Raw genomic sequence first — 57,671 nt, forward strand, 5'->3', positions numbered from 1 at the left:
TGGGGGCTTCCCCCTGTGAGAGTAGGACGTCGCTAGGCTCAAAAAGTCGCTGCTAATACAATTAGTAGTGGCTTTTTTATTTTTTAGAGATTTGACAAGAATTGCGAAAATGCTGATGTCGAGCTAAAGAAAACTACATATAAATAAACGAGTAATTTCTTATAAATAAAAGAAAATAAGGGTCAGTCCAATAGTCGAAAAATCGACTTCTTGGACTGACCCTTTTGATGTTTGAGAACAGTTTTTTTAAAAATTAGTGGCTACGTAATTCAATACGACGAATTTTACCAGAAGTAGTCTTTGGTAGATCCTGTAAATATGCAATTTGACGAGGATATTTGTAAGGAGCAGTTAATGTTTTTACATGCTCTTGTAATTCTTTTGTCAGTTGCTCCGGATCACGTGTTTCAAAACCTGCTTTTAGTACGACATAGGCTTTGACGATACTACCTCTAATTTCGTCGGGTGCTGCAACTACTGCGCATTCCTGCACAGCTTCATGTTTATTTAGCGCATCTTCTACTTCGAAGGGACCAATTGTATAACCAGAAGAAATGATAATATCATCACCACGCCCTTCAAACCAGAAGTATCCATCTTCGTCGTACTTAGCTTGATCGCCTGTAATATACCAATCTCCTCTGAAGGCAGCCTGTGTACGTTCATGTTCGTTATAGTATTCTTTGAATAATGCAGGCGAGGATTTATGAACAGCGATATCACCGACTTCACCAGGTGCTACTTCTTTTCCTTCTGGATCAATGATTTTAACATTGTTTCCTGGAGTTGGTTTTCCCATAGAGCCAGGTCGTAAATCCATATTTTCCATTGTACCAATTAATAATGTATTTTCAGTTTGACCATAACCATCTCGTACCTTTAAATTAAATAGATTCAAAAAAGTATCGATAACTGGACGATTTAAAGGCTCTCCAGCAGATACCGCGCTACGTAAAGAGGATAGGTCATAATCACCAAGTTGATCTAGCTTTGCCATAATGCGGTATTCTGTTGGTGTACAGCATAGCACGTTAATTTTTTCATCCTGAATAAGTTGTAAGTATTTGTTTGCATCAAAGCCGCCGTGGTAAACGAAGGCTGTTGCGCCAAGCATAATTGTCGATAAGAATGGACTCCATATCCACTTTTGCCAACCTGGAGCAGCTGTTGCCCAAACTAAATCACCTTCACGAACAGCTAACCAATTCGATGCTGCCATACGTATGTGTGCATAGCCCCACCCATGTGAATGTACCACGCCTTTAGGCTTACCTGTGGTTCCTGATGTATAGGATAGGAAGGCCATATCGTCCCGGTGTGTTGGGACTGCCTCAAATTCAGTACTTTGCTTCGAAGCTAAAGTATCTAAAGTTATCCAGCCCTCTTCATCCTGCCCAATAACAAGTTTCGTGTTTAGTGCTTGATGATTGCTTGTAATGCAATTAATTTCTGAAGTGAAAGCATGATAAGTAATGACTGTTTTAGCATTTGCGTGGTTGATACGATATTCTAAGTCATTTGCACGTAGCATTTCCGAGCATGGAATTGGCACGATACCAGCCTTTAAACATGCTAAATAAACACAATATGCTTCTGGTAGGCGGGGGATAATAATTAATGCACGATCACCCTTTTCTATGCCTAAAGAAGTAAGTGCGTTTGCATATTGATTCATGTGATTAATTAATTGCTCGTATGATAATGTTTGACGAGTTCCTTGTGCATCTGTCCATCGAATGGCTTGGCGCTCAGAATCGCTAGCGTACTTCTCAAGCTCTTGAGTAATATTGTAGTGCTCCGGTGCGATTAAATTAACATTTTGAACTCCTGTAGTTTCAACCATGCAAGAAACTCCTCCTCAATAAATCACAATAAGACTATATATTCTAAAATCAATTTTCCTATACATAGATTGTAATATCAATACAATATAATGCTTTAAAAGACTAGAAATATGACATTTTGGAGAAATATTTAGATTATAAGCTGTAAGTTGACACTTTTACTCTAAAAGGAAATTTAGATAGGAGTTCTAAATTAAGGAAATGCTCGAAAATGTTGAATTATCATTTGAAAATTATAAAATTTAAACCATTAGAGAGAATTTGTTGCCAAAACATAAATGTCTGCTATAATAATTATTGTACCTAGCGTGCTAGGGGAAATATATAGTAGCGTTCCGAAGTAGCTCAGTTGGTAGTAGCACCTGACTGTTAATCAGGTTGTCGCAGGTTCGAGTCCTGCCTTCGGAGCCATTTTTTTTTGCCTTTTTTTCTGTTATCCCTCTAAAATACTTCTTAAGACTCATTTTCCTAACAGTGAAGTAAGCCTTCACAAAGGTATAAATCTTTCCAACAAATACAAATCACTCCTAAAATAATACTCATCAAACTTAAGCACAACTCGCATGTAGTTTTATAATACACATCTTCGTATTACAGTTATTGTAAGTAGTATACTCCTAACTTTATTTTCTATATTTATACATAAATAGATTATATTACAATATGTATTTTCTGTGTATCCTTCTATAGTTTCATAGTGAATCACTAAAGAGTAAACTTGAAAAATACAATTTGTTACTATTTTAAAATAATTAATCTTATTTAGCCACGTACTCTTTACTTGAGTGTGTGGTTTTTAGGTAGATAAACAGGGTATAAACGAGAAAAAAAGCAATTAAAATGAAAAAAATGTAATTTAAATTCCATAATTTAGATTGACAAAATTATTCTGTGTAAAGTAATATTCAGAGCATGATGTGAATGTACGCTTAGAAAGACGAGGGGGAATTCGAGTGGAACCTATTTTAGAGGTAGAGGGCATATCATTGCAATTTGGTGGCGTTAAGGCATTGGATAATGTCACATATCATATAAACAAAGGTGAAATATTCTCACTTATTGGTCCCAATGGAGCTGGTAAAACGAGTATGCTAAATTGCATTAGTGGTTTATATCAACCCACAAGTGGTTCCATACGCTACAAAGGTCAAGAAATTATTAACATGAAACCGTATGAACGTACAACACTTGGAATGGCACGCGCATTCCAAAATATTGCCCTGTTCGCACATATGTCGGTACTAGATAACTTGAAACTAGGTCGACATTCTTTGATGAGTTCAGGTGTGTTTAGTGGTGGTTTGTATGTAGGAAAAGCGTCAAATGAAGAGATTGCCCATCGTAGAAAAGTCGAAGAAGTAATTGAATTTTTAGAGCTGCAAGATATTCGACATACGCCAGTGGGTACACTTCCATACGGCTTGCAGAAACGTGTAGAGGTTGGTCGAGCATTAGCACTAGGGCCAGAATTGATCTTGTTAGACGAACCAATGGCAGGCATGAATAACGCGGAAAAGGACATGATGTCTAGTTTTATCTTGGATATGCATGAAGTGATGGATACAACGGTTGTTTTGATTGAGCATGACTTAGGGATTGTGATGGGCCTATCCGATCATATTGCGGTATTGGATTTTGGTAAACGAATTGGCTTTGGTACACCGAAGGAAATTCAGCAAAATCCAGATGTAATAAAAGCGTATATTGGGGAAGAAACCGTTATTTAGAAGGAGGAAGGAACGTAATGATCGAAAAAACATTACCTACTCTTTTAACAGAGCGCGCGAAAAATGAAGCAAATGCAGTTGCCTTGAGACAAAAATACCTAGGCATATGGAATGAAGTATCGTGGGGTGACTATAAAAATAATGTCGAGTATTTGGCCATGGCCCTATCAGAACAATATGGCTTTAAGAGTGGTGAAAGACTAGCGATTATAGGTGAAAATCGTCCGCAGTGGCTTTATGCACAACTGGCTGCACAGAGCTTAGGGGGCGTTTCTGTTGGCATATATCAAGAGTCATTACCGGATCAGATTGAATTTTATTTAAATGATTGCAAAGCGCGTATTGTCATTGTGGAAGATCAGGAGCAGGTTGATAAACTACTTCAGGTTGAGGATAATTTGCCACTAGTAGAGCACATTATTTATTACAATAATCAGGGAATGCGTCATTATAAAAACGATAAACTGGGAAATTTAGATGATTTATTAAGCACAGGTGAGACTTTGGCGAAGGATAATCCGAGTTTCTTTATTGAAAAAGTAAGCAAAATCAATGGAAATTCACCTGCTATTATTGCGTATAGCGCAGCCACTTCAGGACGGCCAAAAGGGGCTATTCTGACACATTTTAACTTGTTGGAGGCAGCAAAAAATTTAGCAAAAGTAGATGAAATGAAAAAAAATGATGACTACTTCTCATTTTTACCTCTTTCTTGGGTGCATGAGCAAGTCGTTAGTATTGTTTTGCCATTAGTGACTGGTGTAGTCGTAAATTTCCCGGAAAAATCACATACGGTAATGGGTGATTTACGAGAAATTGGGCCGCAAACTTTGCTAGCACCACCGAGAGTTTATCAATCCTTAATGTCAAATTTCAATATTCGAATAGAAGGAGCAAGTTGGTTTAAGCGTAAAGTGTATCAAGTCTTTCGGAAGTATGGTGACAAAAAAGCACTTGCTACAATTGAGGGTAAGGCATTATCTTCGATGGATAAGTTTATGTATTGGTTAGGTGATGCATTTATATTTAGTGCGATACGTGATCATTTAGGATTCACTAGAATAAAACGAGCATATGTTGCAGGGGCGGCACTTCAATCAGATGCTTTTTATTTCTACCATGGTTTAGGTGTGAATTTGAAGCAAACATATGGTGGAACTGAAGTTGCAGGGATTGCCTTTGTACAACATGACAATGATATTAAACCAGGTAGCTCAGGTGTGCCTATTCCAGATACAGAGGTTAAAGTTGAAGCGGATGGCACGATTTACTTGAAAAACAATGCGATTTTCTCCGAATATTTGAATGAAGCAGATCGAAAGTTAGTCGTCGATGGGTGGATCTCATTAGGGGATAATGGCTATTTAGATGAAGATGGTCATCTTCATATTTTAGATAGGCAAGAGGATGTAATTACAAATGAATCGGGTGAGTCAATTTATCCGAGATTAATAGAAAATAAATTAAAGTCATGTGTTTATATTCAAGAAGCTGTTTGCTTCGGTAAGAATAGACCTTATATGACGGCAATTGTTAACATCGATTTAAGCAATGTTGGGCGCTGGGCAGATAAAAACCGCATTGTTTATACTGAATATTCAGATTTATCAAGAAGCCCAAAAGTGGCTGAATTAATTGAACAAGAAGTAACGAAGCTAATGGAACAGTTACCTCCGCATATGAGAGTGAAGAAATTCTCCATCCTACACAAGCAATTCACTGCCGACCAAGGTGAATTGACACGTACGTTGAAGATTCGTAGAAAGTTTGTAGAAGAAAAATATCATAAACTAATGGATGCTATGTATTCGGATTCTGAAGAAGTATTACTTAGTAGTTCAGAAGTTGAATCGATGAGTGATGTTAGTTTGACTGTCATCGAGTTGAACATTAAACAGGAGGTGGCTTAAAATATGGTCTTTTTCTCTCAAATGCTGATTAATGGAATTGTTGTTGGGAGTATTTATGGACTGGTCGCATTAGGATTCGTTTTAATCTACAGAGCAAGTGGTGCGCTGAATATGGCAAACGGTGAATTTGTCATTATTGGGCCATACGTTTGTTTAGTGCTCATCACTGCTTATGATATACCATTTTTTATTGCATTACTGATAACGCTCGTCTTTAGTGCAATTCTTGGATTAGTTGTCGAGCGACTAGTCGTACGGCCTCTCCAAAATGCGCCAGTTATTTCTGTCATTATGGCGACAATCGGATTATCGAGTCTATTAGCGGGGGCAGTTCATATGATTTGGGGACACCAAACACGTGTGTTTCCGCCAATTTTCCCTCCCACACCGGTACAAATCGGTGGAGTTATCATTACACCAGTTTATTTATGGTCATTCATTGTTGTTATTGCACTCCTTATTTTATTTTCACTATTCTTCAAGTTCTCTAAAATGGGAATCGCAATGCGCGCTGTAGCTGATGATCGTACAGCTGCTTCATCAATGGGGATTAGTGTGAAATATGTTTATGCAGCAACTTGGACAATTGCAGCAGTAGTTGCTGCAATCGGTGGTGTTTTACTTGGAAATATTAATGGTGTAAGCCCGTCGATGGCGGCGATTGGTTTAACGGTATTACCAGTAGTAATTTTAGGTGGTTTAGATAGTGTTTTCGGTGCAATTGTTGGTGGCTTTATCATTGGGATATGTCAAAACTTAGCGGGTGGGTATCTTGATCCGTTAGTAGGTGGCGGTCTAAAGGATGTTGTGCCGTTCATCATAGTTCTACTGATTTTAATGGTAAAACCACATGGGTTATTTGGTAGTCGAGGAATTGAGAGGGTGTGATGGATTGAGAAATCTATTTGTGAGAGAGTGCGGAAATTACAAAACATCTTATAGTGATGACATGAAATTGTTTGGCACTTCAGGAGCGAAAGTAAAAGCGTTACTTATTGTTGCAGTAGTAGCACTTGTCCCGATGATAGCATCTAATTATTGGGTAGGCTTATTGACGCTATGTGCAATCGCATCCATTGGAGCAATCGGATTAAACATTCTGACGGGCTTCACAGGTCAAATTTCCATTGGGGTAGGCGCATTCTTAGGTGTTGGTGGCTACGCATCAGCAATTTTGACATCCACTTATGGCGTAAGTTTTTGGATTTCATTGCCGCTAGCAGGGCTAATTACAGCGGTTATCGGGGGATTATTCGGCATTCCATCACTACGATTAAAAGGCTTATATCTAGCCATTGCGACGTTAGCTGCACAGGTCATTATTCTATTTGTCATTAGTAGATGGACAAGTGTAACTGGGGGAACTTCAGGTATGACACTAAGTCGTCCAGAGATAGGGTCATTCGCTTTAACGAGTAACACTTCGTACTTCTATTTGAGTATTATTGTCTTAATATTCACTATTTTATACGCAACTAATTTATTAAGAACACGTGTAGGACGAGCATTCTTAGCGGTTCGAGATCGTGATATTGCAGCACAAATTATGGGGATTAATTTATTCCAATATAAGGTTATGGCTTTTGCAATTAGTTCTTTCTTTGTTGGGATTTCTGGTGCTCTATTAGCACATTATACAATGATTGTTAGCCCAGAACTTTACGATTTTCATGTATCGATCGAATACTTAGCGATGATTTTAATCGGAGGCTTGGGTAGTGTATTTGGCTCAATTTTAGGAGCAGTATTTATTACATTATTGCCTGTTGGATTGAGTTCGATGGTTGATATATTAACGGTCTATATGCCAGATTTGTATCAAATTTTATCGGCATTCAAAGAGTTTGTATTCGGTTTCGTTATAATCCTGTTTTTAATTTTTGAACCAGGTGGTCTAGCTCATATTTGGTTAAATATGAAGAAGTACTTTAAGTTATGGCCGTTCTCTTACTAAAAAGAAATGACTGGGGAAAAATTAATAATAATTTATACAAAATTAAGGGGGAGTTAGTTTGAAAAACAAAAAGTTTTTATGGGCATTAATGGGGATTATGATGTTAATGGTGTTAGCAGCATGTTCGGGAGACGATTCAAAAGATGGCGATAAAGAAGATTCTAAACCAGCATCTTCAGGTGGCGAAAGTAATCCAAATAACCGTACAGTAGTTATTGGTGGGATATACGACATTACTGGAGGAACTGGTGATGTAGGTACTCCTTATGCTGAAGGGGAAAAAGCATACTTTGAGCATTTAGAAGCAACTGGTGGAATTGAAGGTTTAAACCTTCAATTAGTAGGTAAAGACTACGCATACAAAATTCCAGAAGCACAAAAAATTTATCAAGAGTTACGTGATAAAGAAAAAGTATCAGCTGTATTAGGTTGGGGAACTGGTGATACAGAAGCGTTACGTCAACAAATTGCAACAGATCAACTTCCATATTTCTCTGCTTCTTTCTCTGAAAATTTAAAAGATATTAAAACAAGTCCATATAACTTCTTAATCGCGGCTTCATACTCAGATCAAGGTCGTACCATTTTAAAATGGATTAAGGAAAACCATAAAGGCGAAAACCCAACTGTAGCGTTATTATACAATGATAGTGCATTTGGTCGTTCGCCAGTTGAAGATATAAAAAAATACGGTAAAGAAATTGGTGTCGAAGTAGTAGATGAGCAAGTAATCGATGTTAAAGCAACTGAGGCGCAATCTCAATTATTAAATATGAAAAAGAAAAAACCTGACTATGCGATTATCAATCAAACTTGGGGAGCAACTGCAACAATTTTACGTGATGCAAAAACGTTAGGTATTGATACGCAATTTATCGGCTTAAACTGGGCATCTGGTGAAGGTGTAATTGATATTGCAACTGCCGATATTGCAGAAGGATACATCGGTATTTTATCTCACGCATTCCCATACGAAGATTTACCGGGTATGGCTGAAGTAAAAGAATACTTAGATTCAAAAGGCAAAACAATCGATGATATTAACCAAAAGTTCATCCAAGGTTGGAGTGCAGCGAAAATTATGGTCGAGGGTGTAAAAATTGCTGCTGAGAAAAATCCAGATGGCGACATTACGGGTGCTCAAATTCGTGAGGGTCTTGAAACTTTAAATAACTTTGATTTAGGTGGATTAGCTGCACCTATAACATTTACTGCTGACAATCATGCTGGTACAGAGCAAACACGTTTAGGTATTGTGAAAGACGGTAAGTGGGAGCAACTTACAGAATACAGAAGCTATAAGTAAACAAGCAATATGAATAAATAGTAGACAAGCTCCTTAAAAATAGGGGCTTTGTCTATATGGTCAGGGAAAAGGGGGACTTCTATGCTTCAGGTAAATAATGTGGAAGCGGTGTATTCGAAAATTATTTTAGCGTTAAAGGGGATGTCTCTTCATGTTCCTGAAGGGAAAATCGTAGCATTGTTGGGTAGTAATGGAGCTGGTAAATCAACAACATTAAAAGCGATTTCGGGACTGCTTTCTGGAGACGGTGGGCAAATTACTGATGGTACAATTGAATTTCAAGGGAAGAAAATTAATGGCATTACACCCGATGTACTTGTGAAGAATGGAATTTTCTTAAGTATAGAAGGTCGACGTGTGTTTAAAGATCTTACCGTGGAGGAAAACTTAATCGCAGGAGCATATACCCGAAAAGACCGTTCGAATATTAAAGGGGATATTGAGAAAATTTATGAGTATTTCCCGAAGCTTCGGGCATTAGCACCAAGAAAGGCAGGGTTCTTATCAGGTGGGGAGCAGCAAATGTTAGCGATTGGTCGTGGAATTATGGCCAAGCCGAAATTGCTTTTGCTAGATGAGCCTTCTCTAGGAATTGCGCCATTGCTTGTAAAAGAGATTTTCCAAAATATCAAAAAAATTAATCAAGAGGAAGGTACCTCTATATTAGTAGTAGAGCAAAATGCCAATGTTGCATTATCTATTGCTGATTATGGTTATATTATGGAAAGTGGACGGGTTGTAATGCAAGGCGACCCTGTAACGTTGTTATCAGATAAGGACATAAGTGAACACTACTTAGGAATCGGTAAAGAAGGAGAAAAGAATTATAAAGAAGGAAAGATTTTTAGACGCCGTCAAAGAATTGTGTGGTAATTAATTCTAATTGCTGATTTCTTCTGAATAAAATTGGTCTAATAATTTGGATATGTATTCTTATAATTAGGCTGCTTATGGCCAGATTATAGTGGTATTAAGTAGCCTGTTTTTGAGTTCTCTCTTTGGACATCAACTAAAAAAATGATGCAAATAATTTTCCCTATTTAATATGAAGAAAAGCTTAAAATATTCTACCTGAAATATTTTTTAGAAAAAACTTTTTAAAAAGGGTTGCTTTAATAAAAAAAAGCTGATAATATAAGTCTTGTCCTGTTCAAGACAACAAATAATTGAACGTATGGCCCCTTGGTCAAGCGGTTAAGACACCGCCCTTTCACGGCGGTAACACGGGTTCGAATCCCGTAGGGGTCACCATTTTTTCTAAGCATTGTAGTTTAATGCGAAGGCTTAAAAGAATAAATAAACTGTTAAGAAATAACACCTGATTTTATGGAGGATTAGCTCAGCTGGGAGAGCATCTGCCTTACAAGCAGAGGGTCGGCGGTTCGAGCCCGTCATCCTCCACCATATAGTGTTTATTTCGGAGGGGTAGCGAAGTGGCTAAACGCGGCGGACTGTAAATCCGCTCCTTAGGGTTCGGCGGTTCGAATCCGTCCCCCTCCACCAGTTTTATTTATGAATGATTGGGGTATAGCCAAGCGGTAAGGCAACGGATTTTGATTCCGTCATGCCCTGGTTCGAATCCAGGTTCCCCAGCCATTTTCTTTTATGAGCCATTAGCTCAGTTGGTAGAGCATCTGACTTTTAATCAGAGGGTCGAAGGTTCGAGTCCTTCATGGCTCACTTTTCTATAGAATATTCAAAAGTGTATCATTAACTACAAACACAAATCTCTTACTGGAAACAGTAGGAGATTTTTTTTATTTTATTTTTACAGTGTAAGTATCTTCTTAGAGCCGAGATTTAGTACTTAAACTGTTTATGGGCTTTTATTGTATAAAAATTCAGAAAAATGATAGGTTGAGCCAAGTGTCTTGTAAGCTTTACAATAGTCGTACAACACAAAGGGGGTATAGAATGATGAATAAAAAAACGATTTCTATTATCGGTGTTCCGACAGATTATGGGCAAGCGCGACGCGGGGTGGATATGGGACCAAGTGCAATTCGTTATGCGGGTGTTGTCGAACGCCTTGAGGCGATTGGCCATACAGTGCAAGATCAAGGAGATATTCGTGTTAGTCAAAAGCTTGTAAAAGCGGCGATTGATAAACAGCTGTTAAATTTAGAGGAAGTCATTGATGTGAGCACGTCTTTAGCTAACCGAGTACATGAGGTTGTAGCTGAGAAGAAATTTCCGCTCGTATTTGGTGGTGATCATAGTATTGCCATTGGTACGTTTGCGGGGCTTGGTGAGCATTATAAAAATTTAGGCGTTATTTGGTTCGATGCACATGCTGATTTAAATACACCAGACACAACACCGTCAGGAAATATTCATGGGATGCCACTTGCGGTTAGTATTGGCATTGGGGATGAACGCCTTGTGCAAATTCGTAAATATGCGCCAAAAATTAAATCTAAAAATATCGTTATTATAGGTGCGCGCTCTGTGGACCCAGGTGAACGGGAGCTTATTCATGAACAAGGTATTAAAGTTTACACAATGCATGAAATAGATCGTCTTGGGATGACGCGTGTAATGGAGAATGCACTTGCTTACTTAAAAGGGCTTGCAGTAGATGGTTTGCACCTGTCTCTTGATTTAGATGGGCTAGACCCTTTGTATACACCAGGTGTCGGAACGCCCGTGCCTGGTGGGATGACATATAGGGAAAGTCATTTGGCCATGGAGATGCTGCAAGAATCGGGTATGTTGACGTCAGCTGAATTCGTAGAAGTTAACCCAATTTTAGATGAGAAAAATAAAACGGCAGATGTAGCTGTAGCGCTTATAGGTTCACTATTCGGAGAAACCCTTGTTTAAAAAATTGTCAAAAATATGGTTTTTGCCCCCTAGTATAAAAATCTTTTGTTATAATTGAAGTTAGAATGAAACTTTTCTTATAGAAGAGCCGTATAGTATAAGACAGTTGTAAAGGTGGAGAAGTCAACACGATGGATGCGTTAGTAAATAAGAGAATAAAACAAGTGCTTAAAGGCGATCAAAACGCATTTGCCGATATTGTGAGTCTCTATCAGCACAAACTGTACCAAGTATGCTATCGAATGCTAAGTAATAAACAAGAAGCTGAGGATATTGCACAAGAAGCGTTTGTTCGTGCATATATGAATTTGCATACTTTTGATCAAAAAAGAAAATTTTCGACTTGGCTTTATCGTATAGCGACGAATCTTTGTATTGACCGTATTCGGAAGAAAAAGCCGGATTATTATTTAGATGCGGAGGTAACTGGTACGGAAGGTCTTGATATGTATTCACAAATCGCTGCAAAGGACCAATTGCCAGAGGAAACGCTTGTGCAAATGGAGCTACAAGAGCGCATTCAATATGAGATAGGTCGTTTACCTGATAAATATCGCTCAGTTATAGTTTTGAAATATATAGAAGAATTATCGTTACAGGAAATTAGTGAAATTCTAGATATGCCTCTTGGAACGGTGAAAACGAGAATTCACCGTGGACGTGAAGCATTACGAAAGCAATTAAACAATTTGTAGGAGGGGGAGCGTCATGAATATTTGTCCAGAGCATATAATAGAGCATATGCATGATTATTTAGATGGTGACATTAGTCGTGAACATGAGCAAGAGTTAAAGAAACATTTGCATACGTGCACCGAATGTAAACAACTTATGCAAGAATTGAGTGAAACTATCGCATTTGTGAAGAGTGCTTCCCATATTACAGCGCCTCCGCATTTTGAAGCCGCAGTGATGGCTCGTTTACCGAAACCCAAAAGTCGTATAGGCATGCAAAAGTGGATTCGTCGCCACCCACTATTCGTAGCAGCAGCGGTGTTTTGCTTATTTATGAGTGCCACTTTACTCGGAAGCTTTAGAGATGACCAGCATTTTTCTGTTACCAAACAGCCGAATTTAGTCGTTGAAGGTCAAACTGTTATTGTGCCAAAAGGTGAACTTGTAAAGGGTGATATCGTTGTAAAAAACGGAGATTTAGTTGTTGAAGGTGAAGTAGACGGCGATGTAACGATTATTAATGGTCAATACATGGCGTCGTCAGCAGTTGTTTCCGGCCGAGTAGAAGAAATCGACGAAGCCTTTGAATGGCTTTGGTATACTATTAAAAACTCAGTCAAGAATGCATGGACATTTGCAGATGATGGAGAAACTAAATAATACTCTTATGCGTTCTATTTGATGGTACGTATGAGAGGTTGGTGAAGTCTGCTCTTATGGGTGGACTTTTTTCTTGAAAAAAGTTACATTTGATAGGAATATGCTATACTTAAAATGTATGGATTCGCAATGAAAAGTGGGGGATGCCACGTGCAAATTTTCGAACAGTTCACAGATTTAACGCCAGTGAATATTGTTATTAACGTTTTAGATGTACTGTTAGTTTGGTACGTTATATATAAAATTTTAACCCTCATTAAAGGTACGAAAGCCGTTCAATTATTAAAAGGTATTTTCGTTATTATTATTGCACGCATCGTAACAGATTTTTTGGGGTTACAGACGTTAGGTTGGATGTTGCAGCAAGTTATCGAGTTCGGTTTCTTAGCGATTATTATTATTTTTCAACCTGAAATTCGTCGAGGGCTTGAACAGATTGGACGTGGAAAGCTATTCCAACGATCGACGAGTCAAGAAGAAGAAGAAGAAACAAGGCTTATTGAAGCGCTGAAAAAATCTGTGAGCTATATGGCAAAGCGTCGTATTGGTGCACTGATTTCTATTGAAAAAGAGACCGGCTTAAATGAATATATTGAGACAGGTATCAGTTTAAATGCAGACATTACTTCTGAATTACTCATTAACATTTTCATTCCAAATACGCCACTTCATGATGGTGCGGTCATTATGCAAAAAGATAAGGTGACGGCCGCAGCATGTTATTTACCGCTATCTGAAAGTCCTTTCATATCAAAAGAACTTGGTACTCGTCACCGAGCGGCACTTGGCTTAAGTGAAGTGACGGATGCAATTACCATTGTAGTATCAGAAGAAACTGGTGCGATTAGTATCGCCTTAAATGGAAACTTACACCGTAATCTTTCTCTAGAGGAATTCGGAACACTTTTACGTAGAATGTGGTTCGGGGTAGCGCAAGAACCGAATGCAGCCTCTAAGTTAACTTGGAGGGGGAAAAAGAATGGATAAAATGATAGATAGCCCTTGGATGTTAAGAATCGTCGCACTTTTCCTAGCTTGTCTACTGTTCTTCTCTGTTCATGCAGAATTGTCTGACGCAAATGAATCGGCAGGGACTGATGACGTTGAAGTGATTCGGGACGTACCATTAGAAGTTTTTTATGATGATGAAAACCTTATTGTGACGGGTTTACCAAAAACGGTGAACGTAACAATTGAAGGCCCGCGGACATTTGTACTATCAATGAAATATGCAAAGGATTTTTCGATTTTCGTTGACTTGAATCACCTATTATTAGGTGAGCATACAGTGGAAATACAATACGAGAATATTTCAGAAAAACTACAAGTAACATTAGACCCAGCAACTGTCGATGTGAAAATTGAAGAAAAAATCACGCAAGAATTCCGCGTCGATCCGGAGATGAACCATCGTTTAATCGAGGATGGGTATGTATTAAAAGGTATGACAGCTGAACCTGCCACTGTTTTTATAACAGGTGCGAAAAGCGTAATCGAAAGCATTAGTTATGTAAAAGCAACTGTAAAAGGCGAAGAAGGCTTAAATCAGTCATTCTCACAAGATGCAGATGTTAAGGTGCTAGACCGTGATTTAAATAAATTGGATGTGCTTATTGAGCAGGGAAGTGTGAACGTAAAGGTGGACATTGCTGAGTATAGTAAGGAATTGCCACTAAGTATTCATCAAATTGGTACTGCTCCAGAAGGTGTCACGATTAATTCCTTAACAACTAACGTGAAAACAGTGAAAGTATACGGGAAAAAATCAATTATTGATTTACTGAATGAAATAACTGTTGAAGTGGATGTATCGCAAATTACTGAAGCGAAAACGTATGAATTTGAAGTGAAATTACCTGAGGGTACAACGAAAGTATCGGAACCAAAAATTAAAGTCAAGGCAGATATTACAAAGGTAGAAGAGGTTCCTGTAATGGATTCAGAGGAAACTGATAGTAGTACGACAACAGAAGATATTGATTCTTAGACGATAACTGACTATAATTTTAAAGTTACTAATAAACGAATAAAATATACTTTTTCCAAAAGTAAGCAGCCGTGCCGTAATGCCATCTAGGTATAATATGGTCGTCCCTGCGTTGAAGGAGAGAACAATAGAAATGGGTAAATATTTTGGAACAGATGGCGTCCGTGGCGTCGCGAATACTGAATTAACACCAGAACTTGCATTTAAACTAGGCCGTGTGGGTGGATATGTTTTAACGAAAGATGCAAAGGATCGTCCAAAGGTATTAATTGGTCGTGATACACGTATTTCAGGTGAAATGCTTGAAGGTGCACTTGTAGCGGGTCTATTATCGATTGGTGTAGAAGTAATGCGACTTGGTGTTATTTCAACGCCAGGAGTGGCTTATCTCACGCGCATTATGAGTGCAGATGCAGGCGTCATGATTTCAGCCTCACATAACCCAGTTGCCGATAATGGCATTAAGTTCTTTGGTCCAGATGGCTTCAAGCTAACGGATGCACAGGAAGCGGAAATCGAAGCGGTTTTAGATGCAGCAACTGATACATTACCACGTCCAATCGGAGCAGATTTAGGTTCTGTTAGTGATTACTTTGAGGGTGGACAAAAATATATTCAATACTTAAAACAAACTGTGGATGAAGAGTTTTTAGGCATCCATGTGGCACTGGACTGTGCACATGGTGCGACATCTTCATTAGCGACTCATTTATTTGCCGATTTAGAGGCAGATATTTCAACAATGGGCGCTTCACCAACGGGATTAAACATTAATGAAGGTGTTGGCTCAACACATCCAGAAGGACTAGCTGCATTTGTAACGGAAAAAGGTGCAGATGTTGGGTTAGCATTTGATGGTGACGGCGATCGTTTAATTGCAGTAGATGAAAACGGTACGATCGTGGATGGTGATCAAATTATGTTCATTATCGGTAACTACCTAAATGCACAAGGTCGATTGAAAAAAGATACAGTCGTGTCTACTGTTATGAGTAATATGGGCTTCTATAAAGCTGTTGAGGCGAATAATATGCATAGTGTACAAACGGCTGTAGGTGATCGTTATGTCGTAGAGGAAATGCGAGCGAATGATTATAACCTTGGTGGTGAACAATCAGGACATATTGTATTCCTAGACTACAATACGACGGGTGATGGTTTATTAACAGGTATTCAACTTGTGAACATTATGAAAGCAACAGGTAGAAAATTATCTGAACTTGCTTCAGAAATGACCATCTTTCCACAACGTTTAGTAAACGTACGTGTGACAGACAAGCATGCCGTAACAGAAAATGAAAAAGTTGCCGCTGTCATTGCAGAGGTTGAAGCTGAAATGGCTGGTAATGGTCGTATTTTAGTACGCCCTTCTGGTACAGAACCATTAGTTCGTGTAATGGTTGAGGCATCAACAGAGGCGGATTGTGAAAGATATGTAGAACGTATTGCAGACGTTGTACGTGCTGAAATGGGCTTAGCAGAATAATATAAGAACACGGTTTCCTCCGATTAGGTGGGAAGCCGTGTTTTTATTTTGCGTCCTTCTCATTTGGAAATTCAACATGTTTATTTCGCATAGATAGGGGAATAACAAAAGTATACTACAATGTGAGGAGTGTTAAGTTGATATGGCTAAAATTGCAACAGTAATCACAGATATGTTCGAAGATTCTGAGTGGACGAGTCCGCAAAAAGCCTTAAAAGAAGCGGGACATGAGGTTATTACAATTGATACAGAAGCAGGTAAAGTAATCGAGGGTAAGCATGGAGAAAAAGTGACAATTGATAAAGGGATTGATGAAGTGAAAGCTTCTGATTTTGATGCTTTATTTATTCCAGGTGGTTTTTCTCCAGATATTTTACGAGCAGATGATCGTGTAGTGGCATTCGTCAAGGCCTTTATGGATGATATGAAACCGACTTTTGCGATATGTCATGGGCCACAGCTACTTATTACTGCTAAGACATTAAAAGGTCGAGATGCGACTGGGTATAAATCGATTCAAGTTGACCTTGAAAACGCAGGTGCTAAGTTTCATGACGAGGAAGTATTTGTTTGTCAAAATCAACTTGTCACAAGCCGTACACCAAAAGATTTACCAGCATTCAATCGCGAAATCGTAAAATTATTACAGAAAACTGTTTAAATGCTTATAGAGCTACTATCTTTAGTTTTTAAGATAGTAGCTTTTTTGATGTCGAAGTATTCACACGGCACGCTCGAATGCCCACCTCTCATATTACAATAAAGAAATAAATACTATATTAGAATGGGATATTGTTTGGGAAACCCGGTGTTTAGAGGATCAATTTGACTAATTAACTTCTTTTAAGTATGATGGTAATGCTATTGGAACGGAACTGTGGTTGCGTTACATACAATAGTGTAAATGCGCTAAGGAGGATAGGATATAAGCGTTATAGGAAAACAATTATAGCGCCTGAGCTGAGAAAATTGGACGAAAACGCATTCTCAGCGGACGAGGTGGAGGTTTATCGAAAATTCGGCGGATGCCTCCCGGTCGTGTTGCCCGATCGTCACTTTTTATCTTGAAAACATTCAAGTGATTGAATAGACAGAGGATAAAAAAAGGCATAATAAATGCAAAAGATAATACGCTGTTTTAGCTATCAAATGACCAATCATTCATAAGAGATGAATGTGGTTGATTTGTGCTCACATGTCTATGTCCATTTCTGTTTGAAGAGAAATGGATGCTTATTTGTGACCACACGAAAAATTTGATCAGTTAAAGCTTAGTTTGTCATTGCATCCATTATGAATGATATCGGAGGATACAAATTATGTGTGGAATTGTAGGGTATATTGGCGAATTAGACGCGAAGGAAATATTATTAAAAGGTTTAGAGAAATTAGAATACCGTGGTTATGACTCTGCGGGTATTGCTGTACGCCATGAAGATGGTGTCACTATTTTCAAAGAAAAGGGGCGTATTGCTGATTTACGTGAAGCGGTAGACGAAGACGTTGCTACAAACACGGGTATTGGCCATACACGCTGGGCAACACATGGCGTGCCAAATCGTTTAAATGCGCACCCCCACCAAAGTGCATCAGGTCGTTTTACGCTTGTACACAATGGTGTAATCGAAAACTATCACCTTTTACAAAAAACATATCTTAAAGGTATTCCGATGAAATCTGATACAGATACAGAGGTTATCGTGCAATTAGTGGAATTATTCGTGAAGGATGGTCTGGAAACTGCAGATGCGTTCCGCAAAACACTATCACTTTTACACGGCTCTTACGCACTTGCTCTTTTAGATGCAGAAGTGGCGGACACAATTTTCGTGGCTAAAAACAAATCACCACTACTTGTTGGCGTGGGGGAGGGCTTCAACGTTGTAGCATCAGATGCAATGGCGATGTTGCAAGTAACAGACCAATTCGTGGAGTTACATGATAAAGAAGTCGTGATCGTACACAAAGGAAGCGTCCAAATTTCAAAACTAGACGGTACACATGTAGAGCGTGCACCTTATACAGCTGAGCTTGATATGAGCGATATTGAAAAAGGTACGTACCCTCACTATATGCTAAAAGAAATGGATGAACAGCCAACTGTTATTCGTAAAATTATTCAGGCCTATGAAGTAGAAGACGGCCAATTAGCGATTGATGAAGATATTTTAGAAGCACTGCAAGCGGCAGATCGCCTTTATATTATCGCAGCCGGAACAAGCTATCATGCTGGTTTAATCGGTAAACAGTATTTCGAAAAAATGGCGGGTATTCCTGTAGAGGTTCACATTTCAAGTGAATTCGGCTACAATATGCCATTATTATCTGAAAAACCGTTATTTATCTTTATCACACAATCAGGTGAAACAGCAGATAGCCGCCAAGTGCTTGTGAAAATTAAAGAGCTTGGCTATCCAACATTAACTATCACAAACGTACCAGGTTCAACACTTTCACGTGAAGCCGACCATACGCTTTTATTACATGCTGGTCCAGAAATCGCAGTTGCTTCAACAAAGGCTTATGTAGCACAGTTAGCAGTACTTGCCTTAGCAGCTTACGTAACAGCACAAGCTTCAGGCAAAGACTTAACGTTTGATTTAAAACAAGAGCTGGCGATTGCGGCAAACGGAATTCAAACAATTATCGACTCTAAAGACGTCCTAGAAGACATCGCAGAGGATTACCTAAAAATCGCGCGTAATGCATTCTTCATCGGTCGTAATATTGACTTCTATGTTAGCCTTGAAGGAGCTTTAAAACTTAAAGAGATCTCTTATATTCAAGCAGAAGGTTTCGCAGGTGGCGAGCTGAAACACGGAACGATTGCACTGATTGAAGAAGGTACACCGGTATTTGCTCTTGTGACGCAAGAAGCGGTATCTCTAAACATACGTGGTAACGTCAAAGAAGTAGCTGCGCGTGGTGCATATCCATGTATTATTTCAATGGCTGGTGTAGATGAAGACGGCGACCGCCTCGTGATTCCACAAGTAAATGAGCTATTAACACCGCTTGTATCGGTTGTGCCATTACAATTGATTAGCTACTATGCAGCATTACACCGTCGTTGTGACGTTGATAAGCCGAGAAATTTGGCCAAATCAGTAACTGTAGAATAAATGAATACATGTAAATCTGGAATATTGTAGGTTTGAAATAAAGCCGTGATGTTTTGCCCCTTTGGATATGGTTATCTAAAGGGGCATTTTTATAATGAAGGGAAAGAACAGCTGAATTAAAAAGTAGATTAATGAATTGTTAATTGAAAATAAATTGTTCCGTTAAAGGGACAGTTTATTGAATAAAGAGGAAAAGCTATTAAGCAATCGAGAAGAAATTTTTAGGCGACATATTTTATAAAATTAGGAAAAGGTGGTATGATATATGAAAATCCATAGAATAGATCATGTGGGAATAGTCGTCAATGATCTTCCTGCCGTAAAAGCATTTTTTCTTGACTTTGGCCTTGAAATACTGGGAGAAGGAAAAGTGGAAGGCGAGTGGGTGGAGAGGATGGAGCGGATAATGGGGCTTCAAGACGTTAAAGAGGAAGTTGCAATGTTGCAAACACCAGAAGGTGACGCAAAAATAGAACTAGTAATGTTGCGAACGCCAGATGGTGACACAAATATAGAACTAGTAAAATTTCGCACGCCAGCAGATGAAAATGGCATACAGCGTCCTTTAGCAAATACTCTGGGTATCCGGCATATTGCCTTTGCTGTTGAAGATATTGAAGCCCTTGTTACCAAATTGACAATGAAAGGCACAGGACTTATTGGTGAGATACAAAACTACGAAAACGCTTATAAATTATGCTACGTTCGTGGGCCAGAAGGAATTATTTTGGAACTGGCTGAGGAAATCAAATAAAATATCCAATCTTTTTTATCAACACAGCAAACTCGTTGATAAGAAAAGAAACCACTTTGATCAAACTTTATTTCAAAGCAACAAACATATGTTGAGTAACACACAAAGTCGGGTACTGAAATTCAACGATATGTTTGGGAGTCGAACAAATTAAAATCACATTTAAAACTCGATCTATTTTCCATGGGTCGAGTTTTTTGCGATTGTATAGCCATAATTAAGTACTGTAATTCATAATAAAGTCTTTTAAAAAACAATAAAGATATTTGAAAATCACTATTGAGCTAAAATAGCAGATATGTTGAATTGTGATATGCAGAATTGTATCCTAAATAAGGACAAGTTTTTTAGTGTTCAGGCTTGTTTATTAATGTTGATTGGAGAGATTAAAATAGGAAATACTGATAAGTTTGAAATGATAGCTAATATATATGACACTCCTGAAAGAATCCAAATTGCAAAGTTATCATCAGATGCCATCCATAATTTTTTAGTTGACGCTAAAAGTAAGGATGCGATTGATTTTGGGTGCGGAACTGGTCTTGTCGGAATGAACTTGTTAAACGAGTTTAATTCTATGCTTTTTCTAGATACTTCACAAAACATGATTAATCAAATAAACCAAAAAATAACTGATTTTAATATTCAAAATGTAGATACATTATGCTTTGATATTGAAAAGGAAAGTTTATCGGATATACATGTACAAGCCGACTATATTTTTATGTCTCAGGTTCTACTCCACATTCATGATGTTGAATTAGTTTTATCAAGATTATTTGATGTTCTAAATGAAGGGGGACATTTACTAATCGTAGATTTTAATAAAAATGAAAAAATAGTTTCGGATATTGTTCATAACGGGTTTAATCCAGAAGATCTATCCGACATAATGACTAAAATAGGGTATAGCGATATTCAATTCGAAACTTTTTATACAGGAAGTAAAATATTCATGGGACACGATTCGTCTATGTTTATTCTTGATTCAAAAAGGGGTTAATTGTTAAACGAGCAGAGGCGTTTGTTAAACAGGATTAAACAACTTTATTATCACAAATGTTATTTAAAGGTTTTTGAGAATATTTGCCGCATCAAATTCTATAATATAGTTAAGAAAAATTATCAGTTATTCGACTAACGAAGAAGTATAGTCGAATCTTATTTATGATTTGGGAGGTAATTCAAACGTCTTTAGTGGACTAATAATGGATAGATACTCAATAGCTTTCACTCTTTTTGCAGCAATATAAATATCCTCTTACTTTTGGTGATTAAATGATGTTTTAATGGTTAGCTAGATGGGGTATATAGTAATTGGAGCTAGTTCCATTAGTACTCATCAAAATTTCAGGAGGTATTAGGAAATGAAAATGAGCTATGAAGAGTGTATTAAAGCTTGTCTTGAGTGTATGGAGTCTTGTAATAGATGTTTTGATGACTGTTTAAATGAAGATGATGTGAAAATGTTAGCAGAGTGTATTCGTACCCTTAGAGAGTGTGCAGATATATGTGCTTTCGCAGCTAAGTCAATGCAATCAAACAGTCCATTTGTAAAGCAAATTTGTAACCTATGTGCAGAAATTTGTCAGGCATGTGGAGATGTATGTAAAAAACATGAGCATCATAAACATTGTCAAGAATGTGCAAAAGCGTGCTACCAATGTGCAGAAATGTGCAAAGAAATGGCTGTATAGTAGCTTTCCGATTATAAATCAATATTACTTATTTAATGTTTAAAAAGCTTGAAGATAATCACTATATCTTCAAGCTTTTTTATGTTCTATTTGTAGTGATATGCACTTGCTCTCCGATCTTTTCGTTGGATCTGATTGAACCAGTCTTTGTCTTTTTCCTCTTGTTTTAATGTATTCACGATGGAGGATGAGCAGCTAACACAGATTTTGGCTTGCGTAATTCTTCCACATCGTTCGCATGGGGCGCCTAGATTGGGGAAAATCGAAGGCTTTAATTTTCCTGCTTTCACCCATTTGAAGAGTAAGTCAGATGAAACGCCTGTTAATTCAACGATTTCATCATTCGATAAAACGCGATTATTTTTTCTAAGTAAAAAATGAAGTAACTCCGAAAAAATATCTTCATCCCTGGCATCAATTTTTTTACCAAACAGCTGCATGATAATTCTCCCCCCTCTGTTTTAATTGAGTACTTCTCCTATGCCACCATCTACTTTGATAACATTTTCATCATATCTATAATTTTCCCAACAATTACGTGCGAGTTTTCGGTATTTGTTCGAAATGTTTCGATCTGAAATTAACCGTGAGAACCCTTTTTTGGCTTCTGCTATATCACCGAGTCGAAGGCTTAGTTCTGCATGTAAAAATTGAATACGTTCCTCGCCCTCTTGATTGGTTGCAAAGGACTTGCTATAAAAGTCTCGAGCAGCAAATAAATAGTGCGTTTCGGATTTATTATCATTTTTCAACCGGTAGAGCCAAGCTATTTTTAATGCAAAATTAGCCATGAGCAGTGATTCTTCCATCGATGCTCTTGAGACGAGGTACGCTAACTTATAACTGACAATCGCATCATCTAGCGTCCGTTCCTGGCAAATATTAATCTTTTTTTGTAGTTCCTTAATGTATATCTCATTAATTAGTTCCATGAAAGGCCCATATGTTCTAGTCATGGACTTGTGATAGGCATATCCACAATGAGGACAAACCGCAACTTCATATAACAACGGATTCAAGCCTTCGTATACTGGCATGAAGTCTGTTTGTTCCTCAACTATTTTATAACGATTTGGACGTACCTTATATGTCGAAAAATGCTTTTTGCAAAACTTACAATCCACATTACTTTCGTAGTAGTAAATATTAAAAGCCATATGAACCAACTCCGTTGCATAAATTTTCGTAGTGTTTCTTTTGTTCTATTTATACGGTGTATTTACTCGTTCAATATATTTAATGAATTTTCTCTTATTTTAACAATTTTATGTAATTTGGTATACTCATTTCGAATTATTAAGATAATATCCTCTATTTTTATATATACGGTGTTCACTGAAAAGTACTTGCAATCATGTTTATCGGAGGTTTTGAGATTAAGTTAAATTATTTTGATGTTTTATCAAACTACGTATAATGGTTACTCCAAAAAAGCTTCTTCTGCTGTTTTCAGACTAAGTCATTTGGAGGCGTGTAAGAATAAATCTAGGAGGAAGTAACTACTTGTAAATCGAAAATAAAGACAGTTGTGTCGTTGAAGGTTGTAAGTATGCGCTAGTCTATTTCTACTTCAAGTTAAGTTTGAAGAGAGGAGCTGCCAAAGTCATTTAAAATGATTTTGGCAGCTCCTCTCTTATTTTTAGAAAATAATTCGGTTCTATCTTTCATCTTTCGTTCCGAAAACGTAGTATCACGGCAAAATGGCAAATGAACGAACAGGGAATCCCGATGCTTTTTCAGGCTTCGGCACGATATTGAAAATAATGGCTCCCTTTGGTGGTAGCTTATCCAAGTTTGTCATGAGCTCAATTTGGTATGTATCTTGGTCGAGTACATAATATTCACCATCTAACTTCCCGTTTTTCCGAAAATCAGCAGCTGAATCGGTGTCGAATGTTTCGTGGCCCACAGCGCTTACCTTTCGTTCTTTAAATAAAAATTGTAACGCTTCCAATCCCCATCCAGGAATGTGATTATTACCTTCTGCATCTTTGTTATTGAATGATACTTTGTCAGGCCAACGTTTACTCCAATCTGTCCGTAGTGCAACAAAAGTACCTGCTTCAATTTCACCGTATTCCGCCTCAAAGTCAAGAATATCTTGTACGCTTAACGAAAGGTCATGATTGAGTGCGGCTTCCCTCGCCTTATTAATAACAACAAGTGGCAGGACGAGTTCTTTCAATTCTAATTCGTCCAAATAGCGAGTGTCTCGAACGAAGTGAATCGGTGGATCGATATGTGTCCCGTATTGACCAGGAAAGGTAAATTGTTGTGCAAAAAAGCCATCATCATGTGAGAATAGTGTTTCGAATTTTGCGTCATCAAACATAAAAAAGTGAGGCGAGTTGGGTCCGAATGTGTGTGTTAAATCAACCCATTCCTTAGATTTTAATAATTGAAGTGCTTGTAAAAGTTCGTTTGCCAATAGAAACAGCTCCTTTAGTCAAAATAAAAAAGAGAACCCAATTTATTTAGAAGAGGGCCCTCACGTGTAAACAACTGAAGTCGATCTTCTCATCTTCAAGGCGACTACCGCCACTTGGATTTAGCACCATGCCAGGAACTGGTTGCTGAGACTTCATAGGGCCAATCCCTCCATCTCTCACGATAAGAATATCAAGTAAATGAATTTTCTGAATTCATTTTATGATTACTTTATTATATCTCATAGTAGTTTACAAGTTCAATGAAATACAAAGTTTGCGTTTGTATTTTTCACTTCACCACTCACCAATCTAAAATCATTGTTAATCCACAACAATCACTTTCAGAGAAACGAATTTGAATAACGCCTGGGGTGAATTTTGTTTCGAACTTAATGGTGATACCTGTTGATGCAACTAATTTATCAACTTCTGCTTTATTTGAAAGTTGTGCAGCGTTCATGAGATCATGTGCGAACTGATCTGACTCTGCAATTTTAGTTGAAAGTAAAAGAGCCTGCTGCATAATTACCTGAATACTTTTGGCTGACGATTTTAATTTATGTGTATCTACAGGTGGGAATGGGGTGTTATTTGTTGGCATTGCTAGGTGTATGGGCAATTGAGTAAGCGAAGTATGATTTGCCGTCATCCACATGGGATATTGATTGGGATAGACATAATAAGGATTGTAATACAACGAAATTCCTCCTATCCGAGGGTTAATAACTTATAGTATGAATTGTCATGACGTTATGTGTAACTGGATTGATCAGAGTAAGAGGAATAAAAATTCATACAGCCTTTACACAGCTTTTTTCCGTGAGATATGAATGCGCCCAATAAATTTTAAGCGTTAAATAAATGGTCAGTCTAAAGAATAATCAAGCATTTGTAATTGGTTTTATTTTGAAATTCTCATTTTTTTATGTATGCAATTTCTCGAACATTATGCTCGAGAAATTGCTGTAACCAGATTCTAATTTAACAACAAATACTATTATAAATTTATGTTAAAAAAAGCTTGAAGGCCTATCTTCATTATTTTTTTGTTTTTTCGAAAATTAACCATAATAATGTAACGATTGCGGCAACCATAACCATTAAGAAGCCAAATAAGGGAGTATGTTTTAATGATTGATAATGTACAATTAATCCACCTAGGTAAGATCCTAGAAAAATTCCGACGTTGAATGCAGAAATATTTAATGCTGAAGCCATCGCAGTAGCAGAAGGTACATGTTTTTCAGATAGCTGAACGGCATATAGTTGTAAGCCAGGTACATTCATAAACATGAATAGCCCCATAAGAAAGACCATAATTAATCCGATCATCTGTGATTCCATTGAGAAATTAATGCCTAGTAGTGCTAGCGCAAGACCAATAAAGATGAAAAAAATAGCACGTAATGGATTGTTATTTGCAAAGTGTCCACCTAATGTGTTCCCTATTGCCACACAAATACCGTATACGACTAAAATAACCACGATAGCGTGAGGAGAATATCCCATGTGTTTTTCTAAAATAGGAGATACGTATGTGTAGACTACAAATACCCCACCGTAACCGATTGCTGTAATGAAAAGAATCAATAACATACGTAAGTTACTTAATACTTTACCTATATCACGCAACGAAATTGGAGTACTCTTTGAAAGATTATTTGGCACAAGTAATGCATTGCTAATTAAACCAATTAAACCGATAATGACGATGAAAACAAATGACATACGCCAGTCTGTTACTTGACCAATGAAAGTCCCTAATGGCACACCGGTCACAGTTGCCAATGTCAAACCTGTAAACATGAAGGCAATCGCACTTGCACGCTTGTTTGGTGCTACGACTTCAGCAGCAATGACAGCGGCTATCGACATAAATACACCATGTGCTAAAGATGAAATAATACGACCGATTAGTAGTAAAGAGAACGTAGGTGCCATAGCAGCCCATAAGTTACCGACTATAAAAAGTACCATTACGAGCAATAGAACCTTTTTTCGGTCTAGCGGAGATGTTAGAACCGTTAAAAGTGGTGCGCCAATTGTTACACCTAATGCATAGATGGATACGGTTAAACCTGCAGTACTTAATGAGATACCGAAGTCATTGGTGATAAGTGGGAGTAACCCCACGCTTATAAATTCTGTAGAACCAATACCAAAAGAACTGATTGCGAGTGCAAGGAGTGTTAGTTTGGCGTTTGGTACTGTTGATTTTGTCATATTCTTGGTAGCTCCTTTGATTTTTAAAATAGGGTGTAGTATTATTCATACATGCTAAAGAAACGTGTAGAGTACTTTTAGTTACTTTTGAGTAATACAGGGGGTTCACGATGGAAAAAGTTTATAATATTGGTGTTGAAGCCACGCTTGAAGTAATTGGAGGTAAATGGAAACCAGTTATTTTATGTCACCTGAATCACCATGGCAAAATACGTACGAATGAGTTTCGTCGATTAATTCCTGGTATTTCACAAAAAATGTTGACGAATCAATTACGGGAACTGGAGCAATGTGGATTAATTAATCGTAAAGTGTTCAATCAAGTACCACCAAAGGTTGAATATTCATTAACACCATATGGACGAGAAATGGAGCCCGTGCTTAACCTACTTTGCACTTGGGGTGAAAACCACATTGAAAGATTAATAGATCAAGGTGAAGATGTGCTTCTAATGCAGCGTGATGAAGATATTGCTGTAAAGCGAACATCTTAATAAAAATAGAGAAAGCCTTAAGGTTAAGTGATACCTTGAGGCTTTTCGTCTCTATGTTGGTATAAAGTTCTATTACATTACGAAGTCAAACTCTGATGGGTCTGGACCAACGCGTTTGTCTAGGTTCATGGCATTAATTACTTGTAATTCTTCATCAGTAAGGCTGAAATCAAAGATGTCTGCATTTTGAATCATACGTTCTTTACGAACGGACTTTGGAATTGTTACAACCCCATTTTGAATATCCCAGCGTAAAATAACTTGTGCATTGGATTTCCCGTATTTTTCAGCGATTTTGGCAATGGTATGATCTTCAAGAAGCCCACCTTGCATTAATGGAGCCCAAGCTTCTAATTGAATATTGTGCTCTTTGCAGAATGAACGTAACGCTAATTGTTGTAAACGTGGGTGGAATTCTACTTGGTTAATAACTGGTGTTACGCGAGCTGTTTTTAATAAGTCTTGTAAGTGCGATATGTTGAAGTTGCATACGCCGATTGCTTTGATTTTGTCTTCTTTGTATAGATCTTCAAGCGCTCTCCAAGATTCTGCATATTTATTTTTACCTGGCCAGTGGATTAGGTATAGATCCAAGTAATCTAGTTCTAATTTTTGTAGGCTTTCATCATAAGCAGCTACTGTTTCGGCATAGCTTAAGCCAGTATTCCATACTTTAGATGTGATGAATAATTCTTCGCGTTTTAAACCAGTAGATGCTAGTGCCTGTTTAATGCCTTTACCAACACCCGCTTCGTTACCGTAAATAGCGGCTGTATCAATGCTACGGTAGCCCACCTCAATCGCATTTTTTACAATTTCTGCTGTTGTATCGTTTTCCACTTGGAATACACCAAGGCCAATGCCTGGCATTTCTACCCCATTATTTAATTTGATTGTATCTTGTAAACTATTAATCATTATTTAGTCCTCCATTTGAGTTTGTATTTCGTTGCTTTCTTAATTATGTAGCCATGCACACAGTAAAAAAAGTACGCACTTTTTGGTTTCATAGAAACGCGGAGGTTCCTATTTAGTCTTATCAATTGTTTTGCGCTTAATTTTTTTTGAAAAAGGTTAGGTAAGATGATATGTAATTAAAAAATACTTCTTTTAATAGTTGTTCGCCTGCGGAAAGCGAATGCCAGCGAGCTAAATCCAAGTAATGAATTTTTGGTGTGAATATTATGGAAAATTAACTTTTTTAGTGCCCTCATACATAACGAAGAATAAGCAAAATTAGATATACTTGTATGGACGTAGATCAAGAAGGATTTAGCTACTATCTACAGTTTTTGACTTTTATGAGGCGGAAACTGCAAATTGGTCAAATAAAGTTTATAAAAGGGTATTAAAGTTATTGGAAAATGAGCATCATTATAGGATGAGTAGTGTTTTTGAAGAGGATGTCCAAATTTATAACTTGGCATCAACTTATTGTGATTTTTAGTGAAAATCACCAAAGTAAGGAGGAATGAAATGGAGTTTTACAAACATAGCAAAGAAGACGTTTTAGTGGCAGTAGATTCCAAAGAGAAGGGCTTATCCAACGAGGAAGTGCAACTGCGTCTAGAGCGGGATGGCTACAATGAAATAGAAGATCAAGCCAAAGTGCCAACCTGGAAGCTATTTATAGAAACTTTTAAAGATGCAATGGTAATTGTTCTACTTGTAGCAGCAGGTGTCCAAATTTTACTTGGTGAAATAGTTGAGTCAGTAATCATTTTTGTAGTGATACTCATTAATTCGTTGATTAGTGTTATACAGACTAGAAAAGCGGAAAGCTCCTTAGAGGCATTGCGAGATATGTCTGCTCCAGCGGCGAAGGTGATGCGTAACGGAACAAAGCAAACAATCGCAGCAAAGGAGCTCGTTCAAGGTGATATTGTTTTCCTTGAAGCTGGGGATTATGTTCCTGCTGATGGACGTGTGCTAGAAAGTGGTTCATTGAAAGTGAATGAAGGCATGCTAACAGGTGAGTCAGAGGCTGTAGAAAAATCGATAGAAGCCATTTCAGGGGAAGTAGCCCTTGGTGACCGGCGAAATATGGTATTTAGTAGCTCGTTAGTTGTTTATGGACGAGGTACCTTTGTGGTTACGGGTACAGCAGAAAAAACAGAGGTTGGGAAAATTGCTAATTTGCTGGCTACTGCTGAACAAAAAGAAACACCGCTACAACGAAAATTAAATGATTTCAGTAAAAAGCTTGGTATCGGTATTTTATTACTGTGTATCGTTATTTTTGCTGTACAGGCTGCACGTATTTGGTTTGGTGGTAGTAATGCCGATATGACAACGGCACTGTTGGAGGCGCTTATGTTTTCTGTTGCCATTGCTGTGGCAGCAATACCGGAAGCGCTACAATCGATCGTAACCATTGTATTATCTGTTGGTACGAATAAAATGGCCAAACAGCATGCAATTATTAGAAAGCTCCCTGCTGTCGAAACGTTAGGCTCAACTAGTATAATTTGCACAGATAAAACAGGCACACTGACACAAAACAAGATGACTGTGACAGATCATTTTTTACTGTCTGATAAAAACGAACGATTACCTGAAAATTCAGAGGACTGGGATGAATCTGAGCGATTACTTATTTTGATAGCGGCACTCTGTAATGACTCCTACATCAATAAAGATGGTCAGGAAGTAGGGGATCCAACAGAAGTTGCCTTGATTAACTTTGTGAATAAGCATGCGCGTGAATATGAGCATCTACGTGCTATGTATCAGCGTGTATCGGAAATTCCTTTTGACTCGGATCGGAAGCTTATGTCAACGCTCCATAACATTGACGGGGTCAATATGATACTGACGAAGGGTGGCCCTGATGTCATGTTCAACCGTGTGAGCAAAGTGTTGGTCAATGGTGAAGAAAAACTGATTAGTGATGATTTACTAGGACGCTTTGCACATGCAAATGAAAATTTTTCTAATCAAGCACTAAGGGTTTTAGCTTTTGGATATAAACGTCTACCAGATGGAAAAACACATATTAACCATGATGACGAGCATGATCTCGTATTAGTTGGTTTAACAGCAATGATAGACCCACCAAGAGAAGCTGTGTATGGCTCTATAGAGAAAGCGAAAAAGGCTGGTATTCGTACAATTATGATTACTGGTGATCATAAAACAACAGCGCAAGCAATTGGTCGGGATATTGGTTTAATGGAGAAAAATGATATTGCGGTTACGGGTCAAGAGCTCGATGCAATGTCTGAAGAAGAACTAAATAAAAAATTGGATAAAATCTCTGTTTATGCGCGCGTATCACCTGAAAATAAAATTCGTATCGTACGGGCATGGCAGAACAAAGATGCTGTTACAGCTATGACGGGTGATGGTGTAAATGACGCACCAGCGTTGAAACAAGCAGATATTGGTATTGCAATGGGAACTGGTACTGATGTTGCTAAGGATTCGGCTGCTATGATTTTAACAGATGACAACTTTGTATCCATTGTAGATGCTGTTCAAGTAGGAAGAACCGTGTTTGATAATATTAAGAAGGCGATAAGCTATTTGTTTGCAGGGAATTTGGGTGCTATTATTGCCATCCTATATGCAGTTACTTTTAATTTACCTAACCCGTTTACTGCATTGCAGTTGCTATTTATAAACCTTGTGAATGATTCGTTACCTGCAATTGCCTTAGGAGTAGAAAAGCCAGAGCCGAATGTAATGGAAAAGAAACCACGTGCCATTGATGAGGGGATATTTGCTGGTGGCACGATGCAAGCTGTACTGACACGTGGTTTGCTCATCGGGATTGCCGTTATTATTTCCTTTTATATTGGCTTATCGCACTCGGATGAAATGGGTGTGGCAATGGCATTTACTACACTGATTTTATCAAGAACATTACAAACCTTTGTGGCGCGTTCGAATACGCAAACATCGATTCGTTTTGGATTTTTCAGCAACAAATATGTCATTGGTGCGGTCGTTCTAGGCTTCATACTGTATGGCGTGACTGTCCTACCGTTTACACGTGATATTTTTGGTATCCCTAGTGAATTTGGTATGACAGACTGGTTGATTGCAACAGGACTTGCATTAGGAGCTGTCATCCTAATGGAAATCGCTAAAGTAATTCAACACCGAAAAGGTTAATAAATGATAAACTCCCTTGAAAATTGATTTTCAAGGGAGTTTATATTTTTTGTGAAATACTAGTTATTACCAACCATATAAGTTAATTGTATAAGTGTATCTTCGTTTAACTTATAAGCAATGACTAACATATACCAACCTTTATCTTCTGCTGAAAGATCAATTGTAAACTGATCTGCATTTGGTGCAAGCTGCTCAACATCTACAGCTATTTCTTTATTGGTTTTCGTATGTCTAAGACCAATTTGGGAAGGATTTAGATATTGACCATCTAAGCCTTTTACTAGGTTTTCCACTGTCATTACTGGTCCTGTTAAGCTTGTCACTTCAACGATTTGTGGATGTGCAATCACATTCTCTAATTTAGTTAGATCTTTTAGTGGTGAGAAATCTGTTACTTCATTTCCTGCGATATTTAGTGTAACTAAATTCTTCGCGTATTGTAAGCCTTCAAGACTCGTTACTCTTTCAGTTCGAGTAGCAGGACAATCAAGAATAGTGAGCTTATACATATCACCTAGTGTTATTTCTCCTGTAAGCCCTAGTGTTTGCTGGATATACATTTTAAGGTTTCTATCTGTTATTGTGATGATTTGATTGAAGTCTATTGCCACTAACGCAGCTTTTGCTTGAATTAGCATTTCTAAAGCTTGATCGATTTCTACTTGAGTGGTTTGCTTATTCGCAAGAAGTTCTTCTGCTTTTGCGATGCTAGCTTGGAATGCATTCATACTTTCAGATGTATAGCCCTCAGAATCGATGGCTTTCGCATCTTCAATAGCAGCTGCTAAATCTTGTGTGAAAATTCTATCCGCGTTAGCGAAATGTAATTTAGCATCTCCCCATGTTGCATGGTCAGAACCGTCCCCGTTACCTCCGTCTGTAACGACTAACTTAAGCTCTTTGGCACCGCTAATATTCACTTCAATGAATTTTTGAGGATCTTTAGATTGCATTAAGCCACTGTCGAATTGTTTTTCTCCATCAACAAATACTTGGAATGTAACAGAGCCGATCGAACCATACATTTGACGATCTACACCCACAAATGAAGTGAAATAATCAGCATCTTTATCTGTTAAATCATAGACGATTGTTGAATTGGAATGTGCGCCAATTCCTTTTGTATAAGAAGTTTCACTGCCGTCAGCTGCCGTTAATCTTAAAGCATTTCCACTTGTAGCTACATCTTTTTTAGGAGCGGTATAGCTGTTTTGAGTAGATTTCCATTCGAAATCTGAAAGGTAATGAGTATCGTCCATATTCACTACAGAGATTGTTCTTTTCTTTGTGATTTCATTGCCATCACTATCAGTAACAGTATACGTAAGCTCATAAGTACCAGCTCGATCGAAGTTTACTTGATCTATTCCTGTCACTTGTACAGCAGCTGTTAAATCGCCATCTTCTGCATCTATTGCTGAGTATTGTTCGTTGATGTCAATAGGAGTTCCGACTTTAGTTGCAATCGATTTAGGGATTGTAAGCTCCGGAAGTCCATTTGAAATATAAAACTTGGCATCAGCAAAGTTAGCGTGGTCAGATGAATTGTTGTTACTAGAATCATTTGCGATCAGCGTTAATTCTTTTACATCATTCAGTGGAATCCTAACTAGTTTTGCTTCGGTGTTATATTTCATAACCCCGCTATTATAGACTTCTTGTCCATCTGCTAGTACTTTAAAAGTAACACTTGAGTTATTATTTTCAGGGATATTTCGATCTACTCCAACTAATGTTTCAAAGTAATCGTAGTTCTTATCTGCAAGATCGTACACAATTGTAGAGTTTGCATGCGTACCAATCCCTTTGGAAAATTCTTTCGTCTCTCCATTAACGAGTACCTTAATAGAGCCTCCTGAAGAAGACGTATCTTTCTTAACCGTGCTGTAAGCAGTTTGTGCAGACGTCCAATTTGTATCACTTGTGAATGTAGTATCACTGTACACATAAATATTTCTAGATGCTGTCGCAACATTGTTATCACTATCTATTGCAGAATACTGAATCGTATAAGTACCTGTTTTCTTTGTAGTAAAGTCAGGAGCTGTTACTTGGATTTGTTGCTTTAAATCTCCATCTTCAATATCAGATGCTACAACATCTTTTAACAGATCAAAATCACTGTTTAACTTCACCATCGTTAAATCTTCAGAAACAGTTAATGTTGGAATACTAGAGTCTTTTGTTAACTTCGCATCCGCCCATACTGTATGGTCAAATGAATTCCCATTATCATTTGCATCTGTTGTTACTAGTTTAATTTCTTTTGCTCCTTTAACCGGAACTTTTACAAATTCATGTTCAGTATTGGATTTAAATACTTTACTAGTTAATTTCTTATCACCATCTACCCACACTTCAAAAGTGGCAGATGCGTCTTTTCCTTTTACATTTTGGTCTATGCCAATATAGCTTTCAAAGAAATCGAAGTCTTTTCCTTCAATGTCATACACAACCTCTGAATTAGCATGTGTACCAAGACCTTTTGCGTAAGTAACATCTAGCCCTTGTCTCACTAGTGTAATAGGCGTGCCAGGAGTTGCTGTGTCTTTCTTCAAGCCGCCATATTGAATGTTCGCCGATTTTGCATTCATATCTGAAACATATGCATAATCACTTGTTACGGACACTTTTGCTATTTTCGTTTCAGTAAGATTCGCATTTTTTACTTCGAAAACAATTTCGTAGTTTCCTTTTTTTGTTGTATCGACAGTGTTCGATTTTATTACTACATTTTCAGTAATATCCAGACCCGAATATGAAGATGCTTTTACATAATCCATTGGGTCATACTGTTGGTGTAATTTTAGCGTTACTTGCTCCTCTACAGATAGGGTTGGCTGCTGTGATTTCACTTCTGCAGGTTTTAAACTGTTTAATTTTTTATCATAAGCAACTACTTCATACGTATGAGGAATAGTTGTATCGACATTTTTGTCGACAAATGACAGACTCGTCGTATAGCCAATTACTTTTCCATCTCGAAGTATTTCATAACCCATAGAAGCATCTTTATTAGCTGCATCTATATCATAGGATAGGGAAATCTCCTTTTTTTCTATATTTGTTATTATAGATTGTACTGTAATTTTCGCATCGTTTGAGAACCCAGACCCTTCATAACTACGTCCTAAACTATGCATGTATTCTAATTTCACAGTTGGTTTAGGTAAATGGGCTACTTTTTCCTTCATTTTATCGGTAGCTGTTACATAGCCCCAATCTTCGAAGAATTGTGTTAAATCTGTTTCAGATGCTAAAGATAAACCGACAACTAATCTTTGTAAGTTGCTGCCTAAGCCATTCATAACACCATCAGGGTTTGTTCGGGCAATTCGAGAAGCCTTACCATAAGTATCTTCACCGTAATAATATTGTACTTGCTCAAGTATGCCTAGGTAAGTCCAGAAGCCATGGCTTACTTTTTCTCCTGAAAATCGTTTGTATAATGTGTTCCAATCAACTCGATCGTTATTATCGTTTTCGAATTTTTTTCTCAAAATTACAGAGTATAGATTATTCGTTATTTCAGTGTGCTCCATAGTGGAGTTATTAATGTTATGGCCCCATTCATGAAAATAAGCCCAACCATCGTTACCAGGAACACCAAATGGTTTTACGATTTGTTTGAAGAAACCATCATCTCTTCTCGGTGTATTACCTCCGTTATAACCAGTGTATCCCCAGTCAGACCAGCCATAAGGTCCTTTTGTAAACACCCTAGAAGTGAACTTCGCATTAAAGCGGGCATCATTTTCTGTATAACCGCTAATTTTTTGGAACTCTTTCCATAAGCTTTCCCAGTCATTCATCGTGTCTGCTACAGTTTTCCCTGTAGATTTTAATTCTTGTATGCCCTTTAAAGCACCAGCCGCACTTGTAGAGATTGTATTATTTTCAGAAACAAGCTCTGCGATATTATAAACAACATCTTTAGGAATACCATTTGAAAAGTCATTATCATTTGTACTAATTTTCGCTACATATGCTTCTAATTCTTTTTCAAACGCTGCAGGCTCCGTTTTTCCATGATAGTAAACAGGGAAGGCTGTACCTCCAACTAATCTTACTTTAGGCGCATAGGCTTGCTGGCTTGGTAACGCTGGGTTTTCTACATATATTGCTGCAGGTTTCATATTGTCATATGAAGGAGCCTTTATCGTATTTAAACCTGGTTGTAATGAATATCTTCTAATCCAGCCGTTTTTATCATCAGCAATTTGTCCTAAAACTAAGTTAGGCATTACGCCGTTTTCATCTGCATCAACAAAAACCTGAACCGTCTCGCCTGGTACTACATATCGACCAAAAGTTTCTAAAGAGAAAGATGTTCGTGCTATCTGATGTTTACTTGCTTCTGTATTCGAATTTCCTCGCTGAGATGCTGTTACGATTGCTTCATTAGCAACATTGACGTTATTTAATATATCCTTTGCAAGCTTGATGTTTACTTGCAATTGTTCTTTTAATGGATGTTTAGCAACTTCTGTTTCTAATTTATTGATCGTGCTTATTGAAGCAAATTCAGGCTTTAATTCATTCATTAAACCATTCGTAAATAGATTATTTACTTTGTCTTCTAAAGGATCTTCCGTATAAAATGCTAATTCTGATAAAGTGGCCCAATTTCGGTCAGATTTCTTAAATTTAAATTTAATTCGCTTAAAGGTAGTAGGCTCGAATTCAGCTTCCACCAATCCGGCTACCATTGCATGTTGTCCAGTAGATACAATTTGATAAGTATCGCCTTTTGATGTTTGAGAAGCATAGATTTCGAACTCTTGAGCAAACCCTTTAAGGTCAGATTTTCTTGCCCCATACATAATTCGATTTAACGTTACAGCTTCATTAAATTCTACTTCTACTTCATTTGTAAAATCGTTGGTATTACTTCTATTCGTTTCCCAATAAGTGTCTAAGTTACCGTCGATAGCATTTCCAATTACTGCACTAGCGTAGTGACCTCCGTTGTTACGAATACTCTTAATGTTTGTACTGTTTATTCTAAATAATTTAGAGTAGTCTTCGTTAGCGTAATGAGTAAATGGCTTTGTTGTAGCTGTTATTGCTTCTATTTTGTCTTGTGTTAACAGTAATTTCGCATTTTCAATATCTTCTTTAAAGAGAGGATAGAGTGGATGATCTTTTGCTTCCTCTGTTAATGCATTTAAGGCAGTGATTGTATTAAACGCATCGCTTACAGTGCTACATGTATCATCAGTAAATAATTTTTTCATTTTTTCAGATACAGGATCTTCTTTATAAAATAGAAACTCTGAAGCACTTGCCCAATCTTGGTTTGCTTTTTTATAGACAAATTTTAAACGCTTAAATTCTGTTGGGTTAAATTGAATTTCAACAATATCCCCTGTAGAACCTTTATATTCACCAGACGAAACGAGTGTAAAGTCATTCCCTTCATCAGAAGTTGAACTATAGATGTCAAACGCTTGGGCAAATCCTTTTCCTTTTACAGTGGATTGACGAGCTGCGTAAACAATTCTATCTATTGTGATGTTCTCATTGAAATGAAAGATGAGCTCATTTGTGAACGTAGCGGTATTTTGCTTACCTGTTTCCCAGTGGGTATTCATATCTCCATCGATTGCCTTTTCAATAGGAGATCCAGGGTAGTTTCCGCCATTGTTCGTAATTGAGCGGATATTGGATTTCTCCATTTTAAATACTTCATTATATGTATTCAATAAGTCATTTTCATACAAAGTAAACTTATTGACATTCGCAATATTTGCTAGTTTAATATTACTTCCAGCTGTAGTCGTTGTAACCCTTGTATCGTGATTTGTATCCGCTAAGACATTCATTGGACCACCGACTAGATTTAATGCCATGGCCGCTACTGTTGCGATCGTCACTACTTTCATATATGTTTCCTCCTGATGAATATGTTCCTAAAAAGCACACAAAAAAACCACTCAATAAGAGTAGCCCTCTATTCCTATAAAGCTTTCATAAAAAAGTTCTGGACTTTCATGAAACTTTATATCAACAAAAAGTAATATGTACTCTTCGGCAACTGGCTGACTTAGTGATACACCTTAGTCCCTATAGCTTTGCGTCCCTAAATTTCTCTAGGTTTGCCTATTCGATTTTATACTTCAAACAATAACATAATAAAATTTTGTCATAAAGAACAATTTGCCCTATATTTTACTAATTACGATAAAGGTATTATGGCTAAAATATCAATAAAACGGTAAATTAATCTACCTAATATAATAGGAAATATGGAGTGGGTATACAATAAATAGGTTTGTATAAACAATTTGAATTATGGGATAGATGTTAGAATTGAAGTTAAGGAAGCGTAAAAGAGTAGGTAAACATTATTTTCCCCAACGTATTGAAAACACAAATACAGAAGAGGGAATTGAAGTGAATTTACTAAGAAAAGAATGTACACACTAAAGTAATCAATAAGCTATCTGTAAAAGTAAGCAGTGAATTTGCAATAAAGAGGAGTAATGTCTAATGAAACAAAACAAATATGATGATGAAAATTTCTTTTCTGCCTATGAAAAAATGCCACGGTCCATTAAAGGACTAGAAGGTGCTGGGGAATGGCATGTATTAAAGGCATTACTACCAGAGCTGCGAGATAAGAGTATACTTGATTTGGGTTGTGGCTTTGGTTGGCATTGTCGATATGCTAGTGACCAACAGGCAGCTTCTATAATAGGCATTGATATATCGGAAAAGATGCTTCAAAAAGCTCGTGAAATGACAGAGGATCCTTCAATTACGTATATAAAAAAGGCAATTGAAGACATCAATTTTTCAGAGGCACAATTTGATGTGGCGATAAGTTCATTGGCTTTTCACTATATTAAGTCGTTTGAAGTAATCTGCAAGAAAGTCTATGAATGTCTAAAGCCTGGGGGTTCTTTTGTTTTTTCAGTTGAACATCCCATCTTTACATCGCGTGGAGAACAAGATTGGTACTACGATAGCCAGGGGAATCGTCTGCACTGGCCGGTAGACAATTATCAATCGGAAGGTATACGAGAAACTACATTTTTAACTGAAAACGTCATCAAATATCATCGCACGTTTTCAACATATTTAAATGACTTATTGGCTGCTGGTTTTACGATAAAAGCAGTCAAGGAACCTGAGCCGTCTGAAGCAATGTTGCAGAGTATACCGGAGATGAAGGATGAACTTAGGAGACCTATGTTTTTAATAATCTCAGCGGAAAAGTAAGAGGGTATTTTCATAATATTTATATCTTGGGTTGTCCGGGAAATCAGTGAAAACTGACTTTTTGTGACGGCCCTTTGCTCATTTCACCAAAAAATGATGATCTGGGTAGTAAATCTTTAGATTCTTTCCACGAACTATACTCAACTAATCTACTAAGTGCTCTTGTTGATCAAAATATTTGTAACACCCATTAAGTTGTGACACAGTTGTAACATCCATCGATTATTATAATAAAGAAATACAGTATTTGAGGGGAAAAGAATGCGAAAGTTTTTTAAGTTTATACTTCTATTGGTGGCAGTAGGAGTTATCGTTTTTGTCTATGGAACATTTATTGAATCAAAGTTATTAACTGTTAAGTCACATGAGTTTTCATACGTATCACAGAACCAGGAAAAAGAGACATCCGTTAAAATTGCTCATTTTACAGATACGCAAATAGGGGAATTTTTTAGTATGGATCAGTTCGAGAAGGTTGTTAAGAAAATAAACAAACAAAAGCCCGATATGATTGTCTTTACAGGCGATTTATTTGATATGGGTGCAACGGAAGCGGAGATCCAAGAGATTATCTCTCTTTTAAAAGAGATGGAAGCGCCATACGGGAAATTTTCGGTTTATGGTAATCGGGATGTCGGAGGCGGCATGGTCCGAAATTACGAACGTTTACTTACGGATGCTGATTTTACGCTTTTACAAAATGAAGAAACGACGATTACTTTTCCAAATGGGGAAGAACTACTCATATATGGATTAGATGACGCACTGTTAGGTTCACCTGATATAGCTGGTGTAAATGAAATGCTAGCTCGTAATCAAAATACACTTGTATTATTACATGAACCAGATGTAGCAAAACAGCTTGAGTTTACGAATCATGCCTTAGTTTTGGCTGGTCATAGTCATGGTGGACAAGTGTACCTACCATTTATCGGACCACTCGCTACTACTGCATTAGCTGAGGAATACGTTAAGGGCTGGTATACCCTTTCTGGGAACGTTAACCCAAATTTATATGTGAATACTGGATTGGGAAATACGAAACTGCCATTTCGTTTTGGAAACATTCCACAAGTCGCACTTATAAACATACACTTATAATAAAGTGGCGTCTGATTGAATAACTTAGACAAAAAATCAGCAGAATCCAAGTGGAATTCTGCTGATTTTTTATTTACTAGTAATTTAGATAAAACGAGCAATATCTTCTAATGGTAATCGTGACGAGCCAAATGCTGGTGCAGCTGCTTTACCAATTGCGATCAGTACGATAGGGAATTGATTTTCTGGTAATTCAAATCGCTCAGCAAATTTCACTTTATCAAATCCACCCATTGTTACTGTATCGAATCCTTTTTCTTTTGCGATTAGCATAAGTTGCATTGAAATTAGACCCGCGTCAAAAGAGGCGATGTTCTGTCTAACTTCTAATGGAGCGTGAGGGTACATACGGTGCGTATTGCTAATCGTAATATTTTTCTGTTCTTCCCCCATATGACCTTCAACTACATTTTGTGTGTAGATTTTTTCGACGTTTTTATACATTTCAGCATCACCTAAAACGGCAATAACTGCTGAAGATGTTTCAATTTGTTCTTGATTGTTAGCAATCGCACGAAGTTCTTTTTTTGTAGCGTCATCTTGAATAACTATGAATCTCCATGGTTGTAGATTACTTGAAGAGGGAGCACTTGTTGCCTCTGTAATGATTTCTGCAAGTTCTGCTTGTGTCATTTTAAAACTAGGATCGTATTTACGAACGGATTTTCTTTCGTGCATAATTGTATATAAATCTTTAGTTGCTGTTGTCATTATGTTTCCTCCTAAAACTTACTTAAGGTAAGTTAATAAATAAAATCTTACCATTAGTAAGTTTGTGAGTCAAATAAAAAAGTTTTCTATGCTACAATAAGAGAAATTGAATTCACAGACGGGAGGTTATTATATGACTCAACCGAATTGTACACATATATGCAGTAACTATCATCAAGCGATTGAATTTATAGGAAAACGCTGGATGGGGATGATTATTTATACCTTATTACCGGGTCCAAAAAGGTATCACGAAATTCATGCAACGATCCCGGGAATTTCTGATCGTTTATTAACAGAGCGTTTAAATGAGCTTGTAAATGCAGGCTTAATCAATAAAAAGTTAATTGACTCTTCCATAAAAAAAGTAGAATATGAGTTAACACCCAACGGCTTAGCATTCCAGGACGTTATCCTGTCTATTCTAAAATGGATAGAGTTATGTGACTTTGAACAGACAACAGAAGATTTATAACGAAAAAAACTGGTTAGTATCTCTAACCAGTTTTTATTTTGGAGTTATTTAATTGTACTTATGGAATCTATTATCCTATATGCTAATCTTAAAAACTATTTCACACTCGGTAATAATTTATTCAACAATATTGCTACAATGGCAGCTGTTGCTACAGGCGAGCCAAATAAGTATTGCAATGTAGTCGGTAAAGAATATAAGAAATCATCAGGAAGTAGTGTTAAAGCTAATGTTAAAATCATTGGAACAGCGATTACGTACATTTCTTTTTCGCCAATTCTTTCATTTTTCATCACTTGTAAACCGCTGATTGCAATAATGCCACAGACGATGACGAACACACCACCGATTACGGCAGATGGAATGGCAGAAATTAAGGCAGCTAATTTACCTGAAAACCCGAATAATACAAACCAAGCCCCTGCAGCGACAAAGACGCGACGACTTGCAATACCTGTGATCGAAATGACCCCTGCATTTGTTGAGTAACCCGTTACTGGAGTTGAGCCGAGTAATGAAGCGATGAAGCAACCAATACCTTCCCCGATAACCCCACGATTAATTTGTTTGTCTGTTAATGGTTTGTCGATTACATTACTGACAGCAAACCATGTACCTGTTGTTTCAGCCATTAATACAATATAAATAATAACCATTGTTACAATTGCAGAAATGTTAAAAGTGAAACCAAAGTCTGCAAAAGGTATTTGTGGCATGCTAAACCATTTTGCTTGAGAAACAGCTGATAAATCTAATACACCCATAAATTTAGCAGCGATACAACCTGCGATTAACGCAATGATGACCGAAGTGATACGGAAAACGCGACCTTTCTTATGGAAGAAAGAGCCTAGCATAACGCAAATGATTAATACGGTAGCTGCAATAAGCGCTAAATAGATGTTTTGGTTAATCGTAGCACCCGCACCGTTATAGATATTATCACTCAAACCAACAGGCATTAACGAAAGACCAACAACAAAGATAATGGTACCCCCAACAATTGGAGGAATAAATATCTTCACAATCTTATTAAATAATCCAGTAAAGCCTAAAATAATGACTAAAATAGCACTGATTAAACTTGCACCTAACACGGAGCTCCAACCAAGTTCACCACCGCCACTAGCGGCATAAATACCGACAATGGCACCAAGTGGAACATAAGACGGGCCTTGTGCAATAGGTAGTTTCATACAGAAATAAGTTTGGATAATCGTTGCGATCCCCGCTGCAATAAAAGTCGATTGAATTAAAGCTGTTGATTGACCAGACTGTAAACCGATTAACATCGCAATAAGAAAAGGTACTACATAGACATCCATAGCCATTACATGTTGCAGTCCTAGAAGAGCTGATTGAACGACTGAAACTTTTTCATCGGGTAAAACGGTTAAATGCGTGGGACTGATTTTATCGTTAGCTAGCTTGTTATTTTGCGTTTCCACTAAGATACACACCTCAAAAGTTTAAGTTATTTATATTGATGATTGACTTTAGGTACTTATAGAGTAAAAAAATTCTTATTCAGTTCTATCATGAACCTTATTGCCTTGCACCCAGACTTCACGAATGTTTTCTGGTCGAACAAGGTACATGATTTTTTGGAAGATATCGTTTAAATCTTCATTTGCATCAAAAATCGGTAGCTTTGCAGAGGCTAGTTTTGTATCGATAATTTGTACGTCCCATGTATAGTTTTCTTGTAATCGACCAATAGGTAGGCTTAAACTTTCCCCGCCACCAGCAGTTGCTAAATAGAATGCTTCATTAATTGAGATACGTGAATTTGGTACACCACGTTTTTCTGCAGGAAGAGATGGATCTACACCGTCTTCTAACATTCTAGATGACATCACAGCTTGTCTAGCATTATCGAATAGGCTTGGTGAAAAACCACCAGAAACATCTGAGCCTAAACCAATATCAACACCTTTTGCATGTAAATGTGCAACTGGAATAACACTGTTGGCGAAATATGCATTTGAGATTGGGCAATGACTAATAGCAGTGCCTGTTTCAGCAAATAATTCTGCATCTTCATCATTTAAGAAATTACAATGTGCCATGACAGCTTTATCACCTAATAGGCCGAAATCATGTAAAGCAAAGGCATCATTTTTCTTGAATCGCTCTTGTACGTGACCATGTGCCCAATCACTTTCACTACAGTGAGACTGGATATGCGTATCGTACTTAGCAGCTAATTCTCCTAATCCCTTCAAAGCACCATCCGTACAACTTGGTATAAAGCGTGGTGTGACAACCGGATAGACACCTTGTTTAGTCGATTTCGCTAATTCTTTAACAGCTAAGATAAATTCTTCTGTATCGGCCAATGCTGTTTGCGTATCAGCATCACGATAAAATTCTGGCGTTTGTTCAGGCTCATCCATGACCACTTTCCCAACTAGACCACGCTGACCTTTCTTAGCACATATTTCAGCCAGTAATAAGCTGGCTTCTTTATGAACTGTTGCAAAATAGAGTGATGTAGCTGTTCCATTCGCAAGTAGAGTGCTGACTAAATCTTCATAAACCTCTTTAGCAAAATCTAAATCTGAGAATTTAGATTCAATTGGGAAGGTATACTTGTTTAACCAATCATTGAGTGGAATATCTAATGCAGTTCCAGATTGAGCCCATTGCGGTGCATGAACGTGTAAATCAACAAAGCCGGGTAAAAAATACTGTCCGTCAGCTAATTGATGAAAGTTTTCTTTCCCTTGATATGTATTTAGTAAAGCTTGATAGTCCATATGATCAGGTGCAACGGCTTTTTCAATCATACCGTCAGCGTTGATGCAGAATAGATAATCTTTTAAGATTTGTACTTCTTTTGAAGACTTACTTGTGAAAGCAGTCCCACGGAAAATTTGCGTATATTCAGTCATATAATCCACCTTAATGTTCGTGTTTTGATAATTGTATGGATTATTATAGGGCATTATAACCGTTAAGTCTATAAAAAACGAATATATTGATAAATATACATATTAAAATGAGAGAATAAATTAGTTTTTTTGCAAATGATTAATATTATATAGTAAAGAGATATGGGAAAATGTATAAAATATGTATTTTGATTCGCTCTTTCATCGGGATTATAAAGTTAGTTAAATCAAATCTAAAAAATTTATACGAAATCTATATCTTCACAGACAATATGAATTTTGTTGCACGCTTATCGTATTAAGCACCTTAAATTTGTGAATGATAACAATTGAGGAGGTGTAAATACTATGGCTCAAGAGATTCTTTGTGAAGTCGATAATTGTACGTATTGGGGCTCTGGCAACAAATGTACGGCAGAGGCTATTTACGTAGTTAATCAAAGTGGTAAACAAGCTTCCAAAAGTGAAGAAACAGATTGTAAAACATTTACTCCTGAAGAGCATTAACCTTCTAAGGGTAACCTTCTAAGGGTAACCATTGTAATGGTTATCCTGTTTAATTATGTCTAGGGATTCGAGCCGTAAATGAATGCAGAATCCGTAGACCTTTTCCTTAGGTATAAAATTCTACATAAGAGGCTAAACCTTTTATGTGACTATTTTTCATGGAAGGGGAAAAAGACAATGAGTTCCGTATTACATGCAAAAAAACGTACTGCAGGGAGACAATCCACGTTAACACAACTTAGAAAGAATGGTGCTATCCCAGGAGTTGTTTATGGCCATCAATTGGAGTCTACTTCAATGGCACTTGATGCAAGAATGTTTGCTAAAGTGTTAGCTGAAATCGGAAGTAAGAGTGTGTTTCAATTAGATGTCGACGGCAAAAAGGTTAATGCGGTGTTAACAGAGGTGCAACGGTGTGCTTTAAAGGGCCATATTAAGCATGTTGATTTTAAATCAATTAATATGTCTGAAGAGTTAGAAGTCGATATACCTATTACGGTAGTAGGTGATGCAATTGGAATAAAGCAAGGAGGTTTCTTATTGCAGCCAAATCGAGAAATTAGGATTAAGGTGAATCCAGCACATATACCAGAAACAATTGAGGTTGATGTCTCAGATGTCGAGATCGGTACTTCACTTTATGTATCCGATATTCGTAATAAGTTTCCCTTTGAGATTTTAAATGAAGATGACTATACAATCATCACAATTACACCGCCTCCTGCTGAAAATAAACAGGAAGAAACTGTAGATGGAACGCCTGAAGTAACTGAAGCAACGGGACAAAATCCTTCCGGACAAGAACAATAAAATGAAGATTAATGAGCTACATCAGAAGTCGGAAATTTGGCTGATGATGTAGCTTGTTTTTTGGCTCAATTAAATCACTTATAATTTTTTTGTTTTTTCGAAAAATATAATGAACCTTTCCCCTAACTCATTTGTATAGTTAATGAAAACACAAATTAGGAGGGGGATTTTTATGCAGCTTTCTTTGCAAGATGTTGTGAAGCAATATAATGGAACGACTATTTTAAATGGGGTCTCCGCCAGTTTTTACGCAGGGCATTGTTACTTATTGCTCGGTCAAAATGGTGCAGGAAAATCGACATTAGCAAAATGTATGGTAGGGGATGAGAAGGTAGATGCAGGATCGATTATTCTTAACGGCTCAACTTCTCAAGTGTTTGACGAAATTGCCATGCAATATCAAACCTTTGAAAGTTATAAGCATTTAAGAATTCGGGAGATCATTCAATTGTTCAAGATATTAACGGAAAATGCTTACTATTCAGAGGAATTATACGAAATTTTGGGTATCCATTCTTATGAACGAATGTTATTAAAAAATGCGTCAGGTGGTCAACGTAAGGCTGTATCGATCTTTTTAGCATTTCTGCTCAATAAGCCAATCCTTCTTTTAGATGAGCCATTTGCAGACTTGGATTTAATGAAGAAAAAGAAATTGCTGTATTTTTTACAAACATCCATGCAGCAGCAAAATAAATTATTAATCATTATCAGTCATGAAGTAGCAGAGTTTGAAGCGTTATTTGATTATATCTACATTTTAGACAAGGGGAAAATAGTAGAGCATGGCAAGAAAGATGAATTGCAGCAAAAATATAAGCATGCCGTATTGCCTGGGATTGAAGGTATTTACTTTGACGTAACAGGTCAGGTGTTGGGAGGTAGAGGCGCATGATACTACAAATTGCACGTATGTATATGCTAGAAAACTTACGTAATGTAGGTGTATTATTTGGGAACTTAGTGACACCGTTTCTTTTTATATTTATTTCGTGGATTTTTAAAATCTCATCTGTAGTAAGTGAAGAGTCGTTGTTATTTATAATTAAAGGACAGTTTATGTCATTTTCTATTTTATTGCTCTTATTTCAATTTGCATTTTCGAGTTCAACTATTTATTTAGCGGATTTAAAAGCAGAGCGTACGTTTAACTGGATACAGCGGACAGATGCTACACCATTAAAATATTATGTAGGAATGGGTATTGGTGTAGTTACGTTAATGAATATTAATTTAATCCTTGTATTACTTGGTTATCGCTTGTTAATAGATATACCTCTTGTCTCTATGGCGATGATTGTTCTTGTTAGTAATTTCGTTTTATTAGCACTATATCCGTTAAGCTTTATTTTGGCCGGTTTATTCCGAAATGGTAAAGTTGCGCAAAGTATGTTAGTGCCAATTATGCTTGTTTTAATGTTTTCGATTACGATGACGACAATGTTTACTAGTTTAGCAGGTAAAAACCCTCATGATTATTTTGTATTCTTAAGTTGGAACCCCATGTTATATTTAAATGATATTGTGCAATTTAATCTTGATTTAATACAAAAAACATGGATGCCTCAGTATCAATATTTTTTGATTTTAACAGGTTTAAGTTTGGTGTTAGCGACCATCGCTAGAAAAGTATATAGTATTCGGTAGGTGATTTCTTTTGGATATTGGATGGATTATTTCCCTGAGTGTTGGTGGCATATTAATGATAATAATTTTAGCCATTGCAATCCCTATGGATAGAAAATATATCATTCGTGAAAATGGGAAAATTAATTATAAGAAAACAACGATTTATTTGCGTTGGAATGTGTTTGATACGTTAACACTTGTATTATCAATTTATACGATACTTTGTGTGCAGGCATTAAATTTCTTGGTAACAGGTGGTCAAACGATAGAAAACCCATATGTTCAGTATTTTACAAACCAGTCGCAAGTATGGGTAATTGTGATTGTAGCTTATTTGGTTTCTCGTGTTTCCATTACATTAAAGTCGATTAAGGCTCATTGGGGGGATGAGCTTGATGACGAGCAATGAGGAATGGATGGAGGCTTATAAAAGTGGAAACGTAGTGGGCCTCGAAAACCTTTACAATCGTTTATATGAACCCCTTTATTGCTTTTTGTTTCGCTATACACGTGAGGAGCAGCTAAGCATTGATATTGTGCACGATACCTTTGAACGTTTACAACATATAAAAAATGATTTTGATCATCATAAAGGAACGGTTAAAGCATTTTTATTTCAAGTAGCATATAGGCTAATGATTAATAAATTGAATCGACGCAAGAAATGGCGTACACTATTTCCATTTTTAACACCTACGCCAAGTTATCGACTATCATCAGATGAAAAATTAACAGTCCAACAAGCGATTCTTAAATTACCTGATAAGCAGCGTGGAGTTATTTTACTGGCGTATTATGATGATTTACCACAAGAAGAAATTGCCCAAATTTTATCGATTCCTATAGGTACAGTAAAATCGAGGTTACATAATGCCATGAAGGCTTTGAAAGAAGAGCTAAAGGAGGATTTTCATGCTTAAAGATGAATTTCAACAGGAAGAACAGTTAAAAATACATTTAGATAAGTATGAAGTACAGATTCCTGAGTTATCCTATCAATTGAAACGTAGTAGATGGCAACGCTTCATTCAGTACTTAGCCTCTCCAACGAAAGATCCATTAGAACCTATTTGTACATCTTCAGTTGGTTTTACATCACTGAAAGTAGTGCCGATTGTGTGCGGGATTTTCATCACTATTGTTCAAATTCTAATTCAATTACCATGATTCAATAATAGGATACATAGATCATTATGTATCCATTTCATAATTAGAATAGCTGTAGTTTTATAAAAATGTTTAATTTCTCTAAATTTATACACACTAATCTAATGAAGGATGGTGATGAATTTGAAGAAGTACATAGCTACGCTTTTACTAATAAGCTTATTGGTGTTCGTAACAGGTTGTGGCGAAGGATCAAAATCCAAAGGTTTGGAAATATCGAGCGATGTGCAATTTGATAAAGATGATTATCAAAAAATTGTTGCTGCTAATAATCAACTAGGCTTTCAATTACTAAAAGAATCCAGTGAGGATGAAAAAGGCAATATCTTCATTTCTCCAATGAGTTTATTTATGGCATTGTCTATGGTTTATAACGGAGCAGATGGAGAAACAAAAGAAGAAATTGCTAAGGTTTTGCATGTTGAAGGTATGGGAGTATCCGAATTGAATAAAGCAAATGCGTCGCTCATGTCGAAGCTTCATAGTCATTCAAAGCAAATTCAATTAAATGTTGCGAACTCGATTTGGCTAAATGACGAATTTCATTTTCAAACTGATTTTGCCCAAAGTAATAGCGATTATTTTAATGCTGAAATACAGGAGATTACGATTAATGATCGTAAGTCTCCCCAAAAAATTAATGCGTGGGTTAAAAAGTCGACAAATGGAAAAATTGATAAAATTGTGGATGAATCTTTAGAAGCGGATTTAGTGGCAATGCTCATTAATGCGATCTATTTCAAAGGGGACTGGACACATAAATTCGATAAAGAACAAACGCAAAAACAGTCATTTCATTTAAAGGACGGTACAACAAAAGATGTATCACTAATGGCTCTAAATGAAAACCTAGCTTATTTCGAAACTGATAAATTCCAGGCAGTTTCCCTTCCATATGGCGATGAAGCAATGAGCATGAAAGTATTTTTGCCGAAAGAAAACTACAGTGTAGAAGAATTAGAAGGCATGTTCACAGTGGATAGCTGGAAACAGTGGAACTCATCATTTATTAAACAAATTGGAACGATCTTGCTACCGAAATTTCAATTGGAATTTGAAGTATTATTAAATGATATTTTGAAACATCTTGAGATGACGACAGCATTTGATAATAACGCTAATTTTACGAAGATGGTTCAAGAAAATAATCCGTTATTCATTAGTGAAGTGAAACAGAAAACCTTCATTGATGTTAATGAAGAAGGGACGGAAGCCGCCGCTGTAACGTCTATATCGCTTGATACGGCATCTGCACCTGCCGCATCATTTTTTATGGAAGTAAACCGACCGTTTTTCATTGTGATTACAGATGATACAACGGGCACAATCTTATTCTTGGGCTCAATATCCAATCCAACAGAAAGTAAATAGTTGTTCCACTCCTTTTCTCTCAGATTCTACTTGAATAAAAATCAGAATAATTAGATAATTATAGGTATCTCAAAGGGGGGATACGGATGGAAACAACTTCACAAACGCAATACGATTGGAAAGAGATTGTCTCTAGTCTTAATGAACTTCTTCGCTTAAAAGCCACACCAGTAGGAATGAAAAAATGCTCTACAAAGGCAGAAATGGAAGCGACACCTAAAATACGCCGTCCCGATAAACGCTATTTGTTAGATCAAATTGTTGCACAATCAGTTCGTCTTGGTTGGACAATTGGTGTTACGGCTGACGATCTTGCCATGAAACAATGTGGTGCAATTGCGGGTTTAATGCCACAAGACGAAGATTTTTACTCTGGAGAAGCGATGGAAGGTGTGTGGTTTGGAACTCGTGAAGATTCAGCGGCCCATCAGAAATGTCTAGATGTCGTACCTTATGGGAGCTATGAAGCTCTTGCTATTTCACCACTTGCAGCTGGTAGAATTGAGGACCCAGATATTTGTTTAATTTACGCTACGCCAGGTCAAATGATGTTACTCATTAATGGTCTACAATGGGTAGGATTTAAAAAATTCGAATGGAGTGTTTCAGGGGAAAGTGCTTGTGCAGACTCATGGGGGAAAGCGTTAGCAACTGGAGAACCTAGCCTTTCTATTCCTTGCTATGCAGAACGCCGTTTTGGAGGAGTTTTAGATGAAGAAATGCTAATGGCTATCCCACCAAAAGATTTGGTAAAAGGGATTGAAGGACTAAAGAAGCTTTCAAAAAATGGCTTACGCTACCCAATTCCGCCAGTTGGCATTCAGTCTGATACAACTGAATACCTGGCACCGATTTATCCTGCATGGGTAAAAACAAATAAATAAAGTGAATTCCTATGATAGCAACCTATTCTGTTGAGAAAATTAAATAGCATAGATTGTGGACTGTATTTTTATCGAAGTTTGGTAAAAATACAGTCCTTTTATAATTTAATATTGAAATTTGACCCGAACAGTCGCACTAATTGTCATTTGTCCCTGCTCGATTGGTGTTGATATTGTTTGGTCTGCCATTGCGATTGATTTATAGAGCACAGGCCCACTATTATTCTCTTCTACAATTTCTATTGGTTGTGGATATAAAGATAATTGCATTGTCTCTGCAATTGTTCTTGCTTTCATTTGTGCATTTTGAAGAGCCAGACTAAGTGCTTGTTGATAATAGAGGTCTGTATTTTCTATTTTAAATTGAATGGAGGTAATACGATTGGCACCATTTTGCACTGCAGAATCAATGACAGTTCCAACTTGACTGATATCTGATACTTTAACCGATATAGCATTTGTAACCTCATATCCTTTAAAGACTTGTTTTCCATCAATGAAGTCATAGCTAGGTAATATAGTATAGCTCGCTGTTTGAATATCCTCTCTGGGGATATTGAGCGCTATAATTGACTGAATAACGCGATTCATGATGTTCGTATTTTCTTGCTGAGCCTCATGGACATTCTTCCCTTGTGTACTCACTTCAATTTGAAGTTGGACATAACTTGCTGTAGTCATTACCTTACCATCCCCTGTTACGTTTAGTACGCGTAATGAGGGGAGATGCTGTTGGCTAATATTTGTATAATACATCGGATTCCACCTTCCGCATTGTTTATACTAGTAATACTATGCTCAGTGACGTAAAAGCTTGTCAGTTAAGTTGTTTTGGACAAGTAACGAGGGTACCGGTGCAATGTATTTTTCTTATTTGTTTTTTAACAAGTGATCATGCATTTTTGAGAAAATAATTAAGGTAAGAATAGCCCCTACAAAGGCTAGGGACATATCCCATTGTGCATCCCATATATCCCCTTGCATACCTAAAAAGTCTTTAGAAGTTTTTCCCCCTTTGGAAATTTTAGTACTCAACCATTCGATAATTTCGTATAACGCTGCGATTGCAAGCACAATACTAATTGTAATGCCGGACAACCAAGGGCCTTTCTTTAATGGCGTGAAAGATAATAATATTTCTCTTACAACAACGGCTGATAACCCTTTTAGAAAATGTCCGAATCGATCATAATTATTTCTATTTAAGTCAAACTCCTCTTTAATCCAATTGAAAAGAGGGACTTCGGAGTATGTGTAGTGACCACCGATAAACGTAAGAATGGATAAAAGTGCAATAATGCAGTAAGAGAGTGTAGTAAATCGGAACTTGTTATAAGTTACGATGACAATGATTAAAATAACAACAGCAGGGCTAACTTCCGCTAACCAATCTAGGTATGAAGCTGGTTTAATAATCGACCAGATAAAAATGATGGTAACAACAAATAGTAATCCTAGATGTATTTTTGAATGTTTACTTGTATCCACCTGTAATCACTCCTTCTGTCCAATAGTATGAGGAAAGAGAGAAGTACATATACAGTGGGATATTGTCATGTCAAAATCTTCAATTACATAGAGAATTATCATCCGTTTTATTGCACAATTAATGAAAAGGGACTAGCTCAAAAAGTCATTTTACAATGACTTTAATGCTAGCCCTTCATACGTCCATGGATGATTTCGTAAATAGGACTGTAGCTTGGCACAGGAGTGCATCACTATCTGTTTCCGTGGTATTTGAAAAGACTGTGGAGCCTTCCCTAACAAGCAATTGAGATTTATCCTACCATTTGTAGCAATGCTTCTACCCCAGTCATTCCGCTAAAAATACCATGTTGTTCTGCCTCATAAGTAACGGATTCGAGCGGGGCCATTAATAGCTCATCGATGGTCTTTACGCCAACTGCTCGACCAGCAATAATTTTTCGATCTACTAATCGGCTATTTAAAAGTCCAACATCTAATGCCCCACACATGATATAACCAGTATTATTTGAAATGGTTAATAACGTCGTTTTCGGTAAGCAAACAGTAACAGCTGTAAAAAAATGCCCTTTAATCATGATGGGCTCTATTGTCACCATCTAAATCACTCCTTTTATCTATATACATATGGTTAGGAGCAAAAAGATGTTCGATGAATTTCATTGAGAAAAGAGCGGCGTGCATTTACTTAGCGGTGTATACATCACTCGGCACATAATAAAATAGAAAAAAGCTACTCTAAGGAGTAGCTTTACCAATAGATTAATTAGTATAAGAAAGCATCGCTGTTTGTTTGAATGTTTTTAATGCCATTGTTGCTTCGTTTTTAGTGCTGTATTCGAACATACGGAAAGTATCCTGTTCAAAAACGGTAATAACCCACATAATGAAGTCTCCTTTGTATTCAGATTTTGTACTATAACAGACTGGTAAAATATGGTGATTTTCTAAAATTGTTATACATCAGTTGTGTATCTCATTCTACGCTTATTTTTTAAAAAAGAAAGTGATTCGTGAATACTTTCACAAATCGTTCAAAAATGGGCATCATTTTGTGAAAATTATATGAAGATAGGTATATGTACTGAATTTGATAAATAGATTGAGCCTAGTGCATGAATACGTTTGCAACAATTTAATTTTCGGCTAATGAGCGATCGAGCGTTCGTTAATTGAAAATAAAGTCTCCGTCAGATATTTAGATTTTGAATCGTACAAACGAAATTTTAAATTAGGATGTAATTACGCCTTAAAGTAATTGATCTTCTGAAATAGTTTTTTGATAATTCTTTCCTCAGTATAATTCATCTCATTTCGCAAATAGTAAGTCAACAGAGTTTTTTGATTTTCCTTTTTAGTTGGGGAGGTGAAGTTTTGAGATGGAATCATGTGTTGATGTTAACCGTTTGTGTATTAATCTTCTCTGCATTTTATGTAGGATTGAGGACTTTGGCAGATAAGGACAGAAGTTATTATGAAGAGACAGGGCAGGTCGTGTGGGATATTGAAACAAAGGAAAAGGTAGTTGCCTTAACGTTTGACGATGGACCACATCCGGAATATACTGCAGCAGTGTTAGACATATTGGCAAAATACAAAGCGAAGGCTACTTTCTTTATTATTGGAGCAAATGCGGAAAAGTATCCGGATGTTGTCCAACGATCATTTAAGGAAGGGCATGAGCTTGCGAACCACACGTATACGCATCCTTATAACGCTTCAGTAACGGAATTGCAAGATGAGATACAGCAAACAAATGAAATGATTTACAGCATTACTGGTTTTCTGCCTACATTATTTCGTCCAGTCGGTGGAAATTACAATGAACAGATGATCAATGCTGTAGTGGATGACGGCTATAAAGTAGTAATGTGGTCTTGGCATCAGGATACACAAGATTGGAAAGAACCTGGTGTTGATAAAATAGTGAATAAGGTATTGAAGGGGACGGAGCCTGGTGATGTGATTTTATTCCATGATGGGGGCGGAAATCGCGAACAAACCATTAAGGCACTGGAAAAAATACTGCCCGAGCTGCAAAAGCAGGGTTATACATTTGTTACAGTCTCACAACTAATTGATGGCAGTAAAAAAGAGGTTGCCAAATGAGTTAGAGTATCGGCTTATTAGACACATTCTCTTCCTTTAATTGCATATAAAAAAAGGGATCACCTCAAATATAATACAATTTGAGATGGTTCCCTTTTTATTAGAAAAAGAAAAGTGGTGCTAGTGCAATACCTGTTATGAAACCTAGTGCGATGCCGACTCCAAATCCTGGACGTCGGAAGCCCCAAAAACCTAGGCCATAGCCACCGAATTGTCTATCAGGTAGAATCCACACCTGTTCTCTGTCTATCTTTGTGATTGTGCCATGATGGACTTTTCCATCTTTACATGTAATTCTAACTCGTTTGCCATGATATCTACAACAAACATTATAAGCTTCTGCTGGATTCACACATATCCCTCCTTTCAACAAAGTTACATAGTAATATATGCTTCTACTCCTATGAGGCACTAGCCGATTGTCTAATCGAAACATAAGCTATAAAAAAGGGTGAAATATGTGTCTGTAATGCCAACGCAAAAGTGGTTATTAAAGTGGTTGGAGGACTGTAAAAAGACGAGTGGAAAAAGCTTTGAGGAGATTCAATGTGAGGTTATTTGTAGCCCTTTAATAGACCTATTTTTGAATGCAAGTCCCGAAGAAATACAATATGAACTGCGACAAAATGGACTGTTTGAGCCACATGAAACATTGGATGTAGTGGAATTGGAAGCAAAGGGTGTTTGGCAATTGGTACAGGCAGAATACGTACTTTTAAAAGAGAGGTGGAACGGTCCAGATATTCCAATTTTTATTTTTCCTATTACAAGAGTGAATGCAGTGGCAAGGAAGAATGGTGTAGCTTATAAAGATGCAGTGTTTTTATTTGTTTCCGAAGAGCTTGAAAAAGAAGAGCTTCGAGCATTAATTGCTCATGAATATAATCATGTATGTCGGCTCCATTATATAAATAAGTCACTTGATGATGTGACTTTGAAAGATTCGCTTTTGTTAGAGGGACTGGCAGAGTGTGCGGTGGAGGAATTGTACGGCGATAAATGGTTGGCACCATGGTTGAAGCTGTATACGAAAGATGAGCTTCTTTTGATATGGCAAGAGCATTTTTTACCTTCATTAGGGGTGCAGGGTTTGTATAACCATTTTGAATTTTTATATGGTGGACAGCTACCGAAATGGATTGGCTATTGTATAGGATATGAAATTGTGCGGTCGTATAAAAAGAACTATCCTTCTAATGAAATCCATGAGAAAACGACAGATGAAATACTTATGGGTTCTGATTTTCCATTACAATAGTGGAAAGGAGTGATTGCTTTGATAAATAAGCTTACAAATGTATTACCACCGGTTGTGGACGCGTCAACGAAGGTCTTGATTGTCGGTTCGATGCCAGGGAAACAGTCTCTAGAAAAGCAGCAGTATTACGGCAATCTTCGCAATCACTTTTGGCCGATTATCGGCGAAATTTTAAAAGTGGATGTGCCAATGGATTATGAAGGAAGGCTTGAACTGTTAAGAGAACATGGCATTGGGTTATGGGATACAATAGCGTCCTGTGAGCGAAAAGGTAGCTTAGATGCCACGATTCGAAATGAAGAGCCGAACGATTTTTATGCCCTTTTTAAGCATTATCCAAATATTCGCCTACTTGTTTTTAACGGCTCAAAGGCATTTGATGTGTTTAAAAAACATATTGGTTTCGAAGTTTTGGCTAATCGCCCTTATAAAAAGATGCCATCCACCAGTCCGATTCCCGGTAAAAACATTAAATCTTTTGAGGGGAAGCTGGAAGATTGGCGTGTGATAGGCACATATTTGAAGTGAATGGGCAAAGAGCTATAGTATGATAAATTTCACCCTTTAATGATATATGCATATAGTAAGTTATGTAGAAAGGGGGAACATGATTTGTATTTTGCTCAATTCGATCCACCACCATTTGGACGTCCACCGATGGGCCCACCGCCGGGAGGCCAACCACCAATGGGCCCACCGCACTTTGGCCCACCGCCGGGAAGCCAACCACCAATGGCTCCACCTTACTTTGGCCCACCGCCGGGAGGTCAACCGCCAATGGGCCCACCACACTTTGGCCCACCGCCGGGAGGTCAACCACCAATGGGCCCACCACACTTTGGCCCACCACCAGGAGGCCCGCCACATTTCGGACCACCACCTGGCCCACCGCCAAATTTTTCACCGCCCCAACCAGCATGGCAAGTGGGTCATTTAGGAATACGATCGTGCTTATTTAAGCATACGTATATTTGGCTAGACAATGGTAGAAGTTTTTGGTTCTATCCAATAATGGTGACCGGAGATGTAGTTACAGGATTCCGTTGGAGTACTAGAAATGGCTGGAGGCTACGCACAATTCATGTAAATAATATTCGTTCTTTCCAATGCTATTAACTAAATATTTCATAGGGCTACGTATGCAAACTATACGTGGCTTTTATTTTGATATTACAAGCGTACACCTTTAGATTGTATCGATAATTAACAATTTAGCGCCTACATCAGTTCTAGAACGATGAGAGCTTAAATGATCACTCACAACATAACCCATTCCTTTGCTTAAAATTGATGAACTTCCATCAGATAATTCACTAATTAGTTCACCTTCAAGAACAAAAATAATATGACCTTTTTGACACCAATGGTCTGCTAAATAGCCAGGAGAATAGTCGATCATTCTATATTTCATATCATTGACTTTGAGTTCTTTCGTCGATGAAAACCCTAATTCACCAGATTTCACAGTGTCAATAATATTACTCCAATCTAGGATTGTATATTCAGTATCAGTATGCATGAATTTCCCTCCTTAACTTTATTCAAATAAAAGATATTATATCAGACAATTTAGTTTATTTATATTGGTTAATTGGATGAGTATCGAGGATAAACTAGTATATACTTAATTATATGGAATATTTTATATATAATTAGTGTTAGTGATTCTATTTTACATAAGGAGCATTTGCCATGAATAAGGAAAAATTACAAGTGTATTGTCTATCACTTCTCGGTGCGACAAATGATTACCAAGCTGATTGGCAAGCGGATCGTTATCATATTGGTGGGAAAATGTTTGCGATGATGGGAACAGATGCTACAGGAAAGCCTGTCATCACATTAAAGTGTGAACCGAGTCGTGCGGAGGAACTAAGAGAAATCTATGAGGGTATAATCCCCGGCTATTATATGAATAAAACACATTGGAATTCTATTTATTTTGATTCGAATTTGTCCGATGAATTTGTAGAAAATCTTATTCAGCATTCTTATGAGCTGATTTTTTCTAAACTAACGAAAAAAGTCCAAAATCAAATTATCTCGCAGTAGTTATATGGGTATTGTATTGAAGGTATTTGTCATCGGAAAACTGTCCAATTCCCGCAAGAAATGACCAGTGTATTTTCTCAGATTCGTTATGATAAGTGTAGGGAGTGATGCTTCGTGTGGCTACATTCGATTCAGCAAGCAATTGAATATATAGATGATCATTTAACGGAGGATTTGAAAATTGAGCGAATTGCCAAGGTGGCTCATTCATCTTCTTTTCATTTTCAGCGTGCGTTCTCGATTTTAACGGGCATGACAGTTAGTGAATATATACGCGGGAGAAGATTGACGTTAGCTGCACAAGAAATTGCAAGTAGTCAGTGTAAAATAATCGATGTTGCTTACAAATATGGCTATGAAACGCCTGAAGCATTTGCCAAAGCCTTCCGAAAACAGCATGGTATGAAGCCGTCTGATGTTCGGAAAGAAGCGGGCATGATTCACTCCTACAATAAGCTTGTTATTCATGTACAACTGAAGGGAGCAGATCCAATGCAGTATAAAATTGTAGAAAAAGAAAGTTTCCAAGTAGTCGGTGTTAAACGAACATTTTCTTGTGCCAATGGGGAACAGTCAAAAGAAATCACAAAGTTTTGGCAGGATTTTTACGAGGATGGCACGAATGAACGCCTGTTTCCGTTAAATACTGGTGAAATCAATGGTGTAATTGGTGTATGTGATATGGGTGAAAATAATCTCATGGATTATTGGATTACCACAAATTATGCAGGTGAGGATACAAAAGGATTTGAAACTTTTACGGTCCCGGCAGCGAAGTGGG

Annotated in this window: 54 protein-coding genes, 6 tRNA genes and 2 riboswitches (1 of these 62 running past the window's edge); of the genes, 43 read left to right on the forward strand and 17 right to left on the reverse strand. The window is 37.3% G+C overall.

Going from position 1 to position 57,671, the window contains the following annotated elements:
• Positions 1-253 precede the first annotated feature (253 nt).
• Positions 254-1,843, reverse strand: a complete 1,590-nt coding sequence (mbcS, locus tag AEA09_RS15145; RefSeq protein ID WP_053584810.1) for an acyl-CoA synthetase MbcS — start codon at positions 1,841-1,843, stop codon at positions 254-256.
• 335 nt (positions 1,844-2,178) lie between these two features.
• Here mbcS and AEA09_RS15150 point away from each other — a divergent pair.
• The 23 genes from AEA09_RS15150 to AEA09_RS15260 all read left to right on the forward strand — a co-directional run bounded on the left by AEA09_RS15150 (position 2,179) and on the right by AEA09_RS15260 (position 21,945).
• Positions 2,179-2,255 (forward strand) — tRNA-Asn (locus AEA09_RS15150).
• A gap of 542 nt (positions 2,256-2,797) precedes the next feature.
• Positions 2,798-3,571 (forward strand): ABC transporter ATP-binding protein, encoded by a 774-nt coding sequence (locus tag AEA09_RS15155; protein WP_053584811.1) that lies wholly within the window; start codon positions 2,798-2,800, stop codon positions 3,569-3,571.
• Positions 3,572-3,588: 17 nt separating this feature from the next.
• The gene (locus AEA09_RS15160; RefSeq protein WP_053584812.1) at positions 3,589-5,481 is read left to right on the forward strand and encodes an AMP-binding protein; all 1,893 of its coding nucleotides are present in this window, start codon (positions 3,589-3,591) and stop codon (positions 5,479-5,481) included.
• A gap of 3 nt (positions 5,482-5,484) precedes the next feature.
• Positions 5,485-6,369, forward strand: coding sequence for a branched-chain amino acid ABC transporter permease (locus tag AEA09_RS15165; RefSeq protein ID WP_053584813.1), 885 nt, complete (start codon positions 5,485-5,487; stop codon positions 6,367-6,369).
• Positions 6,370-6,373: 4 nt separating this feature from the next.
• The gene (locus tag AEA09_RS15170) at positions 6,374-7,435 is read left to right on the forward strand and encodes a branched-chain amino acid ABC transporter permease (protein ID WP_053584814.1); all 1,062 of its coding nucleotides are present in this window, start codon (positions 6,374-6,376) and stop codon (positions 7,433-7,435) included.
• 58 nt (positions 7,436-7,493) lie between these two features.
• Positions 7,494-8,741 (forward strand): ABC transporter substrate-binding protein, encoded by a 1,248-nt coding sequence (locus tag AEA09_RS15175; RefSeq protein WP_245622880.1) that lies wholly within the window; start codon positions 7,494-7,496, stop codon positions 8,739-8,741.
• Between the two features lie 81 nt (positions 8,742-8,822).
• Positions 8,823-9,614 (forward strand): ABC transporter ATP-binding protein, encoded by a 792-nt coding sequence (locus tag AEA09_RS15180; protein ID WP_053584815.1) that lies wholly within the window; start codon positions 8,823-8,825, stop codon positions 9,612-9,614.
• A gap of 303 nt (positions 9,615-9,917) precedes the next feature.
• A tRNA-Glu gene (locus AEA09_RS15185) sits at positions 9,918-9,992 on the forward strand.
• Between the two features lie 77 nt (positions 9,993-10,069).
• Positions 10,070-10,145 (forward strand) — tRNA-Val (locus AEA09_RS15190).
• 15 nt (positions 10,146-10,160) lie between these two features.
• Positions 10,161-10,244 (forward strand) — tRNA-Tyr (locus AEA09_RS15195).
• 18 nt (positions 10,245-10,262) lie between these two features.
• A tRNA-Gln gene (locus AEA09_RS15200) sits at positions 10,263-10,337 on the forward strand.
• An 11-nt stretch (positions 10,338-10,348) separates the two neighbouring features.
• Positions 10,349-10,421, forward strand: a tRNA-Lys gene (locus AEA09_RS15205).
• Positions 10,422-10,658: 237 nt separating this feature from the next.
• Entirely contained in the window at positions 10,659-11,564 is a 906-nt protein-coding gene (gene rocF, locus AEA09_RS15210; protein WP_053584992.1) for an arginase, read from the forward strand.
• Positions 11,565-11,695: 131 nt separating this feature from the next.
• Positions 11,696-12,259: an RNA polymerase sigma factor SigW gene (gene sigW, locus AEA09_RS15215; protein ID WP_053584816.1), complete on the forward strand. Its 564-nt coding sequence runs from the start codon at positions 11,696-11,698 to the stop codon at positions 12,257-12,259.
• A gap of 13 nt (positions 12,260-12,272) precedes the next feature.
• The gene (locus AEA09_RS15220) at positions 12,273-12,899 is read left to right on the forward strand and encodes an anti-sigma factor family protein (protein WP_053584817.1); all 627 of its coding nucleotides are present in this window, start codon (positions 12,273-12,275) and stop codon (positions 12,897-12,899) included.
• A 150-nt stretch (positions 12,900-13,049) separates the two neighbouring features.
• Entirely contained in the window at positions 13,050-13,886 is an 837-nt protein-coding gene (gene cdaA / locus AEA09_RS15225) for a diadenylate cyclase CdaA (RefSeq protein ID WP_156312211.1), read from the forward strand.
• Positions 13,879-14,886 carry a CdaR family protein gene (locus AEA09_RS15230; protein ID WP_082332695.1) on the forward strand — a complete coding sequence of 336 codons (1,008 nt, stop codon included), beginning with the start codon at positions 13,879-13,881 and terminating at the stop codon, positions 14,884-14,886. Before cdaA ends, AEA09_RS15230 begins: the two co-directional genes overlap by 8 nt.
• A gap of 133 nt (positions 14,887-15,019) precedes the next feature.
• Positions 15,020-16,372: a phosphoglucosamine mutase gene (gene glmM, locus AEA09_RS15235; protein WP_053584818.1), complete on the forward strand. Its 1,353-nt coding sequence runs from the start codon at positions 15,020-15,022 to the stop codon at positions 16,370-16,372.
• Positions 16,373-16,514: 142 nt separating this feature from the next.
• On the forward strand, positions 16,515-17,033 hold the full coding sequence (locus AEA09_RS15240; protein WP_053584819.1) for a type 1 glutamine amidotransferase domain-containing protein: 519 nt from the start codon (positions 16,515-16,517) through the stop codon (positions 17,031-17,033).
• A gap of 658 nt (positions 17,034-17,691) precedes the next feature.
• Positions 17,692-19,494: a glutamine--fructose-6-phosphate transaminase (isomerizing) gene (gene glmS / locus AEA09_RS15245; RefSeq protein ID WP_053584820.1), complete on the forward strand. Its 1,803-nt coding sequence runs from the start codon at positions 17,692-17,694 to the stop codon at positions 19,492-19,494.
• 265 nt (positions 19,495-19,759) lie between these two features.
• On the forward strand, positions 19,760-20,248 hold the full coding sequence (locus AEA09_RS15250; RefSeq protein WP_053584821.1) for a VOC family protein: 489 nt from the start codon (positions 19,760-19,762) through the stop codon (positions 20,246-20,248).
• A 370-nt stretch (positions 20,249-20,618) separates the two neighbouring features.
• Entirely contained in the window at positions 20,619-21,251 is a 633-nt protein-coding gene (locus tag AEA09_RS15255) for a class I SAM-dependent methyltransferase (protein WP_245622881.1), read from the forward strand.
• A 364-nt stretch (positions 21,252-21,615) separates the two neighbouring features.
• The gene (locus AEA09_RS15260; protein WP_053584822.1) at positions 21,616-21,945 is read left to right on the forward strand and encodes a four-helix bundle copper-binding protein; all 330 of its coding nucleotides are present in this window, start codon (positions 21,616-21,618) and stop codon (positions 21,943-21,945) included.
• An 86-nt stretch (positions 21,946-22,031) separates the two neighbouring features.
• On the opposite strand, the gene AEA09_RS15265 is transcribed toward AEA09_RS15260, so the two are convergent.
• From AEA09_RS15265 to AEA09_RS15285, 5 genes are all read right to left on the reverse strand, one after another.
• Entirely contained in the window at positions 22,032-22,385 is a 354-nt protein-coding gene (locus AEA09_RS15265; RefSeq protein WP_053584823.1) for a hypothetical protein, read from the reverse strand.
• A 21-nt stretch (positions 22,386-22,406) separates the two neighbouring features.
• On the reverse strand, positions 22,407-23,102 hold the full coding sequence (locus tag AEA09_RS15270; RefSeq protein WP_053584824.1) for a DUF2225 domain-containing protein: 696 nt from the start codon (positions 23,100-23,102) through the stop codon (positions 22,407-22,409).
• A 533-nt stretch (positions 23,103-23,635) separates the two neighbouring features.
• The gene (locus tag AEA09_RS15275; protein ID WP_053584825.1) at positions 23,636-24,373 is read right to left on the reverse strand and encodes a cyclase family protein; all 738 of its coding nucleotides are present in this window, start codon (positions 24,371-24,373) and stop codon (positions 23,636-23,638) included.
• A gap of 86 nt (positions 24,374-24,459) precedes the next feature.
• Positions 24,460-24,562: riboswitch (SAM riboswitch) on the reverse strand.
• Between the two features lie 113 nt (positions 24,563-24,675).
• Complete coding sequence (locus AEA09_RS15280) at positions 24,676-25,071, reverse strand: YuzC family spore coat inner layer protein (RefSeq protein ID WP_053584826.1); 396 nt, start codon at positions 25,069-25,071, stop codon at positions 24,676-24,678.
• A 341-nt stretch (positions 25,072-25,412) separates the two neighbouring features.
• A complete protein-coding gene (locus AEA09_RS15285) occupies positions 25,413-26,597 on the reverse strand; it encodes an MFS transporter (RefSeq protein ID WP_053584827.1) in 1,185 nt (394 codons plus the stop codon).
• Positions 26,598-26,707: 110 nt separating this feature from the next.
• On the opposite strand from AEA09_RS15285, the gene AEA09_RS15290 reads away from it, so the two are divergent.
• On the forward strand, positions 26,708-27,091 hold the full coding sequence (locus AEA09_RS15290; RefSeq protein ID WP_053584828.1) for a winged helix-turn-helix transcriptional regulator: 384 nt from the start codon (positions 26,708-26,710) through the stop codon (positions 27,089-27,091).
• Positions 27,092-27,163: 72 nt separating this feature from the next.
• On the opposite strand, the gene AEA09_RS15295 is transcribed toward AEA09_RS15290, so the two are convergent.
• A complete protein-coding gene (locus tag AEA09_RS15295; protein WP_425412017.1) occupies positions 27,164-28,006 on the reverse strand; it encodes an aldo/keto reductase in 843 nt (280 codons plus the stop codon).
• A 561-nt stretch (positions 28,007-28,567) separates the two neighbouring features.
• Between AEA09_RS15295 and AEA09_RS15300 the strand changes: the two genes are divergently transcribed.
• Positions 28,568-31,207: a cation-translocating P-type ATPase gene (locus tag AEA09_RS15300; protein WP_053584830.1), complete on the forward strand. Its 2,640-nt coding sequence runs from the start codon at positions 28,568-28,570 to the stop codon at positions 31,205-31,207.
• 59 nt (positions 31,208-31,266) lie between these two features.
• On the opposite strand, the gene AEA09_RS15305 is transcribed toward AEA09_RS15300, so the two are convergent.
• Complete coding sequence (locus AEA09_RS15305) at positions 31,267-37,095, reverse strand: NPCBM/NEW2 domain-containing protein (RefSeq protein ID WP_053584831.1); 5,829 nt, start codon at positions 37,093-37,095, stop codon at positions 31,267-31,269.
• A gap of 144 nt (positions 37,096-37,239) precedes the next feature.
• Positions 37,240-37,323, reverse strand: a riboswitch (cyclic di-GMP riboswitch).
• A 379-nt stretch (positions 37,324-37,702) separates the two neighbouring features.
• On the opposite strand from AEA09_RS15305, the gene AEA09_RS15310 reads away from it, so the two are divergent.
• Together AEA09_RS15310 and AEA09_RS15315 are read left to right on the forward strand one after the other, a co-directional pair.
• Positions 37,703-38,434: a class I SAM-dependent methyltransferase gene (locus tag AEA09_RS15310; protein WP_053584832.1), complete on the forward strand. Its 732-nt coding sequence runs from the start codon at positions 37,703-37,705 to the stop codon at positions 38,432-38,434.
• A gap of 261 nt (positions 38,435-38,695) precedes the next feature.
• Positions 38,696-39,535, forward strand: coding sequence for a metallophosphoesterase (locus AEA09_RS15315; RefSeq protein WP_053584833.1), 840 nt, complete (start codon positions 38,696-38,698; stop codon positions 39,533-39,535).
• Between the two features lie 84 nt (positions 39,536-39,619).
• On the opposite strand, the gene AEA09_RS15320 is transcribed toward AEA09_RS15315, so the two are convergent.
• Positions 39,620-40,246 carry a nitroreductase family protein gene (locus tag AEA09_RS15320; protein WP_053584834.1) on the reverse strand — a complete coding sequence of 209 codons (627 nt, stop codon included), beginning with the start codon at positions 40,244-40,246 and terminating at the stop codon, positions 39,620-39,622.
• A gap of 133 nt (positions 40,247-40,379) precedes the next feature.
• Between AEA09_RS15320 and AEA09_RS15325 the strand changes: the two genes are divergently transcribed.
• Positions 40,380-40,721 carry a winged helix-turn-helix transcriptional regulator gene (locus AEA09_RS15325; RefSeq protein ID WP_053584835.1) on the forward strand — a complete coding sequence of 114 codons (342 nt, stop codon included), beginning with the start codon at positions 40,380-40,382 and terminating at the stop codon, positions 40,719-40,721.
• 95 nt (positions 40,722-40,816) lie between these two features.
• On the opposite strand, the gene AEA09_RS15330 is transcribed toward AEA09_RS15325, so the two are convergent.
• Positions 40,817-42,169, reverse strand: a complete 1,353-nt coding sequence (locus tag AEA09_RS15330; RefSeq protein WP_053584836.1) for a uracil-xanthine permease family protein — start codon at positions 42,167-42,169, stop codon at positions 40,817-40,819.
• A gap of 75 nt (positions 42,170-42,244) precedes the next feature.
• A complete protein-coding gene (gene guaD, locus AEA09_RS15335) occupies positions 42,245-43,615 on the reverse strand; it encodes a guanine deaminase (RefSeq protein WP_053584837.1) in 1,371 nt (456 codons plus the stop codon).
• A 348-nt stretch (positions 43,616-43,963) separates the two neighbouring features.
• Here guaD and AEA09_RS19690 point away from each other — a divergent pair, with 348 nt between their 5' ends.
• From AEA09_RS19690 to AEA09_RS15375, 9 genes are all read left to right on the forward strand, one after another.
• Positions 43,964-44,122, forward strand: coding sequence for a DUF1540 domain-containing protein (locus tag AEA09_RS19690; RefSeq protein WP_082332696.1), 159 nt, complete (start codon positions 43,964-43,966; stop codon positions 44,120-44,122).
• 177 nt (positions 44,123-44,299) lie between these two features.
• Positions 44,300-44,932 carry a 50S ribosomal protein L25/general stress protein Ctc gene (locus AEA09_RS15340; RefSeq protein ID WP_053584838.1) on the forward strand — a complete coding sequence of 211 codons (633 nt, stop codon included), beginning with the start codon at positions 44,300-44,302 and terminating at the stop codon, positions 44,930-44,932.
• 172 nt (positions 44,933-45,104) lie between these two features.
• Complete coding sequence (locus AEA09_RS15345; RefSeq protein WP_053584839.1) at positions 45,105-45,827, forward strand: ATP-binding cassette domain-containing protein; 723 nt, start codon at positions 45,105-45,107, stop codon at positions 45,825-45,827.
• Entirely contained in the window at positions 45,824-46,579 is a 756-nt protein-coding gene (locus AEA09_RS15350) for a hypothetical protein (protein WP_053584840.1), read from the forward strand. Before AEA09_RS15345 ends, AEA09_RS15350 begins: the two co-directional genes overlap by 4 nt.
• 55 nt (positions 46,580-46,634) lie before the next feature.
• A complete protein-coding gene (locus AEA09_RS15355) occupies positions 46,635-46,970 on the forward strand; it encodes a group-specific protein (protein ID WP_245622882.1) in 336 nt (111 codons plus the stop codon).
• The gene (locus tag AEA09_RS15360) at positions 46,948-47,481 is read left to right on the forward strand and encodes an RNA polymerase sigma factor (protein ID WP_053584842.1); all 534 of its coding nucleotides are present in this window, start codon (positions 46,948-46,950) and stop codon (positions 47,479-47,481) included. Before AEA09_RS15355 ends, AEA09_RS15360 begins: the two co-directional genes overlap by 23 nt.
• The gene (locus tag AEA09_RS15365) at positions 47,474-47,728 is read left to right on the forward strand and encodes a hypothetical protein (protein WP_053584843.1); all 255 of its coding nucleotides are present in this window, start codon (positions 47,474-47,476) and stop codon (positions 47,726-47,728) included. Before AEA09_RS15360 ends, AEA09_RS15365 begins: the two co-directional genes overlap by 8 nt.
• A gap of 123 nt (positions 47,729-47,851) precedes the next feature.
• A complete protein-coding gene (locus AEA09_RS15370; RefSeq protein WP_053584844.1) occupies positions 47,852-49,099 on the forward strand; it encodes a serpin family protein in 1,248 nt (415 codons plus the stop codon).
• A gap of 86 nt (positions 49,100-49,185) precedes the next feature.
• On the forward strand, positions 49,186-49,983 hold the full coding sequence (locus AEA09_RS15375; protein WP_053584845.1) for a DUF169 domain-containing protein: 798 nt from the start codon (positions 49,186-49,188) through the stop codon (positions 49,981-49,983).
• Positions 49,984-50,088: 105 nt separating this feature from the next.
• Here AEA09_RS15375 and AEA09_RS15380 read toward each other — a convergent pair whose 3' ends face one another.
• The 4 genes from AEA09_RS15380 to AEA09_RS20530 all read right to left on the reverse strand — a co-directional run bounded on the left by AEA09_RS15380 (position 50,089) and on the right by AEA09_RS20530 (position 52,356).
• A complete protein-coding gene (locus tag AEA09_RS15380) occupies positions 50,089-50,739 on the reverse strand; it encodes an SIMPL domain-containing protein (protein WP_053584846.1) in 651 nt (216 codons plus the stop codon).
• Positions 50,740-50,853: 114 nt separating this feature from the next.
• Positions 50,854-51,471 (reverse strand): DUF2238 domain-containing protein, encoded by a 618-nt coding sequence (locus AEA09_RS15385; protein WP_053584847.1) that lies wholly within the window; start codon positions 51,469-51,471, stop codon positions 50,854-50,856.
• Between the two features lie 293 nt (positions 51,472-51,764).
• On the reverse strand, positions 51,765-52,070 hold the full coding sequence (locus AEA09_RS15390; RefSeq protein ID WP_053584848.1) for a YunC family protein: 306 nt from the start codon (positions 52,068-52,070) through the stop codon (positions 51,765-51,767).
• 163 nt (positions 52,071-52,233) lie between these two features.
• Positions 52,234-52,356, reverse strand: a complete 123-nt coding sequence (locus AEA09_RS20530) for a hypothetical protein (RefSeq protein WP_281176747.1) — start codon at positions 52,354-52,356, stop codon at positions 52,234-52,236.
• A 510-nt stretch (positions 52,357-52,866) separates the two neighbouring features.
• On the opposite strand from AEA09_RS20530, the gene AEA09_RS15395 reads away from it, so the two are divergent.
• Complete coding sequence (locus tag AEA09_RS15395) at positions 52,867-53,580, forward strand: polysaccharide deacetylase family protein (protein ID WP_053584995.1); 714 nt, start codon at positions 52,867-52,869, stop codon at positions 53,578-53,580.
• A 100-nt stretch (positions 53,581-53,680) separates the two neighbouring features.
• Here the strand turns inward: AEA09_RS15395 and AEA09_RS15400 are convergent, their stop codons facing one another.
• Positions 53,681-53,932 carry a hypothetical protein gene (locus tag AEA09_RS15400; RefSeq protein ID WP_053584849.1) on the reverse strand — a complete coding sequence of 84 codons (252 nt, stop codon included), beginning with the start codon at positions 53,930-53,932 and terminating at the stop codon, positions 53,681-53,683.
• A gap of 117 nt (positions 53,933-54,049) precedes the next feature.
• Between AEA09_RS15400 and AEA09_RS15405 the strand changes: the two genes are divergently transcribed.
• From AEA09_RS15405 to AEA09_RS15415, 3 genes are all read left to right on the forward strand, one after another.
• Complete coding sequence (locus AEA09_RS15405) at positions 54,050-54,838, forward strand: DUF2268 domain-containing putative Zn-dependent protease (RefSeq protein WP_245622890.1); 789 nt, start codon at positions 54,050-54,052, stop codon at positions 54,836-54,838.
• 18 nt (positions 54,839-54,856) lie between these two features.
• Positions 54,857-55,366, forward strand: coding sequence for a DNA-deoxyinosine glycosylase (locus tag AEA09_RS15410; RefSeq protein WP_053584851.1), 510 nt, complete (start codon positions 54,857-54,859; stop codon positions 55,364-55,366).
• An 84-nt stretch (positions 55,367-55,450) separates the two neighbouring features.
• Entirely contained in the window at positions 55,451-55,954 is a 504-nt protein-coding gene (locus AEA09_RS15415; protein ID WP_053584852.1) for a hypothetical protein, read from the forward strand.
• A 70-nt stretch (positions 55,955-56,024) separates the two neighbouring features.
• On the opposite strand, the gene AEA09_RS15420 is transcribed toward AEA09_RS15415, so the two are convergent.
• Positions 56,025-56,357, reverse strand: a complete 333-nt coding sequence (locus AEA09_RS15420; RefSeq protein ID WP_053584853.1) for a DHCW motif cupin fold protein — start codon at positions 56,355-56,357, stop codon at positions 56,025-56,027.
• Between the two features lie 173 nt (positions 56,358-56,530).
• Between AEA09_RS15420 and AEA09_RS15425 the strand changes: the two genes are divergently transcribed.
• Positions 56,531-56,890, forward strand: a complete 360-nt coding sequence (locus tag AEA09_RS15425; protein WP_053584854.1) for an MmcQ/YjbR family DNA-binding protein — start codon at positions 56,531-56,533, stop codon at positions 56,888-56,890.
• Positions 56,891-57,004: 114 nt separating this feature from the next.
• Positions 57,005-57,671, forward strand: the 5' portion of a protein-coding gene (locus AEA09_RS15430) for an AraC family transcriptional regulator (RefSeq protein ID WP_053584855.1). Its footprint extends 182 nt past the window's final position; 667 of the gene's 849 nt are visible here — the first part of the coding sequence; the start codon lies at positions 57,005-57,007; its stop codon lies off the right edge, out of view.

Origin of the sequence: Lysinibacillus contaminans, from assembly GCF_001278945.1 — a bacterium.
GTDB lineage: Bacteria > Bacillota > Bacilli > Bacillales_A > Planococcaceae > Lysinibacillus > Lysinibacillus contaminans.

Coding starts and splice junctions, on each gene's coding strand:
- mbcS (WP_053584810.1), bottom strand. CDS start 1,843: ATGGTTGAAACTACAGGAGTTCAAAATGTTAATTTAATCGCACCGGAG.
- AEA09_RS15160 (WP_053584812.1), top strand. CDS start 3,589: ATGATCGAAAAAACATTACCTACTCTTTTAACAGAGCGCGCGAAAAAT.
- AEA09_RS15165 (WP_053584813.1), top strand. CDS start 5,485: ATGGTCTTTTTCTCTCAAATGCTGATTAATGGAATTGTTGTTGGGAGT.
- AEA09_RS15180 (WP_053584815.1), top strand. CDS start 8,823: ATGCTTCAGGTAAATAATGTGGAAGCGGTGTATTCGAAAATTATTTTA.
- rocF (WP_053584992.1), top strand. CDS start 10,659: ATGAATAAAAAAACGATTTCTATTATCGGTGTTCCGACAGATTATGGG.
- sigW (WP_053584816.1), top strand. CDS start 11,696: ATGGATGCGTTAGTAAATAAGAGAATAAAACAAGTGCTTAAAGGCGAT.
- AEA09_RS15220 (WP_053584817.1), top strand. CDS start 12,273: ATGAATATTTGTCCAGAGCATATAATAGAGCATATGCATGATTATTTA.
- AEA09_RS15230 (WP_082332695.1), top strand. CDS start 13,879: ATGGATAAAATGATAGATAGCCCTTGGATGTTAAGAATCGTCGCACTT.
- glmM (WP_053584818.1), top strand. CDS start 15,020: ATGGGTAAATATTTTGGAACAGATGGCGTCCGTGGCGTCGCGAATACT.
- AEA09_RS15240 (WP_053584819.1), top strand. CDS start 16,515: ATGGCTAAAATTGCAACAGTAATCACAGATATGTTCGAAGATTCTGAG.
- glmS (WP_053584820.1), top strand. CDS start 17,692: ATGTGTGGAATTGTAGGGTATATTGGCGAATTAGACGCGAAGGAAATA.
- AEA09_RS15250 (WP_053584821.1), top strand. CDS start 19,760: ATGAAAATCCATAGAATAGATCATGTGGGAATAGTCGTCAATGATCTT.
- AEA09_RS15255 (WP_245622881.1), top strand. CDS start 20,619: ATGTTGATTGGAGAGATTAAAATAGGAAATACTGATAAGTTTGAAATG.
- AEA09_RS15260 (WP_053584822.1), top strand. CDS start 21,616: ATGAAAATGAGCTATGAAGAGTGTATTAAAGCTTGTCTTGAGTGTATG.
- AEA09_RS15265 (WP_053584823.1), bottom strand. CDS start 22,385: ATGCAGCTGTTTGGTAAAAAAATTGATGCCAGGGATGAAGATATTTTT.
- AEA09_RS15270 (WP_053584824.1), bottom strand. CDS start 23,102: ATGGCTTTTAATATTTACTACTACGAAAGTAATGTGGATTGTAAGTTT.
- AEA09_RS15285 (WP_053584827.1), bottom strand. CDS start 26,597: ATGACAAAATCAACAGTACCAAACGCCAAACTAACACTCCTTGCACTC.
- AEA09_RS15290 (WP_053584828.1), top strand. CDS start 26,708: ATGGAAAAAGTTTATAATATTGGTGTTGAAGCCACGCTTGAAGTAATT.
- AEA09_RS15300 (WP_053584830.1), top strand. CDS start 28,568: ATGGAGTTTTACAAACATAGCAAAGAAGACGTTTTAGTGGCAGTAGAT.
- AEA09_RS15305 (WP_053584831.1), bottom strand. CDS start 37,095: ATGAAAGTAGTGACGATCGCAACAGTAGCGGCCATGGCATTAAATCTA.
- AEA09_RS15310 (WP_053584832.1), top strand. CDS start 37,703: ATGAAACAAAACAAATATGATGATGAAAATTTCTTTTCTGCCTATGAA.
- AEA09_RS15315 (WP_053584833.1), top strand. CDS start 38,696: ATGCGAAAGTTTTTTAAGTTTATACTTCTATTGGTGGCAGTAGGAGTT.
- AEA09_RS15320 (WP_053584834.1), bottom strand. CDS start 40,246: ATGACAACAGCAACTAAAGATTTATATACAATTATGCACGAAAGAAAA.
- AEA09_RS15325 (WP_053584835.1), top strand. CDS start 40,380: ATGACTCAACCGAATTGTACACATATATGCAGTAACTATCATCAAGCG.
- guaD (WP_053584837.1), bottom strand. CDS start 43,615: ATGACTGAATATACGCAAATTTTCCGTGGGACTGCTTTCACAAGTAAG.
- AEA09_RS19690 (WP_082332696.1), top strand. CDS start 43,964: ATGGCTCAAGAGATTCTTTGTGAAGTCGATAATTGTACGTATTGGGGC.
- AEA09_RS15340 (WP_053584838.1), top strand. CDS start 44,300: ATGAGTTCCGTATTACATGCAAAAAAACGTACTGCAGGGAGACAATCC.
- AEA09_RS15345 (WP_053584839.1), top strand. CDS start 45,105: ATGCAGCTTTCTTTGCAAGATGTTGTGAAGCAATATAATGGAACGACT.
- AEA09_RS15350 (WP_053584840.1), top strand. CDS start 45,824: ATGATACTACAAATTGCACGTATGTATATGCTAGAAAACTTACGTAAT.
- AEA09_RS15355 (WP_245622882.1), top strand. CDS start 46,635: ATGATAATAATTTTAGCCATTGCAATCCCTATGGATAGAAAATATATC.
- AEA09_RS15360 (WP_053584842.1), top strand. CDS start 46,948: ATGAGCTTGATGACGAGCAATGAGGAATGGATGGAGGCTTATAAAAGT.
- AEA09_RS15365 (WP_053584843.1), top strand. CDS start 47,474: ATGCTTAAAGATGAATTTCAACAGGAAGAACAGTTAAAAATACATTTA.
- AEA09_RS15375 (WP_053584845.1), top strand. CDS start 49,186: ATGGAAACAACTTCACAAACGCAATACGATTGGAAAGAGATTGTCTCT.
- AEA09_RS15380 (WP_053584846.1), bottom strand. CDS start 50,739: ATGTATTATACAAATATTAGCCAACAGCATCTCCCCTCATTACGCGTA.
- AEA09_RS15390 (WP_053584848.1), bottom strand. CDS start 52,070: ATGGTGACAATAGAGCCCATCATGATTAAAGGGCATTTTTTTACAGCT.
- AEA09_RS20530 (WP_281176747.1), bottom strand. CDS start 52,356: ATGTGGGTTATTACCGTTTTTGAACAGGATACTTTCCGTATGTTCGAA.
- AEA09_RS15395 (WP_053584995.1), top strand. CDS start 52,867: ATGTTAACCGTTTGTGTATTAATCTTCTCTGCATTTTATGTAGGATTG.
- AEA09_RS15405 (WP_245622890.1), top strand. CDS start 54,050: ATGCCAACGCAAAAGTGGTTATTAAAGTGGTTGGAGGACTGTAAAAAG.
- AEA09_RS15420 (WP_053584853.1), bottom strand. CDS start 56,357: ATGCATACTGATACTGAATATACAATCCTAGATTGGAGTAATATTATT.
- AEA09_RS15425 (WP_053584854.1), top strand. CDS start 56,531: ATGAATAAGGAAAAATTACAAGTGTATTGTCTATCACTTCTCGGTGCG.